Annotated in this window: 43 protein-coding genes (1 of these 43 running past the window's edge); 24 read left to right on the plus strand and 19 right to left on the minus strand. The window is 52.4% G+C overall.

What is annotated here, in order from left to right; translation table 11 throughout:
• Window positions 1-240: 240 nt before the first annotated feature.
• Together ACO0LM_RS09260 and ACO0LM_RS09265 are read right to left on the minus strand one after the other, a co-directional pair.
• Entirely contained in the window at window positions 241-2,538 is a 2,298-nt protein-coding gene (locus tag ACO0LM_RS09260) for a TonB-dependent receptor (protein WP_423036375.1), read from the minus strand.
• Between the two features lie 90 nt (window positions 2,539-2,628).
• Window positions 2,629-3,009 carry a DUF2946 family protein gene (locus ACO0LM_RS09265; RefSeq protein WP_423036377.1) on the minus strand — a complete coding sequence of 127 codons (381 nt, stop codon included), beginning with the start codon at window positions 3,007-3,009 and terminating at the stop codon, window positions 2,629-2,631.
• A 354-nt stretch (window positions 3,010-3,363) separates the two neighbouring features.
• Between ACO0LM_RS09265 and ACO0LM_RS09270 the strand changes: the two genes are divergently transcribed.
• From ACO0LM_RS09270 to ACO0LM_RS09280, 3 genes are all read left to right on the plus strand, one after another.
• A complete protein-coding gene (locus ACO0LM_RS09270) occupies window positions 3,364-4,830 on the plus strand; it encodes an APC family permease (RefSeq protein ID WP_423036379.1) in 1,467 nt (488 codons plus the stop codon).
• Between the two features lie 58 nt (window positions 4,831-4,888).
• Window positions 4,889-5,371, plus strand: coding sequence for a CreA family protein (locus tag ACO0LM_RS09275; RefSeq protein WP_423036381.1), 483 nt, complete (start codon window positions 4,889-4,891; stop codon window positions 5,369-5,371).
• 278 nt (window positions 5,372-5,649) lie between these two features.
• Complete coding sequence (locus ACO0LM_RS09280) at window positions 5,650-6,522, plus strand: HDOD domain-containing protein (protein ID WP_423036383.1); 873 nt, start codon at window positions 5,650-5,652, stop codon at window positions 6,520-6,522.
• A 42-nt stretch (window positions 6,523-6,564) separates the two neighbouring features.
• On the opposite strand, the gene ACO0LM_RS09285 is transcribed toward ACO0LM_RS09280, so the two are convergent.
• Window positions 6,565-6,759 carry a hypothetical protein gene (locus ACO0LM_RS09285; protein WP_423036385.1) on the minus strand — a complete coding sequence of 65 codons (195 nt, stop codon included), beginning with the start codon at window positions 6,757-6,759 and terminating at the stop codon, window positions 6,565-6,567.
• A 403-nt stretch (window positions 6,760-7,162) separates the two neighbouring features.
• On the opposite strand from ACO0LM_RS09285, the gene ACO0LM_RS09290 reads away from it, so the two are divergent.
• The 4 genes from ACO0LM_RS09290 to ACO0LM_RS09305 are packed head-to-tail and all read left to right on the plus strand — an operon-like array spanning window position 7,163 to window position 10,914.
• A complete protein-coding gene (locus ACO0LM_RS09290) occupies window positions 7,163-7,807 on the plus strand; it encodes a TetR/AcrR family transcriptional regulator (protein WP_423036387.1) in 645 nt (214 codons plus the stop codon).
• Window positions 7,800-8,816 (plus strand): HlyD family secretion protein, encoded by a 1,017-nt coding sequence (locus tag ACO0LM_RS09295; protein WP_423036389.1) that lies wholly within the window; start codon window positions 7,800-7,802, stop codon window positions 8,814-8,816. Before ACO0LM_RS09290 ends, ACO0LM_RS09295 begins: the two co-directional genes overlap by 8 nt.
• A complete protein-coding gene (locus ACO0LM_RS09300) occupies window positions 8,813-9,784 on the plus strand; it encodes an ABC transporter ATP-binding protein (protein ID WP_423036391.1) in 972 nt (323 codons plus the stop codon). Before ACO0LM_RS09295 ends, ACO0LM_RS09300 begins: the two co-directional genes overlap by 4 nt.
• Complete coding sequence (locus tag ACO0LM_RS09305; RefSeq protein WP_423036393.1) at window positions 9,781-10,914, plus strand: ABC transporter permease; 1,134 nt, start codon at window positions 9,781-9,783, stop codon at window positions 10,912-10,914. The genes ACO0LM_RS09300 and ACO0LM_RS09305 overlap by 4 nt, the downstream gene beginning before the upstream one ends.
• Before the next feature lie 85 nt (window positions 10,915-10,999).
• Here the strand turns inward: ACO0LM_RS09305 and ACO0LM_RS09310 are convergent, their stop codons facing one another.
• The 6 genes from ACO0LM_RS09310 to ACO0LM_RS09335 all read right to left on the minus strand — a co-directional run bounded on the left by ACO0LM_RS09310 (window position 11,000) and on the right by ACO0LM_RS09335 (window position 16,754).
• Window positions 11,000-12,085 carry a hypothetical protein gene (locus ACO0LM_RS09310; protein WP_423036395.1) on the minus strand — a complete coding sequence of 362 codons (1,086 nt, stop codon included), beginning with the start codon at window positions 12,083-12,085 and terminating at the stop codon, window positions 11,000-11,002.
• A gap of 38 nt (window positions 12,086-12,123) precedes the next feature.
• Window positions 12,124-13,452 carry a DUF4034 domain-containing protein gene (locus ACO0LM_RS09315; RefSeq protein ID WP_423036397.1) on the minus strand — a complete coding sequence of 443 codons (1,329 nt, stop codon included), beginning with the start codon at window positions 13,450-13,452 and terminating at the stop codon, window positions 12,124-12,126.
• 121 nt (window positions 13,453-13,573) lie between these two features.
• Window positions 13,574-14,389 (minus strand): ATP-grasp domain-containing protein, encoded by an 816-nt coding sequence (locus ACO0LM_RS09320; RefSeq protein ID WP_423036399.1) that lies wholly within the window; start codon window positions 14,387-14,389, stop codon window positions 13,574-13,576.
• Window positions 14,390-14,425: 36 nt separating this feature from the next.
• A complete protein-coding gene (locus ACO0LM_RS09325) occupies window positions 14,426-14,923 on the minus strand; it encodes a M15 family metallopeptidase (protein ID WP_423036401.1) in 498 nt (165 codons plus the stop codon).
• Window positions 14,920-15,801, minus strand: coding sequence for an N-acetylmuramoyl-L-alanine amidase (locus ACO0LM_RS09330; protein WP_423036403.1), 882 nt, complete (start codon window positions 15,799-15,801; stop codon window positions 14,920-14,922). The genes ACO0LM_RS09325 and ACO0LM_RS09330 overlap by 4 nt, the downstream gene beginning before the upstream one ends.
• Window positions 15,798-16,754, minus strand: a complete 957-nt coding sequence (locus tag ACO0LM_RS09335; protein WP_423036405.1) for an N-acetylglucosamine kinase — start codon at window positions 16,752-16,754, stop codon at window positions 15,798-15,800. The genes ACO0LM_RS09330 and ACO0LM_RS09335 overlap by 4 nt, the downstream gene beginning before the upstream one ends.
• 391 nt (window positions 16,755-17,145) lie before the next feature.
• Between ACO0LM_RS09335 and ACO0LM_RS09340 the strand changes: the two genes are divergently transcribed.
• The 6 genes from ACO0LM_RS09340 (at window position 17,146) to ACO0LM_RS09365 (ending at window position 23,453) form a co-directional block, all read left to right on the plus strand.
• Complete coding sequence (locus tag ACO0LM_RS09340) at window positions 17,146-18,441, plus strand: MFS transporter (protein WP_423036407.1); 1,296 nt, start codon at window positions 17,146-17,148, stop codon at window positions 18,439-18,441.
• A 3-nt stretch (window positions 18,442-18,444) separates the two neighbouring features.
• Window positions 18,445-19,446 carry a succinylglutamate desuccinylase/aspartoacylase family protein gene (locus tag ACO0LM_RS09345; RefSeq protein ID WP_423036409.1) on the plus strand — a complete coding sequence of 334 codons (1,002 nt, stop codon included), beginning with the start codon at window positions 18,445-18,447 and terminating at the stop codon, window positions 19,444-19,446.
• The gene (locus tag ACO0LM_RS09350) at window positions 19,386-21,257 is read left to right on the plus strand and encodes an ABC transporter substrate-binding protein (RefSeq protein WP_423036411.1); all 1,872 of its coding nucleotides are present in this window, start codon (window positions 19,386-19,388) and stop codon (window positions 21,255-21,257) included. The genes ACO0LM_RS09345 and ACO0LM_RS09350 overlap by 61 nt, the downstream gene beginning before the upstream one ends.
• A 161-nt stretch (window positions 21,258-21,418) precedes the next feature.
• Window positions 21,419-22,018, plus strand: coding sequence for a M15 family metallopeptidase (locus ACO0LM_RS09355; protein ID WP_423036413.1), 600 nt, complete (start codon window positions 21,419-21,421; stop codon window positions 22,016-22,018).
• Window positions 22,019-22,103: 85 nt separating this feature from the next.
• The gene (locus ACO0LM_RS09360; RefSeq protein WP_423036781.1) at window positions 22,104-22,886 is read left to right on the plus strand and encodes a serine hydrolase domain-containing protein; all 783 of its coding nucleotides are present in this window, start codon (window positions 22,104-22,106) and stop codon (window positions 22,884-22,886) included.
• Entirely contained in the window at window positions 22,887-23,453 is a 567-nt protein-coding gene (locus tag ACO0LM_RS09365) for a hypothetical protein (protein WP_423036415.1), read from the plus strand.
• A gap of 17 nt (window positions 23,454-23,470) precedes the next feature.
• Here the strand turns inward: ACO0LM_RS09365 and ACO0LM_RS09370 are convergent, their stop codons facing one another.
• Both ACO0LM_RS09370 and ACO0LM_RS09375 read right to left on the minus strand, forming a co-directional pair.
• Complete coding sequence (locus tag ACO0LM_RS09370; RefSeq protein WP_422985399.1) at window positions 23,471-24,373, minus strand: LysR family transcriptional regulator; 903 nt, start codon at window positions 24,371-24,373, stop codon at window positions 23,471-23,473.
• A gap of 59 nt (window positions 24,374-24,432) precedes the next feature.
• Window positions 24,433-25,323 carry an N-acetylmuramic acid 6-phosphate etherase gene (locus ACO0LM_RS09375; RefSeq protein ID WP_423036417.1) on the minus strand — a complete coding sequence of 297 codons (891 nt, stop codon included), beginning with the start codon at window positions 25,321-25,323 and terminating at the stop codon, window positions 24,433-24,435.
• Between the two features lie 202 nt (window positions 25,324-25,525).
• On the opposite strand from ACO0LM_RS09375, the gene ACO0LM_RS09380 reads away from it, so the two are divergent.
• Complete coding sequence (locus ACO0LM_RS09380; protein ID WP_423036419.1) at window positions 25,526-26,101, plus strand: L,D-transpeptidase family protein; 576 nt, start codon at window positions 25,526-25,528, stop codon at window positions 26,099-26,101.
• A gap of 112 nt (window positions 26,102-26,213) precedes the next feature.
• Window positions 26,214-27,572 carry a serpin family protein gene (locus ACO0LM_RS09385; protein ID WP_423036421.1) on the plus strand — a complete coding sequence of 453 codons (1,359 nt, stop codon included), beginning with the start codon at window positions 26,214-26,216 and terminating at the stop codon, window positions 27,570-27,572.
• 71 nt (window positions 27,573-27,643) lie between these two features.
• Here the strand turns inward: ACO0LM_RS09385 and ACO0LM_RS09390 are convergent, their stop codons facing one another.
• The 3 genes from ACO0LM_RS09390 to ACO0LM_RS09400 all read right to left on the minus strand — a co-directional run bounded on the left by ACO0LM_RS09390 (window position 27,644) and on the right by ACO0LM_RS09400 (window position 33,739).
• Window positions 27,644-30,484, minus strand: coding sequence for a TonB-dependent receptor domain-containing protein (locus ACO0LM_RS09390; protein WP_423036423.1), 2,841 nt, complete (start codon window positions 30,482-30,484; stop codon window positions 27,644-27,646).
• A gap of 403 nt (window positions 30,485-30,887) precedes the next feature.
• Entirely contained in the window at window positions 30,888-32,432 is a 1,545-nt protein-coding gene (locus tag ACO0LM_RS09395; protein ID WP_423036425.1) for a glycoside hydrolase family 10 protein, read from the minus strand.
• A 152-nt stretch (window positions 32,433-32,584) separates the two neighbouring features.
• On the minus strand, window positions 32,585-33,739 hold the full coding sequence (locus ACO0LM_RS09400) for an acyltransferase family protein (protein WP_423036427.1): 1,155 nt from the start codon (window positions 33,737-33,739) through the stop codon (window positions 32,585-32,587).
• A 654-nt stretch (window positions 33,740-34,393) separates the two neighbouring features.
• Here ACO0LM_RS09400 and ACO0LM_RS09405 point away from each other — a divergent pair.
• The 3 genes from ACO0LM_RS09405 to ACO0LM_RS09415 all read left to right on the plus strand — a co-directional run bounded on the left by ACO0LM_RS09405 (window position 34,394) and on the right by ACO0LM_RS09415 (window position 42,794).
• On the plus strand, window positions 34,394-36,007 hold the full coding sequence (locus ACO0LM_RS09405) for a ShlB/FhaC/HecB family hemolysin secretion/activation protein (protein ID WP_423036429.1): 1,614 nt from the start codon (window positions 34,394-34,396) through the stop codon (window positions 36,005-36,007).
• Window positions 36,008-36,172: 165 nt separating this feature from the next.
• Window positions 36,173-42,082, plus strand: coding sequence for a filamentous hemagglutinin N-terminal domain-containing protein (locus ACO0LM_RS09410; RefSeq protein WP_423036431.1), 5,910 nt, complete (start codon window positions 36,173-36,175; stop codon window positions 42,080-42,082).
• Window positions 42,051-42,794, plus strand: coding sequence for a FecR family protein (locus tag ACO0LM_RS09415; RefSeq protein WP_423036433.1), 744 nt, complete (start codon window positions 42,051-42,053; stop codon window positions 42,792-42,794). Before ACO0LM_RS09410 ends, ACO0LM_RS09415 begins: the two co-directional genes overlap by 32 nt.
• 59 nt (window positions 42,795-42,853) lie before the next feature.
• On the opposite strand, the gene ACO0LM_RS09420 is transcribed toward ACO0LM_RS09415, so the two are convergent.
• Window positions 42,854-43,768 carry a M48 family metallopeptidase gene (locus ACO0LM_RS09420; protein WP_422985377.1) on the minus strand — a complete coding sequence of 305 codons (915 nt, stop codon included), beginning with the start codon at window positions 43,766-43,768 and terminating at the stop codon, window positions 42,854-42,856.
• Between the two features lie 230 nt (window positions 43,769-43,998).
• Between ACO0LM_RS09420 and ACO0LM_RS09425 the strand changes: the two genes are divergently transcribed.
• Complete coding sequence (locus ACO0LM_RS09425) at window positions 43,999-45,609, plus strand: MutS-related protein (RefSeq protein ID WP_423036435.1); 1,611 nt, start codon at window positions 43,999-44,001, stop codon at window positions 45,607-45,609.
• Window positions 45,610-45,625: 16 nt separating this feature from the next.
• Here the strand turns inward: ACO0LM_RS09425 and ACO0LM_RS09430 are convergent, their stop codons facing one another.
• The 4 genes from ACO0LM_RS09430 to glyQ all read right to left on the minus strand — a co-directional run bounded on the left by ACO0LM_RS09430 (window position 45,626) and on the right by glyQ (window position 50,231).
• Window positions 45,626-46,372: a lysophospholipid acyltransferase family protein gene (locus ACO0LM_RS09430; RefSeq protein WP_423036437.1), complete on the minus strand. Its 747-nt coding sequence runs from the start codon at window positions 46,370-46,372 to the stop codon at window positions 45,626-45,628.
• A 32-nt stretch (window positions 46,373-46,404) separates the two neighbouring features.
• Window positions 46,405-46,968 (minus strand): D-glycero-beta-D-manno-heptose 1,7-bisphosphate 7-phosphatase, encoded by a 564-nt coding sequence (gene gmhB, locus ACO0LM_RS09435; RefSeq protein WP_423036439.1) that lies wholly within the window; start codon window positions 46,966-46,968, stop codon window positions 46,405-46,407.
• 130 nt (window positions 46,969-47,098) lie between these two features.
• The gene (gene glyS, locus ACO0LM_RS09440) at window positions 47,099-49,183 is read right to left on the minus strand and encodes a glycine--tRNA ligase subunit beta (RefSeq protein WP_423036441.1); all 2,085 of its coding nucleotides are present in this window, start codon (window positions 49,181-49,183) and stop codon (window positions 47,099-47,101) included.
• An 82-nt stretch (window positions 49,184-49,265) separates the two neighbouring features.
• Complete coding sequence (gene glyQ / locus ACO0LM_RS09445) at window positions 49,266-50,231, minus strand: glycine--tRNA ligase subunit alpha (RefSeq protein ID WP_423036443.1); 966 nt, start codon at window positions 50,229-50,231, stop codon at window positions 49,266-49,268.
• Between the two features lie 579 nt (window positions 50,232-50,810).
• Here glyQ and ACO0LM_RS09450 point away from each other — a divergent pair.
• The 5 genes from ACO0LM_RS09450 to ACO0LM_RS09470 all read left to right on the plus strand — a co-directional run.
• Entirely contained in the window at window positions 50,811-53,294 is a 2,484-nt protein-coding gene (locus ACO0LM_RS09450) for an EAL domain-containing protein (protein ID WP_423036445.1), read from the plus strand.
• The gene (locus ACO0LM_RS09455) at window positions 53,287-53,559 is read left to right on the plus strand and encodes a hypothetical protein (RefSeq protein ID WP_423036447.1); all 273 of its coding nucleotides are present in this window, start codon (window positions 53,287-53,289) and stop codon (window positions 53,557-53,559) included. The genes ACO0LM_RS09450 and ACO0LM_RS09455 overlap by 8 nt, the downstream gene beginning before the upstream one ends.
• Before the next feature lie 263 nt (window positions 53,560-53,822).
• A complete protein-coding gene (locus ACO0LM_RS09460; protein ID WP_422985361.1) occupies window positions 53,823-54,401 on the plus strand; it encodes a 3'-5' exonuclease in 579 nt (192 codons plus the stop codon).
• Window positions 54,402-54,503: 102 nt separating this feature from the next.
• The gene (locus ACO0LM_RS09465; RefSeq protein WP_423036449.1) at window positions 54,504-55,274 is read left to right on the plus strand and encodes a hypothetical protein; all 771 of its coding nucleotides are present in this window, start codon (window positions 54,504-54,506) and stop codon (window positions 55,272-55,274) included.
• Window positions 55,275-55,560: 286 nt separating this feature from the next.
• A protein-coding gene (locus tag ACO0LM_RS09470) for a prolyl oligopeptidase family serine peptidase (protein ID WP_423036451.1) crosses the window boundary here: on the plus strand, window positions 55,561-57,671 show its 5' portion. The gene runs 994 nt beyond the window's last position; 2,111 of the gene's 3,105 nt are visible here — the first part of the coding sequence; its start codon is at window positions 55,561-55,563; its stop codon lies off the right edge, out of view.

The following is a 57,671-nucleotide window of genomic DNA, read 5'->3' on the forward strand; positions in this document are numbered from 1 at the left end:
AAAACCCGATAAGAACCAAGAGCTCTAAAGCTCGCGTAACAGATAGGGCTGTCGTCAGCGAATTCCATAGGGGCCAGCGGCATTTGTCGCAATAACAGGCCGGATGTAAGCGTGCAATCTATTCCTGCAAATCATGATGCGTTTTTTACTTGGCAAATGGCGGCGTCCATGTAAGGTTCTAACAAACAAGCTGTCCATGCCTGATCGTGCATGGACAGACTTGGATTTCAAGGTATCGATTTAAAAATCGAATTTCAATTCACCCACGACACTGCGTTGTGTGTACGGGTGGAAGGCCCAGTATTTTTTGTTGTTCAGGTTGTCTATGCCTATCGATGCCGCCCACTGCCTGGCGAGCTGATAGCGTACCCGTACATCCGCCACCACAAAGCTGGAAAAACCCTGATAGGTAAAGGCATTGGTATCGCTATTATCGAGTGAACCATACTGTTTGCCGCTATAGCGCAAGCCCAGGCTGGTGCTGAGTTTTTCATCTGGTCGGTAGTTGATTACCAGATTCGCCCGCCAGGCAGGTACGCGCGGCTGCCATTTACCCACACTGGCCGGGAATTTGTCGTTCCTGGTGATGACAGAGTCGGCATACGTCAGGCTGGCAGCCAGGTCCAGGCCGTGGGTAAATACATCGCTGGCCTGATACGCCAGCTCCAGCCCCGTGGTATGAATTTCATCGACGTTCTGGATGTTCGTGACGTTCGGCGTTACCAGCGTGTTGACTTGCGAATACAGCGCATCGCGGGTTCTTTCGTGGAATACCGTTGCCCGCAAAAAGCCCTTGCCTTCATTCAGTACGCGTTCTGCCGTCCATTCCGTGGTCCAGGATTTTTCCGGCTTCAGCGTCGGGTCATTGTTCACGATGGCGGTGGTGGAAATCGTGCCCTGATACAGTTCTGACACGGTAGGCATGCGCACTGCGCGCCCCAGCGATGCTTTCAAGGTCCAATCGTCACTGGCCTTGAAGGCGAGTGCTGCCTTGGGTGAAAAATAGGTTTCGCTACGGTCGATAAAGTTCAGGGTGGAACTGGCATTGGCAATAGCCCCCTTGTCTGCCTGCCATTGTTCGATGCGGCCACCGACTATGGTTTTCCATTGCGGACCGACGCGCCAGGCATCTTGTGCATACAGGCTTTGCAACTGGGTATTCCCCTGGAAGGCAGAAAAGCGTTTCATTGCATTTCCGCTGATCCAGTTGTCAGTATCCGATACCAGGGTACGCAATTGATAGGCTTCGCGCTGATAGCCGAATTCCGTCGTGTGTTCTGCATTCGGGCGCCAGATACCCTTTAGTGCCAGGGTATTCCAGCCAGTGCCATTGCCATCTGTAATGCGGCCAGCACCGCCGCTATCTGCCTGGGGAATGGCTACCGTCGGTGCACGGACTATGTCCTTGCTGTAGTCATACAGGCTGGCGGCGATTTCCCAGTCAAATTCGCCTTTGGTATTGCTTCTCAGGTTCAGGCCATGGGTGATATGTTCGAGCTGGTTTTTACTGTTCGACATATCGGTCGGTGCAAGGGTATATTTTTTGCCGCCTATATTGATGTCGCCGCTATACACGGCATTACCAGCGGCATCGTGCAGATAACTCTCGACGCCACTGTTCATATTATTGCGCCAGTAACCCAGCGTGTAGCTAGCCCGCAGCGTGGGGCTGAAGTCATACGCCAGCTTGATCTTGGCATGATCTTGCGTGGTATGGTACTGGCCGGTCGCGCCCAGTATCCACCAGTCCATACCTTGTGGATTTTTATCAGCGATGGCACCGCTGACGACTGTGCCTGCGTTGCTGTTGACACCGGCAGATAACAGTTTGTTGGCAAAGGCGATAGGGTGACCATCACTATCAAGTTGATTTAAATTCAGCCACCAGGAAAACGCGCCCTGTGTATCGCCCAGGCTGGCACTCAATTGCTTGCCGCTATAGCTTTTGTCCGTGCCATATAGCTGGAAATTTTCACTGAAGCCAACCAGCTTGACATGCGCTTCAAATTGCTTGGGCATGCGGGTCACGTAATCCACCACCGCACCGGCAGAGTTGCCGGCATAGGCGGCTGAAAATGGGCCGTACAATACATCAACGCGTTCGATTTCTTCCGGCGTCACCAGGCCCCAGCGCGGGGTAAAGCTGGCACCATTACCCAGCAGGTTGGACAGCAAGATGCCATCGGCATAGACCAGCGAACGTGCACTGTTGCCAGTGCCTGATGCCCGCGTCGCCAGTACCGCATGATTGTAATCACCGACATAGCGCTTGCGCACCAGCAGGCTGGGCAGGTATTTCAGTGCATCTTCAGCATCAATGGCATTGATGGTACGTTCCATGGTCTTGGCGTTGATGCCTTCGATGGTGGTAGGTATTTCTTTTGGCAGGGAAGAGGGACGGTCGCCATTGATGGTGACACGTTCCATTTGCTGTTGATCGTCATTGGTATCTGCGGCAAAGGCTGGCAACAAGGGGAAAGCAGTCATCAGCGCGGCACTCAGAGTGCGCAGACGTAGCTTGGTCAAGGAATTGGACATGGGTAGTCAGAAAAAAGGACTGCGAAGGAAAGCGCAAAGCAGTCTGTAGCAATGTCAAAAGCACTGTTACAGCTGAACCAGATCTTTTTTTTAGACTACAGGTGGGCCGCGTGCGGGCAGCGGGGCCGCAACAATGGCTGCCAGGCGGGCTGCCGGTATGGAGCGGGTGGCGTAAGACAGTGCATGCTGCGGTACAAAGGCATCCATTTGCGGCTGTACCGGGGGCAGGGCAGTTGCCAGGCATAAAGAGCAATCCAGCAAATGCGTCATACTCTTGCCGGCATTCTTGCCGTCATCAGTTGACCCCGCCTGACTGATGAATTTATACCCGGTACTGGTACAAATCAGGTTCATGCTGTCAGATTTCACCAGCGACGATGCCATGGCGACACCCAGCGTCAATACATATAACAACAGTACTGTACGCACGATGTGGTGAAAGCAGGAGCGGGAAATTCTGTAGGCAGACATGAGGCCGCATTGTATCACCGTTCTGCCGGGGTATAAATTCAGTTTATACAACACACTAAAAATAAGCGATCCGACATCAAGTCCGATGGATTTACCGCTATGATTGCGATTTTCGGGGCCGGACTGGCATGTTAAATGCTGCTCCATTTCCAGAACAGCCGACCCAAGGGCGGCTGACATGATAAAGACAGGATTGCGGGTCAATTTACCCGGGCAGGCGTGGTGGCGGTAAGCTTCGATTGAGCAGCTTGACCGCGCTTGACTAAGCTTAATTTACTCAGGCACACATGCAAGACGCCGTTGCCATCGCATGACATTGCCGCAGTCCTATTGCAACAAGAAGAAGGGATTATCTTGAGACAACAAACATTGGGACAGCAACTGACCCGCACCAAGCCTATCGATCATAGTGAACAGGTGACTGACGACCAGGGGCATAGCCTGCATCGTTCACTGGGTTTGTTTGCACTCACCATGATAGGTGTCGGTTCCACCATCGGTACCGGGATCTTTTTCACCATGGTGGAAGCCGTGCCCAAAGCCGGGCCCTCCGTGATTCTGTCATTTTTGATTGCCGCGATCACTGCCGGCTTGACGGCATTATGTTATTCCGAGTTGTCATCCAGGATTCCTGCTTCTGGTTCGTCGTATTCGTATGCCTATGCCACCGTGGGTGAATTTGGTGCATTTGTGGTGGCTGCCTGTCTTTTGCTGGAATATGGATTGGCTGCCAGTGCAACGGCAATAGGCTGGTCGGCGTATCTGAATAATTTCCTGGCGAATGCTCTGGGCTGGCACATACCTGAAATGTTGCGCTCACCCATGATCGTGGCTGGTGCCAACGGGGTAGAAATCCATGCCAGTCAGTTCAATCTGCCGCCCATGATACTGGTCGCTATCTGTTGCTTCCTGCTGCTGCGCGGTGCCAAGGAATCGGCCACGGTGAATGCCGTCATGGTATTGATCAAGCTGGTTATTTTGACCTTCTTTGTCATCATCGCTTTCTCTGGTTTCAATGCCGAACACTTCACGCCCTTTTTTAATACCGATAACAGCAAGGGCCTGGCTGGCATGGCCGGGGTGACTGCTGCTGCCGGTACCGTGTTTTTCTCTTTCATTGGCCTTGATACGGTGGCAACTGCCGGTGCTGAAGTTAAAGACCCCAAACGCAATGTGCCGCTGGGCATCATGGTGGCGCTGATCGTGGTTACGGTGTTTTATTTGCTGGTGGCGGTGGCTGCAGTGGGTGCGCAGCCGGCCAGGATGTTTGAAGGGCAAGAAGCTGGTTTGGCCGTTATTTTGCAAAATGTGACCGGCAAAGCCTGGCCGGCGCTGGTGTTGTCGGCAGGTGCCGTGATTTCCGTATTCAGCGTGACACTGGTGACCATCTACGGCCAAAGCCGCATCCTGTTTGCGATTAGCAAGGATGGCCTGATACCGGCATCTTTCCAGCGCGTGCATGCGCGTACCCGCACCCCTGTCAGTAATACCATTATTGTTTGCCTGCTGGTGGGTATTGTTGCCGGTCTGGTCGATTCCACCTTCCTGTGGGACATGGTCAGCATGGGTACGCTGGTGGCCTTCATGGTGGTATCGGTGGCTGTGCCTGTCATTCGCCGTCAGGGTCTGGGTGAAGGTGCCACCGGTTTCCGCGTACCTTTTGGGCCTTACCTGATACCAGGTTTGAGCATAGTCGCCTGCCTGTATATCCTCAAGGACTTGCCGCCGACGACCTATCACGTGTTTTTCATCTGGATGGCAGTGGCAATTGCGATCTATTTCTTTTATGGAAGAAGCCATTCCCACTTGAATAAACACTAATAAACCAGATATCGATGAGGCGTATGTCATTTTCACCACTTTACGGAAAGAAAAGAATATGAAACTTTCACACCTCAATCGTGCCCTGCTTACAAGTGCATTGACCTGGTTGACATGGACGGCTCATGCCGAAACGGTAGGCAGTGTCGATACCGCCTTCAAGTTGATCGGCCCCGACCATAAGGTCGTGGTCGAAGCCTATGATGATCCCAGAGTCAACGGCGTGACCTGTTATGTGTCGCGCGCCAAGACCGGCGGTATCAGCGGTGGCCTGGGGTTGGCAGAAGATAAGGCAGAAGCCTCGATTGCCTGCCGTCAGGTCGGGCCCATCAGTTTCCCCGGGCCCATGAAGCAACAGGAAGAAGTGTTTAACCAGAGCCTGTCGATTTTGTTCAAGAAATTACGCATCGTGCGCATGGTGGATCAGAAACGCAACGCGCTGGTATATCTGACTTATTCTGACAAACTGATAGATGGGTCACCCAAGAATAGTGTGACTGCGGTGGCGGTAGACCACAGCACGCCTATTCCGCTCAAATAAAATAGCTTGCATAAAATATCCGGGAAGGCGAAAAATCAGCATGGATTTTCTATCCGGCAATGATTTGCGTTTACAATGTAAGTTGTAAGAACCATTTGTTTACGATCTGTAGCGAGCGTCAGCGGGAGTAGGGGTAACAAAAACGCAGCGCAAAAAGCGGAATGTACATTAGTACATGAGCATTTTGAGCAGCGCATGAGCCCCGGGTGGTCTCTGATTGCGCACGCGCAGTAAGATCGTAATCAGGTTCTAAGCGTAATCCATTCTGACGTATCCCTATGACAAGCTCCGCCGCCCAGGCGGCCCCCAGGCTGACTACTGAACAATCTGTCGATGCGCTGATCAAGACCATACGCATCCCGCCTCGCCCCAGTCTTCTGGCAGACGTGCAGGCGGAACTGGCGGTGGAAGATCCTGATCCGCGCAGGCTGACGACCATCATCGCCAATGATGTTGCCATGTCGGCATCTTTGCTGAAGCTGGCCAATTCCTCATTTTTCGGCTTGCGCCTGAAAGCCAAGTCGGTTGAGCATGCGGTGAGTTTGTTGGGAATCACGCAGTGCGGTAATTTGATGACCGGCATTATTGCCCGGCAAAGCCTGCAGGTGGAAAAAGTATCGCTGATCAAGTTCTGGGATTTTTCTACCAAGCGTGCGCAAGCCATGACACAACTGGCACGCCGCATGCGTGTCTGCACCGGTGATCTGGCACATACTTTTGGTCTTTTTTGCGATATCGGCATCCCCTTATTGCTGGAACGTTTTCCGGATTACGCTGAAACACTGGAGCTTGCCAATAAGGAAGCGAATCAGAGCTTCACTGCCGTCGAAGAACAACGTCATACCACATCCCATGCTGCCATCGGCTCTCTCATGGCGCGTACCTGGGGGTTGCCAGAAAGTGTATCGATGGCCATTTTGTTGCATCATGATTATGATGTGCTGGATGACCCGGGCACCGAAGAATCAGTGAAAAGCCTGATCGCGCTGGCTGTGCTGGCCGAATACGGTATACAGAAATACCATGGACAGGAATTTTCCTGCGAATGGGAAAAAGGTGGAGAAGCAGCCTGTGCGTTTCTGGGTTTATCGGCAGACGATGTCGAAGACCGCTTCGAAGAATTGCACGAACTATTCAATCATAGCCATTAGCTGATTCTCAGTAACAGCATCCCAGATCGTTGGTGATGCGCATCAGGGGCGATTCCCCAGCATGCGGGCTGGCAACAGGAAGATGGCGCGCAGCAATTCAAACACACCGTCAACCGCAATCCCCAGTACCCGGAATGGTAATAGCACTAACCATACTACCGGGTAAATCACCAGCGCCAGCAATGCCAGTGGCCAGCACAATACAAATAAAGCCAGCCAGATCAAAAGTGTCAGCATGATCTGCTTTCCTTAAGCGATCAAGACGCGCAAGAGATTACTCAGCATGACCAGGGCGATGGTAGCGATGACTACGGCGTCCATGTTTGCAGTGATGTTCATGATATTTCCTTTCAATTCGGGTGGGAGTGATTGCACTGTAGTTGTTTGCAGAATCACTCGCCATGGCAACGCGACGAAATGCAGTTTTACTGGTTCAGATTGCCTATGCAGCGGACGAATTGAGAATGGCTTTGTGCTCCCTGCTCGTGCATTTTTTAAACCCCCAATCCACCCCTTTCGATGTTTGCAAATTGGCTTTGCAAATCCACAAGTGCTTAAAAATTGTGCTTGACATGCTGGTCTGGTGATTGCAAACTCCAATTATTAGTCAACTGCATAATAATAGTGGAATTGAAACTGCATGGCACGCCCCTCTCAACAACTTGATGAAGTCCTGCTGCAAAGCGGGCGGGTACTATTTGCCCGGTACGGCTGTAGCGGTCTGTCCCTGCGTCTGTTGGCAGAGCACGCAGGTGTCAATGTCGGCATGTTCCATTATCACTTTCGCAGCAAGGACAATTACCTGGCGCAGTTGCTGCAGACCATGTATGAAGAAATGTTTGTGCAGTTGCAGGCCGAGGTCGATCATGCCGGTTCACCAACGCAACGCCTGCGCCAGGCCCTGTGCCTGCTGGGACGTTTATTGCGTGAGCATGGCAGCTGGATAGGCCGGGTCTGGACCGATGCCAGCATGGGAGAAACTGTCGCCACACAGTTTCTGCAAAAAAATGGTTCACGCCATGTACAACTGATCGTCGGCCTGCTCATGGAAGCCATGCAGGCAGGCGAACTTGCCATGCAAGCGCCCATGCTGGCCCTGACTTTTCTCATGGGCAGTGTCGCTGCCCCCATGCTGGTGGCACCACGTGCGCTGGAACTGGGTTTTGTACCCCCCATGTTGCAACTGCCCTTGCAACAAGTGCTGAGTGATGAAGGCATTGCTGACCGTGTCAACCGCGCCCTGTATGCCCTGGCCGCAAGCAAAGAGGATGTGAACCATGACTGATCAATTCTGTCGCATAAAAAATATTCTGCATATCCTGTTATTAAGCAGCCTGCCGCTGTTACTGATCGCCTGTAAGGGCAAAATTGAGACGGGCTGGTCTGGTTATGCAGAAGGAGATTACGTCTATATCTCGGCCCCGCTGGGTGGCCGCCTGGATCAGATCAGGGTCCAGGCGGGTCAGCAAGTGAGCAAGGATGCACCCTTGTTTTCATTGGATGCAGAAGCTGAAAATGCCGCACGTGATGAAGCGCAGGCGCGTTTGCTGAGTGCCAGGGCACAGGCCAGCAATACTGAAAAAGGCAAGCGCAGCGAAGAGATTGCCGTCAGCCAGGCCCAGCTTGTCAGCGCCCAGGCCCAGGCTGCGCTGGCACGACAGGAACTGGCACGCCAGCAACAATTGCTGAACCAGGGTTTTGTATCGAAATCGCGTATTGATGACGCTCGGACCAATCTCAAACTGAGCGAGGCGAAGGTGGCTGAACTAAGTGCCGCCGTGAACGTGGCACGCTTGCCAGCAAGGGTTGATGAACGTGCAGCAGTGCAGGCCAGTGCCGATGCCGCCAAGGAAGTGGTACGCCAGACCGCCTGGCGTTCTGATCAAAAAAATCAGGTCTCGCCAGCGAATGCCCTGGTAGCCGAAGTGTTTTACCGTCAGGGGGAATACATACAGGCTGGCCAGCCGGTACTGTCCTTGTTGCCACCAGAAAATCGCAAGGCCAGGTTTTTTGTGCCCGAGGCCGAGCTTGGTAATATCACTGTCGGCCAGGCAGTCAGGTTGAATTGCGATGGTTGTGGTGCGGCTATTCCAGCCCATATCTCGCGCATAGCCAGCAAGGCTGAATATACACCGCCAGTGATTTATTCGAATGTGCAAAGAGCCAAACTGGTCTTCATGGTGGAAGCCGTACCAGATCAGCCCGCGCGCTTATTGCTGCATCCGGGCCAGCCGCTGGATGTCAGCCTCAGCCCCTTGAGTTTGAGTAATGGCACGGCGGGAAAAACGCAATGAGCGCCGCCAGTGACCACGGCCAGTTGGCCATCGACGTCCATGGCCTGAGCAAATCCTATGGCGGGCGTGCCGTTGTCGACAAGGTCGAATTGCAGGTTGCCAAAGGCCGCATTTGCGGTTTCCTGGGGCCGAATGGCAGCGGTAAGACCACCACCATACGCATGCTGTGCGGCTTGCTGACTCCTGATGCGGGTACCGGTACTTGCCTGGGCATGGACATCATCAGACAGGCAGAACAGATCAAGCGGCAGGTGGGCTACATGACGCAAAAGTTCGGTTTATATGATGATTTGTCGATACGTCAGAACCTGGATTTTGTCGCCCGTTTATTTGAATTACCATCCCGCAAAAATGCAGTCGATCAATCGCTGGAAAGGCTGGGCCTGACGGCACGCCAGCATCAACTGGCCGGTTCATTATCTGGTGGCTGGAAGCAAAGACTGGCGCTGGCGGCCTGCCTTATCCATGAACCGCGCTTGCTATTGCTGGACGAACCTACCGCCGGCGTAGACCCCAAGGCGCGCCGTGATTTCTGGGACCAGATTCATCTGCTGGCCGATCAGGGCATTACTGTTCTGGTCTCCACGCATTACATGGATGAAGCAGAACGCTGTCATGAACTGGTATATATCGCTTACGGAAAAATCCTGGCACGTGGTACCGAACAGGAAATCATTCGCGATGCCAAACTCAAAGTCTGGACCGTACAGGGTGAACAATTGGGCAGCCTGCTGGCACCGTTGAAATCAGCGCCGGGGGTATTGAGTGTCGCTGCCTTTGGTAATGCCGTGCATGTGGCGGGGCTTGATGAGGCGCTGGTGCTGCAGGCGCTGGACAGTATCAGCAACCAGGCTGCCATCCAGATATCTGCATCCGAAGCCAACCTCGAAGATGTCTTCATCAGCCTGATCGCCAGCGCACCTGATAATTTCTCGAAAGATGACCTGCGGCAGAAGGTGCGCGCATGAAGCGTTTTTCCTGGGCCCGCATGTTTGCCATCTTCATCAAGGAATTTCAGCAAATGATGCGCGACCGCCTGACCTTTGGCATGGCTGTTGGTATCCCCATCTTGCAGCTCATCCTGTTTGGTTATGCCATCAACACCGACCCCAAGGGTTTGCCAACGGCGGTCGTCAGCACAGACAACAGCCCCATGGCGCGCAGTTTTGTGGTCGCCATGCAAAATACTGGCTACTTCCGCATCGATTTAGTCGGGCAAAATGAGAAAGAAGCTGAAGCCCTGCTGGAAACTGGCAAAGTGCAATTCCTGCTGGTGATACCACCACAATTTACCCAACAACTGGTGCGCGGTGAAAAACCTGCTTTGCTGGTATCGGTGGACGCGACTGATCCTTCGGCATCCGGCAACGCCATCGCTGCGCTGAACGTCATTGCCACCCAGGCCCTGCAACATGACCTGACCGGCCCCCTGCATTATTTGCAGACCGGCTCACCGGCGTATGAGGTAAGAGTGCACCGTCGCTATAATCCCGAAGGCTTGTCACGCTACAACATCGTGCCCGGCCTGATCGGTACCATACTCACTATGACCATGGTGATGCTGACTTCACTCGCCATGACACGTGAGCGCGAACGCGGCACCATGGAAAACCTGCTGGCAACACCGGTACGCCCGGCCGAAGTCATGGTGGGAAAAATCCTACCCTATGTATTGATGGGGTATATCCAACTGGCCGTTATCATCAGCGCGGCATTCCTGTTATTTGAAGTCCCCATGGTGGGCAGCTTCAGCCTGTTGATGGCGATGATAGGCGTGTTCATCCTGGCCAATCTGGCGGTCGGTTTCACTTTTTCCACCATCGCCAGGAATCAGTTGCAGGCCATGCAGATGACCTTCTTTTTCTTCCTGCCATCCATGCTACTGTCGGGTTTCATGTTCCCTTTTCGCGCCATGCCAGAGTGGGCCCAGGTCCTGGGTGAAGTACTGCCACTGACCCATTTCCTGCGGATAGTGCGCGGGATTTTACTCAAGGGCAACGATGCCAGCCAGCTCTTGCCTGAACTATGGCCCATGCTGGTATTTTTATTACTGGCCGGAGTGTTAGCCTTAAAGAGATACAGGCAGACTTTGGATTGAAACTGACTAAAATTGACTTGATGTGTCAGAGCGCATGTGCTTCCATGAGATGCGCTCTGACATGCCGGGTACCTTGGCTTGCAACTTATTTTTTATAGCCGAACTTGCTTTCGCACAGTTCCAGCGAAACGGTCGATGGCCATGCTTTATCCACAATGTCATCGGCCATTTTTTTGCGTAAGCTCAGGAAGGTTTTTTTGTCTCCCGCATGGCAGGCGAACATCGCAAAATTATTTAAATTCCATTTGCTCTTGGGGTGACGGGTCATCAAATCTTCAAATCCAGCACGCATTTTGGGCCATTTTGCCAGAGAGACGGTAAACAGATTATCTCTGTAAACCACACTTTGCCCTACTGACCAATAGATTCTGGCATACAAGGTTTGTCCTTCTGTATCTTTGGTATTGTTGACAGACCAGGTTACCAAGTCATCAACGGCTTTCCAGCTACCACCCCACAGAGGGTGGATATAATTGGCCATTTGAAAATACAACGGCAGATAAGTTGGATATTTTTTTGCACCTTCGTAGAAAATCTTGCTTTTGTCTTCTTCCGAGCGTCCCAAGGCACCTTTTACTTCCAGCATCAATTCATACCAGTTAGGTAAAACATCGCCGGCAGCCTTATTTTCTGCCAAAACCTGTTCGGCTTTTTCCATGCGTTCATGAAACAGACGCCAACCCTCAGGGGTAACGGACGAACTGTAGCCATGTCCTCTTGCATGCCACGCGTAGGACGACCAATAATTTGCTTCGGCAAGCACACCCAATGGAGAGTTGGGATACATAGCCTTTAACTCCATAATTCTTTGCAGCCTTTTTTCCTTATCTGGTTCAATCTCAAATGCGCTTGATAAGACACTTAACAAGGCAGACAATCTGGGGCGTCCATCGTTGAAAGTACAATCAGGTGCATCCCAATCACGGATATTCACCATGAGTGTTCCCGCAATTTTGGCGGAGGAGTTGAATATTGGTGCCAATGACTTTGCCCAGCGGTTGAAAGCTTCTGGCCCATCCATGTCATTTCCGAACATGCATTTTCCTTTTTGTATCTGAGGAAATGGATCAACGAACACGGGGGCCGATTCCTGCTCTGCATGGACGAAAGCAGGTAATGTCAGTGCAACAGTCAGAAGAATTTTGGTGAATTGAGCTTGAAATGATTTCATTGTTATAGCTAAGGTGTATTTTGAAAAATTGATGTGATTTACATTTTTTCTTTGAAGCGATACGTACAAATATCTGGCGTATAGTTAGCAGGCCAAATGGTTTTTTCCGGTTTCCCCTGTATTTTCGTCCACAGGTCGTTGAAGGTATCTTTGTCATTTGCACGACAAGCATATACTGCCATTTCGTTCAGCAATTTTGCGTTCGGGGTTTTCGCCAACATATGCTCATAGCCCTGTTTGATTCTTGGCCAACTTGCGAGGCTGTCCCGGAAAATATCAAATTCGAATTGCTGACGCGAGGCGATGTACTGATAAATAGTGGCATATATGATAGCGCCGTCGCTATTGGTGACATTCTTGACCCCGGTTTCTATCACTTTTTCCACTTTTGCCCAATCAGCCAGGCCATATGGAGGGGCATAAATCAAAGCCATTTCCTTGTACAGATTAGTAAAGCGTGGATGACGTTTAATCGCTTCTTGATATAAATTTTCCGAGAATGTCAGGCTCTTACCATTTTCATTGCTTACCAATAAGTACATTTCGTACCACGCAGGATTGCGAGAGGCATATTTCTTTGATTTGGATAATGCAAGCTCTGCTGTATCCATTCGTTGCTTGAATAGTTTCAACGCAAATGGATCGACATTGACATTCGCCTGATTGCCGCGTATGCGCCAGGCCGCTCCTCTCCAGTATGTTGCTTCCGCAATGGAAATTCCTGCGGATCTGGGATTCGCGGCCTTCCAGTCCTGAATACGTTTCAGATTGTCTGTATCATTTCTGTCTCTGAATTCCATATCCATGGCAGAGTCAAACCATGAAAGTTCCCAATGGCCTGACGTATCAGTAAGTTCAGAACTAATCAATTTGTCCAGTAACTGGTCGATGGCAGCAAATTTACCCTCATTGAAATTTAATCCGAAAGCTAGAAAATATCGATATTTCAAATCGGTTTCATTAATTGGCAGGTTCGTCGCTTCCCATACATAAGGCATATCAAAATTGCGGCTTAAAAATACCCCACCTTTATTTGCGACCAGATAAAGTCGCAAGATATCTGTTTTTTGAACACCGCTGTCTGGAGGTCTTCTGAATGACGCAGGGACTTTTACGTTTTTTCCAACAGGAACAATGCCACGCCCATCTTCGAATGTGCGAACCGTACCGTCATGTGAATTGGCTTCCGCACCAAGAAATACAACGCCTTTTGATCCATCGTTATTGCAATCCACTTCAACAGTGACGGACTGGGCATCACTTTTTTTTATGGTAAAGGAATTGATACTGAAATTGTCTTGTTGGGCGACAGCAGAAGAAAAATAGGAAATAAAAACGACGAGCAGGCTAAGGCGTATCAAATTCATAGGCATAAGTGATTAATGTGGGGCGGCGATGTCGATGTTAATCCTACGAAGAGGAAGGATTAACAGATGCAATACTAATAACAGACACCAGTTTAAATCACATTCTTGGCCAATGAACAGTTTAACGATGTATATGTGACAGTATTTTTTGCCACAACTGCAACGCCTGAACATCTGCATAACCTGATTCTTGTCCATCGTTACATTCAATAACGATCCATTTGCCATCTTCGGTTTTGGCAAAATCAATGACCAGAAAGGGAACGATCAGTTTTGACGCTGCGATTTCAGCAACCGCCAGGCCAACTTTGACATCAGGGCAGGTGTAATGGGGAACCTGATACCAGTAGCGCCCCCAACCGACACAAACACCGTGCCACCAGAATGAACGATATTCAATCGAAGCAGGAACTTTACCTGGGATGGTGCCGCTTGTTTTTGCAAGTGGAATAAATTCGCGTATAACAGGTTTTTGCCAATGTAATATGGCATCGTTTTGATAGAGTGGAACGACTCTCTCATAGTGAGCACGGTTTTGTACGATGGCGAGATCTGGATTATGTTTGCTGGTCTGGCGTGATCCTTTGAGAAAAATTGGCCAGTCGAAGTTGGCTTCAATTTCTTTTGATGTGGGTAAAGCGTCGAATATCAGTGTGCGCGGAGTCAAGTCTTGTATTAAGGGATACCATGCTTCCAGGTCGCTGGCGATTTTGTGCTCGTCTGGTGAGTTGACCAGACGTAATCCCATATTGAGCTTGTCGTTATATTCCGAAGCATAATCTGCGATGGCACCGGCACGCATGATGCAAGGATAATTTCCTTCGATTAAATACGGATGCTTGCAGGCAAAATGTAAATCAAAGTCGAAGTCATATACAGAAACACCGATGTGTTCACTCACTATGAAAAGCTTGTCTTCGATGAGACTAATGTTCATGGTTATTGATGATGACAGATTATGAATAGGTACATGCTACCCATAGCACCAATGCCAAGGCTCATACTGAAACCCGCTGCTATTGCCTGGCGGGTAAGACAGATGAAAGCCAAAGCGACCGGCGTTGGCTTGTAGCCAGGCGAAAGCTGGAGTAGTGTCGAAAGAAATTTCCAGTTCCGGGTCTTCCGGCGTGGCGATGTCGATGGCGCGGCCGGTATGGTGTTCGCTGTAACCAGGTGGTGCGCACACCAGCAGGATATCGGGCAATGCCATGCCGGCAGCGAGTTTGTCGCTGATGATGTCGGCTTGCCTGGCGATGCTGCGAAAGGCCGATATCATCAACAGGGCAATGCCATCCTGCATGGCAGCGGTTTTCATGGCTTGCCATGCCTGATTGGTGGCAGGGGTCAGTAAATATTCCCTGCCATCTTCGCCGGTTTCTGCCAGTACCAGTTCCTGTGCTTCATCTTGTTCAATCAGACCACGTTGCTGTATCAGATGTGGCGGGATGACGAACGCAACTGTCATCTTCATTTGGCTTTCAGGTTGGCGAGCAGGGTATCAAGCATGGCGGCGGTTTCTGCGTCAGGTGTGCCATCAAATTTTGCTGGACGATACTTGGTCTGGAAGGCCACCAGCACACTGCGGGTCGCTGCATCAAGTACACCACTCTGCGGGATGCCATAACCATATTGCGCGAGCTTTTGCTGGAACCATTTTACGTCCGGCAATTGCAATTCGAAGGCTGTCATGCGCTGGGCGACTTCTTCTGGCTGGGGCCAGGGTATCAAACCGGCGTCGGCCAACTGCTTCCACGGGAACATCGGGCCCGGATCGGATTTGCGTTGTGGCGCAATGTCGGAATGGCCGAGTATGTATTCAGGGCGTATCTGATAACGGGCCGAGATATCTTTCACCAGCGTGATGACACGGTCTATCTGCACCTGAGGGAAGGGGAAGTAGATGCGGCCTTCAGGCGTATCCTTGAAGCCCTGGTTGACGATTTCTATGCCTATGGAACTGGCATTCAGGCGGCTATAGCCTTTCCATTCGCTCAGACCGGCGTGGTAGGACATGCGATTTTCCGGCACCAGTTGCCAGACTTTGATCGGGTCTTCATCACCGACCAGATAATGAGCACTGACACCCTGTTCGCTCAGTGCGCGCAGTGAGGTAGGCTGATCAATGGCGGTGTAATGCAGGATGATGAACTGCACGCGTTCTTCCTGGCTCTTGGCAAAAATACTCTTGTCGATGCCATTTTCAATATACGGCTCTGCTGCTTTGATGGCCGGCTTGGGGGGCGTGTTGACGGTTGTTGCGGTATTCACGGTTGTGCTGGCACAGCCGCTGAGGAAGATGCTGAGTGCTGCCATCAATGCGTATATATTGCTTGTATTGGGTTTTTTCATGGTCTGTTTTTGAGTTGTCGGGCAGCCAGTCTGGCTGCGGAAAAATGGGCCTGGCAGGTACTCTGGCGCAGACTGACTTCTGGCGGCAGATGAGTGCGCAGGGATTCAACAATGGCAGGGTGCAGTTCCTGTACCCTGCCGCTAAGTGCAATGGGTTTATTACCAAAGCGGGTACACATGGCTGAGCCCAGCCTGGCCAGCTCTTTGCCTGCATTTTGCAATATGTCCATGGCTACCGGGTCGTTATTGGCGGCGGCGGCAACCGCCAGTGCCAGTTTGCCGATATCGCCACGGCTGCGGTGGTAAATGAAATCGCGCGAGACATTCCAGTCATTACCGCCTATCAGTTTAAACAGGCGTTTCGCCATGTCAGATTCTTTCCAGTGATCGGGATGTTCGTCTTCGGCACGCCATAATTTGCGCATGGCTTCGCGGGCTATCCAGAAACCGCCACCCGCATCATCCAGCAAATACCCACGCCCACCGGCACGATGGAATTTTCCCTCGGTATCAATAAAGGCGGCGATGGAGCCAGTGCCGGCATAGATCAGGTAACCAGTACCGGGTTTGAAAATATCCATGTAAGCGATCTCTATGTCATTGCTGACAGAAATCCAGTTGTCTTCCAGGCCAAAGCTGTCAGCCAGTATGTTTGGCAAGGTATGGGCATCGCCACCAAAACCGGTAATGCCGGCGCGTATGCTGCCAACCTGGCCATGGCTGCCCGCCGTGGCTGCCAAGCCGGCAAAAATCTGGCGCAATGCCTCTATGCCTGCGGCGTTATCGGTTTGTAATGCAGTCAGGCCAGCGGCTGTGCCACTGGCAAGTATCTGTTCGTCCTGGGTCGCCAATGCCCAACGCGTTTGCGTGCCGCCCGCATCGATGCCCAGGGCGATCGGCTTGGCCTGGCCTGGCGCCTGTTCCTGCTGGTCAGATGCCATGTCAGCGAGCATAAACGGAAAATTCCTGGGAAATTGATGGACCATCGTTGAACTGAATCGTAATAACGTGCAGTTGTTCGTTTATCATAGGGCGCTTCTGGCGCTGGCAACGAATGAAAAGATGCACCCGGGTTATAACTTTTTGCTATGAACCCGCCGCAAAATTTCAATCGTATTTTTCCTGCTTTACTGGGAACATGTATCGTAAGAACCTGTTTGCGATCTTACTGCGCGCGCGTGATCGGGGCTCATGTGCTGCTCAAAATGCTCATGTACTATAGTACATTCCGCTTTTTGCGCTGCTCTTCACTCCCGCTGACGCACGCTCGCTACAGATCGCAAACAGGTTCTAAGACCAGCCTTGTAACTTAGCTCACGATCAGATTTCAAGAAAAAGACCACAATGACAAGCGAGATAGTAAACAGCAAGCAAGCTACCCCGGTGCCCGAATTATGGCGCTGGATACCGTCATTGTATTTCAGCCAGGGGATTCCATACGTAGTCGTAATGACACTTTCCGTCATTATGTACAAAAAGCTGGATATTTCCAATTCGGATATTGCTTTTTATACAAGTTTACTCTATCTACCTTTTGTGATCAAGCCCTTGTGGGCACCTTTCGTGGATATGTACAAGACCAAGCGTTTCTGGATCATCACGCTGGAATTGCTGATCGGTGCGCTGTTTGGGGTGGTAGCACTGATCATACCCATGCCTGGCTTCTTCCAGGCGACCTTGCTGGTGTTCTGGTTGCTGGCGTTCAGCGCCGCCACCCATGACATCAGTTCTGACGGGTTTTACATGCTGGCGCTGGAACAGCATCAGCAGGCTGCATTTGTCGGTGTGCGCAGCATGTTTTTCCGGATGGCCATGCTGACCGGACAGGGTGCCCTGGTGTATCTGGCCGGTACCTTGCGTGATCTGACCGGCAATCCCAGGCTGGGCTGGGTCGTGGTTTTTGCCGTGCTGTCGGTGATGTTCATCAGCCTGTCTGCTTATCATAAATATGCCTTGCCACAGCCCGCTAGTGACCGCGCGCAGGGCGATCCGAATCAGGTGCTCGCTACTTTTCTGACGATTTTTGGCAAGTTCATCAAAAAGAAAAATGTGTTGATCAGCATTGCCTTCCTCTTGCTGTATCGTTTTGGTGAAGCGCAACTGGTGAAAATCGCACCGTTGTTTTTGGTGGATGCGGTCGACAAGGGCGGGCTGGGTCTGACGACACAAGGCGTGGGCCTGATCTATGGGTCCATAGGCATGGGCGCGCTAACCGTGGGCGGGCTGGCTGGTGGTGCGCTGATTGCACGCTTTGGACTGAAGCGTTGTCTGTGGCCGATGGCAATGGCGATCAATGTGCCCCATCTGGTGTATGTGTACCTGGCATTTGTGCAGCCCCACAGTGACATCCTGATTGGTATCGCCGTCGCTTTTGAACAAATGGGTTATGGTTTTGGTTTTACCGCCTACGTCCTGTATATGATCATGATTGCCGATGGTGAACACAAGACCGCCCACTATGCAATCTGTACCGGCTTCATGGCCATGAGCATGATGCTGCCAGGCCTGTTCAGCGGCTGGTTGCAGGAACTATTGGGCTATTCCCACTTTTTTGTCTGGATCTGTATCGCCGCCATCCCCACCTTTGTCGTGACGGCCCTCATTAAAGTAGACCCGGCTTTTGGCAAGAAAGCCGAATGAACCATGCATAAAACTAACTATCCTTATACTTTTCAAAGCACTAGTTTCCAGTCGCCGCAGACCGGAACTGCCGTCATCATTACTGGTGCCGTGCATGGCAATGAAACCTGTGGTACCCAGGCCATCCGGCGCGTCATCAGCGAACTGGAAAGCGGTATCCTGCAACTGCTTTCTGGCCGCGTGACCCTGGTGCCGGTATGTAATCCACTGGCTTACCAACTCGGGCAACGTGAAGGGGAGCGTAATCTGAATCGTCGCCTGATACCTACGGATGAGGTCAAAGAATTTGAAGATCATGTCGCCAACTGGTTATGCCCACTGTTTGGCCAGCACGAAGTCTTGCTGGACCTGCATTCCTTTCGCAGCCAGGGTGAGGCCTTTGTGTTGATCGGGCCGGAAAACAACCGTGCGCCCCTCGAATCCTTCAGTTACGCCAAACACGAACTGGCCATGGCCATGCGTCTGGGCGTGCACCGGCTGGTAGATGGCTGGCTGAGTACCTATGCACGTGGTGTGCAGCGCCGCCAGCAGCGGCTCGCCCATGATGCTGACGCCAAAACCCTGGCAAATGCGAATACCCAGTTTGGTGTGGGCACCACAGAATACATGCGCTCTGTCGGCGGCTATGCGATGACACTGGAATGTGGCCAGCATCTTGATCCGCAGGCACCCGCAGTCGGCTACCAGGCTATTGTCAATAGCCTGCGCCATCTTGGCGTGATCGCTGGCCCGGCACCCGAGCCAGTGGCACAGATGGAAGCACTGAGAATCTATGACGTCATCGATAAATTCCATGTGGGTGATCGTTTTGTGCGTGAATGGCGCAGTTTTGACGCATTGAAGCAGGGCGATCTGATCGCCATCAGGGCAGATGGCAGCGAACTCAGGGCTGACCAGGATGGTCGCATTATCTTCCCCGATGCTGGTGCCAGCCCTGGCGAAGAATGGTTTTACCTGACCATGCCGAACCCGCGCCTGGCCAGTTTGTCAGAGGTCAGTGCATGAATTGTCGCCTGTTTTCAAGCCTGGTTTTTTCGCTGGCTGCTGCCGGTGTCGCGGCTTTGGTGCATGCTGCACCAGTTACATCAGCTGCACCCGCAGCAGAAAAAATATTACGGGTACTGGTGACCACACCCGAAAGCGCACTAGACCCGGCTGTGGCGTCGGACGTGCCTACGGTCAGCATCAATGAAAATATTTTCGAACCCATGCTGCGCTATGACTATCTGGCGCGGCCGCTCAAGCTCAAGCCGAATACCTTGAAAGCCATGCCCGAAGTGACGGATGACGGCAAGACTTACACCCTGCATTTACAGCAAGGTATTTTCTTTACGCCTGATCCGGCATTCAAAGGCAAACCGCGTGAACTGACGGCGGATGATTACATCTATAGCATCAAGCGTCTGTATGACCCTACCGTCAAATCGCCCTGGCTCTTCATGTTTGAAGGCAAGTTGCTGGGGGATGAAAAATGGCGTCCGGCCAAAGACGGCAAGCAGCAGGATTTCAATCGGCAGACCAGCATCCCAGGCTTGCAGGCGCTGGACCGGTATACCTTACGCATACGTCTGAATGCACCGGACAGCAATTTCCTGTTTATCCTGGCCACCACTGCCACGGGTGCCGTAGCGCGAGAAGTGGTTGAGACTTACCCTAACCAGGTCGGCAACCATCCGGTGGGTACCGGCCCATTCATGCTGGGGCAATGGCAGCGCAGTTTCAGGATTGAATTGCTGGCAAATCCGCAATACCGCAAGGTGGTCTTCAATGACCAGGGTAACGATGAGGTTTCCCGCAAGATTGCGACCGACCTGGCCGGGCAGACCTTGCCCCGGGTCAGCAAGGTTGAAATCAAGGTTATTGAAGAGCAGCAGTCGCGCGTGCTGGGATTTCTGAATCATGAATTTGATTACCTGGAACAGGTTCCGGCCCCCTTGTCGAACATGGTGCTGGACGACGGTAAGCTGAAACCAGCGCTGCAGCAGCAAGGTGTGCACCTGTCCCTGTTTACCCCCTTGCAAACCTATTACATGTGGATGAATATGGAAGACCCGGTCATAGGCGGCTATACCCCGGAAAAAATTGCCCTGCGTCGCGCGATTGCACTGGGCTATGACAGCCGGGAAGATATCGCCCTCATGGAAAAAGGCCTGGCAATACAGGCGCAATCGCCTCTGCCGCCAAATGTACTGGGCTATGATGCTGCCTATAAAAGCCCGGTGCAATATGACCTGAAACTGGCGAATGCCCTGCTGGATAAGTTTGGCTATAAACGTGGTGCTGATCATTACCGCAGCCTGCCGGATGGCCAGCCCCTGCAATTGCAGATGCATACCCTGGCCAGCACCACGGGACGTCTGCGCGATGAAGTCTGGCGCAAGAATCTGGATGCACTCGGCATCCATGTCAGCTTCAAGACGGACAAACATTCGGAAATCATACGGGCTGCCCGCCTGGGCAAGGTGCAGATGACCGAAGCCAACTGGATTGCCGATTTTCCCGATGCAGAGAATTTTTACCAGCTTTTATACGGCCCCAATGCCGGCCGCGCCAACTATGCGCGTTTTAACCTGCCGGCTTTCAACAAATTATATGAGCAGGCAATACGTCTCAGTGATTCGCCTGAACGTACTGCCCTGTACCGCCAGATGGCGCAACTCATGCATGGCTACACGCCGTGGGTGACGCGTATCCATCCTGTCACTGCTGATTTGTCGCAAGCCTGGCTGCAAAACTACTATCGACATCCGGTAGACTTTACCAACTGGCGTTATCTGGATATTGATGTGGCGGCACGTAGCAAGGCGCTTAAATAGTGGCTGTAAATCGCGAATGTAAAAAGATGTTGGACGGCAGGAGGAGCAGCATGAAAATGATTATTCCTTCTGGTTATATGTTATCGGTAAGTTTTCATTGGCAGGGGCGGGGGACTATCCCTATGCTGCCAGTATGAAAAACTCTGTTGTATGGAGCCTTTGTGCGTTGTGAATTCATTGCTGATCACCCGGATTTTTGCCGGCTCGATACCGTAGACGGTATCGTCATCGATTTGCGCTATGTTGGTGCTGACAATTTTGTTGGGCGCGACTTGTATGGCGACCTTGATTGCAGTTGGTTGCACTGGGAAGCGGCACAAGCCTTGCAGTCAGCCGTCCACTGGCTGCGTGACCATTACCCCATCTACCGTATTCTGGTGCTGGATGCCTTGCGCCCCCACCGTGTCCAGGAAATGCTGTGGCAACATCTGGATGGCACCCCTCTGCGCATGTATGTGGCGGACCCGGCGCGCGGTTCCATCCATTCCTTCGGCATGGCGGTCGATGTCACGCTGATCGATGCCGATGGCAAGGAACTGGAGATGGGCAGTGGCTTTGATGCCATGGAAGAAAAATCTCATCCGGTACTGGAACAGAAAATGCTGGCAGACGGGCAAATAAGTCAGGATCACCTTGATCATCGTAATATCCTGCGGCAAGCCATGTTCCATGGCGGTTATCGCGGTATCAACAGTGAATGGTGGCATTTCAATTGTGGTGACCCGGTCGTCGTACGCCAAACTTATTTGCGCATAGATTGATATGCGCGCCACCATGCAGATGGGATACCCAAGCCGGTGCAAGAATTTTTATCAGCGAGGGGCAGCTTACTTCTCAGTTGCCGTGATGGTCTCGTTGCTCTGGATGCAGGCAGCCATTGCACAAAACGTTACTGGTGTTCAGGCAAAGCTTGATCGCCAGGTGACAAAAGAGCTGGCGAGTATCGTTGCCAATCCCCAACGACCTCTTGCCGGGCTGTCGATAGTGAGCATTAAAGACGGCAAGATCGCGTACCAGCAACAGTTTGGTTATCGCTATATTGATCGCGACAATCCCGACAATACGCTGGTGGTGGATGCACATACCCTGTTCCGGGTGGCGTCGGTGTCCAAGATGGTGGCGGCTATTGGTGCAATGTGTCTGGTCGAGCAAGGCAAGCTGGACCTGGACGCCGATATCAGCCGCTACCTGGGATATGTGGTCAGAAATCCGCATTTCCCCGATGCCGTGATTACCACCCGCATGTTGCTCAGCCATACCTCATCCCTGCGGGACGATGGTGGCTATAATTTTCCATCCAATGTGAGCATGCAGAGTTTTCTCTTGCCTGCCGGTGCGCATTTTGATCATGGCCTGCAGTGGGCTAATGCGGCTAGTGCGTCGGCGGGTGCGGATTTCGCTCCGGGCAAATACTTTCACTATGTGAACTTGAACTGGGGTGTCCTCGGCACCGTCATGGAAGCCGTCAGTGGCCAGCGCTTTGACGTGTTCATGCGTGATACCGTCTTGCATCCGCTGGGTATCGCCGGAGCCTACCATCCCGACCTGCTGTCAACGGATGAATTATCCCGACTGGCTGTGCTCTACCGCAAGCAGGAAAATGAGGTCTGGAATGTGCAAGGTCCGTAGGTGGCGCAGGTCGATGATTTTCGTACCAAGCCTCTGGTCAAACGATCATTGGACAATTATGTGCCAGGCACCAATGCCACCCTGTCCAGCCCACAAGGTGGCTTGCGGATTGATGTGCTGGGTCTGGCCCGCATCATGCTGATGTTGATGAATCAAGGTGAGATGGATGGCAGGCATTTCTTGCAGCCAGCCAGTGTGCGTGCACTGCTCAGTGAACAGTGGCATTACGATAAAAATACCCACAATGGGGATGATTATCATGGCCTGTTCCAGGCCTGGGGCCTGGGTTTCCAGCGTTTCAGCGATGTCAGTGCTCCTCACTATGGCGACAGGCTGGTAGATATGCTGGTAGCTGAGGTAAAAGGAAAACCGGCATTCAAGGCTGTCGGGCATCTGGGTTTTGCCTATGGCCTGCAATCCGGCTTCATGTTTGACCCGGCTACACGCAATGGCATGATATATGTCATCAGCGGCGTTGCTGCGGATCCCGAAAAAAATCCAGGCAGGTATTCCAGTCTCAGCCTGTGGGAAGAGCAAATTCTCACCGCCTTGTATCGTCTTTTTTAACTGATACAAGTTGAAAACTACGAGGTGCGGGCAATAAACTCTGCACCCGCTTCTTTGATGGATTCTACAAAAGCGCGTGCCGAACGTGACAGCGGGGTGGATTTTACGGTCAGTAAATACAAATCCACCGGCACATTCGGGGACAGTGGGCGGCACTGCACCTTGCTGTGATCAGATGTCGCCGCGGTGAAAGGGTCAATCACCGCCGCGCCGGCACCCAGTTCCACCAGGGTTCTTGCCAGCAGATAAGTCTGCACCACCGTGTAAGAAGTGAAACTCAGGCCCTGTTCTTCACAGGCATCCATGACGCGGCTGACCAGATGGTCATCCAGGTCCAGCGCGATCAGGTTCTTTGGCAAGTCGCTGACCGGCAAGGCAGTATTGTCCAACTGCCTGGACCAGGTGCCTATGGGCGCAATGGCTGTCATGCTGCCGCGTATCAGTGGTTCAGACGCAATGTTTGGGTGGCAGGGGTCATACAGGGACAGGGCAAAGTCCACGTCGCCCAGCAATAAAGCATTGACGATTTCGCTGGTATGGTGGGTCGCCAACGTGCAATGGACATGGGCAAATTTCTTGCGCCATGCTGCCAGTGCGGCAGGTACGACGGTAATCGAAAGCGTAGGTGTCGATGCCAGGCGCACCGCTTCGTCAGGATGGTTTTTCAGGTTGCTGGCCAGCCGGCGGACTGATTGCAGATCACGGTTCAGGCGATCCACTTCGGCAAACAGCTTGTGTGCTTCCGGTGTCGGATGCAATTTACCCTTGATACGTTCAAACAGCTTCAAGCCCAGTTGAATTTCGCAGTGCTGCAAGACCTTGGTCGCTGCCGGTTGTGAAATATTCAGCAATTGCGCAGCGCCACTGATTGTGCCTGCCTGCATGATGGCGTGGAAAACTTCTATGTGACGCAGTCGCATGATTCAACCTGGGAGACAAAAACGAACTAAATTGTAACGCGTTGCCAGTGTTGCTGTGCTTACTTTTGCTGCACCTGCAAGGCGCGCCGCAAATCGTCACCACATTCTGCCAGTCTGGTGGTGGCATTCGCCACGCTGAGATGGCGCAGAATGGCAAGAATGGCGGTCTTCACATGAAAATCGCATTCTTCCAGTACGCGACGGCAATGGGTTTCATCACGACCGGTGGCATGCATGGTCAGACTGACTGTGCGTCGCAATAGTTTGACATTGGTGGGCTTGACATCCACCATCAGATTGCCATAGACCTTGTGCAGCCGCACCATCAGTGCGGTAGAAAAACTATTCAGTGCCACTTTTTGCGAGGTGCCGGCCTTTAACCTGGTGCTGCCGGAAATTACTTCATTGCCGGTATCAAGGGTAATACCGATGTCGGCCGCGCTGGTGACGGGTGCATCCGGATTGTTTGCAAAGCCTATGGTCAATGCGCCGGTGGCGCGTGCCGCCTGCAATGCACCCAGTACATAGGGGGTGGCGCCGGATGCCGCTATCAGCAACACCACATCATTCGCAGTCAGTGCCAGTTCACGAATTTCGCTGGCACCTTGCCCGGCATCATCTTCCGCCCCTTCCACCGCGACAAACATGGCCTGTTTGCCACCAGCCAGCAGGGACAGCGCACGCTCGTTTGGCCACGAGAAGGTAGGCAGCAATTCCACCCCATCCAGCACCCCCAGGCGGCCCGAGGTGCCAGCACCCACATACACCAGCCGGCCACCGGCCAGTATGCGCGGGGCGGCTGCATCCACTGCAGTAGCAATGCGGGCGGCTACCTGGCTGACGGCGCGTATGGCATTGAACTGGTCATCAATCAGGACATGCAGCAATTCTTCAGTAGGATACAGGTCCAGATCGGTATGGCTGCTACTGGGGGTTTCGGTGTTCAACATGGTGTTCTTTCTGGCGCTTCAACACCTGCATGCAAGATGCAAGCAGGCGCTCATTCTCACAACTTATAGGCTGGGAATGAAGTACACAAATGAAAGCTCATCGCTGGTCCATAACTTCAGGTAATGTATCAAGCCACAAGAAGTATTTGCGGACAGCTTTTGTTCAGCTTAAGCTCAGTTTCTATTTTCCGAAAGATGAGAAATGTCTACACGTCATCGTAACCATTTTATTGCGCTCATGTTGATGTCCGTGCTGCTTTTGGCCGGCTGCCAGTCAACCTGGTTTCAAGTTGCCGATACACGACATCAGTTGATCATTTCTGTGCCTGAACAAAGAATGCATGTGCTGGAAGATGGCAAGGAAATCGCCAGCTATCCGGTCTCCACTGCCAAGCGCGGCGTCGGCGACTTGCCGGATAGTTATATGACCCCCGGTGGCCGTATGCAGGTGGCAGAGAAAATTGGTGACGGTGCACCCATGGGCACGGTTTTCAAGGACCGCAAGCCAACTGGCGAAATCGTCGCAGCCGATGCGCCTGGCCGTGACCCTGTCGTTACCCGTATCTTCTGGCTGCGTGGGATGGAAGAACGTAATCGCAATGCCTATCCGCGTTTTATCTATATCCATGGCACACCACAGGAAAGCCTGCTGGGGTCGCCAGCCAGCTTTGGCTGCATACGTATGCGTTCGGTCGATATCACCGAATTATATGAGCGTGTCGGTACCGGTGCCCAGGTTGATGTCATAGAGACAGACTTTGTTGCCAGTCTGCCATAAAGCAGGCCTGCTTTATGGTTTTACAATTCGATGACAAATTGCATACATTTATAGGCTGATTTGCTTTTTTGCTCTGCGTATTATTGCCGTGTATTTATCACGGAGACAAATAATGTATGCACAAAAAATGTTGGCACAAAAATACAGCCCTGGCCTGACCTGCTGTTTCAGTCTGGCCATCGTGCTTTGCCTGGCCGCTTGCGGCGGTAGTGGCACTGCAGTACCTACCATATCCGCTGACCAGGCCACCAGTAACCCACTGGCTATCAGCAGTGCTAAATCCAGTCTGACAAGAAATCCGCTTCCTGTTGCCAGTGATGCGGATGTGGCTGCTGCTGTTGCAGGGAATACTGAATTTGCGCTGAAAGCCTTGCCTTTGCTGGACGCCATTGGTGACAGTAATCTGGTGTATTCACCGTATAGCATTACCCAGGCACTGGCGATGACTTCTGCCGGTGCAAAAGGGGAAACCTTGACCGGGATAGAGCAAGCCCTGGCATTCCAGTTGCAACAAAACCGCTTGTTCCCGGCATTGAACCGGCTGGATTTACAACTGGCAGAAAAGACCAGTGCTGCCGGTAATACTAAATTACCCAGCCTGAATATTGCCAATGCCTTGTGGGTGCAACAGGCTTACAGCCTGCAGCCGGCCTACCTGGATGCACTTGGCGTCAATTTTGGGGCAGTGGTGAATTTGCTGGATTTCACGAAAGCGCCGGAGGCTTCACGTCTCAGTATCAATAGTTGGGTGGAACAGCAGACCCAGCAAAAAATCAAGAATTTGCTGGGCCCGAATGATGTGTCATCGAATACCCGGGTAGTACTGACGAATGCCATCTGGTTCAAAGCTGACTGGGCCACACCTTTCACCGCAGAAAAAACCAGCAGCCAGAACTTTACCGACCGCAAGGGCAATACGCGTAGTTTGCCTTTCATGTCGCAAGACATTCGTCTACCCTATGTGCAGGGCAAGAGCTATCAGGCGGTGGAGTTGCCGTATGTGGATAACAAATTGAGCATGCTGCTGATCATGCCTGATGCTGGCAAGTTTGATGATTTCGTTCAGAACCTGAATAGCACCACGATGAGCCAGATCAGTGCCGCGTTGAAGGAACAATATGTGGCACTGAGTTTGCCTAAATTCAATTTCAGTTCGGCGGCAACGCTGGCGGATGTGTTGGGCAAGCTCGGTATGAGCGCTGCTTTTGATGCCAGCAAAGCGGATTTTTCTGGGATGACGGGTAATCGCGATTTGTCTGTGTCGGCCATCGTACACAAGGCATTTATCAATGTCGACGAAAAGGGAACTGAAGCGGCAGCCGCTACCGGTGTCGTGGTGGGGGTGACCAGCGTGATTGTCGATACACCCATCAAGGTGACACTCGATCACCCTTTCCTGTTCATGATACGCGACCGTCAGACGGGGTTGATCATCTTTATCGGCAAACTGATGAATCCGGCTGGCAATTAGCCGCAAAAAAAAAGCCGATGAAAAAATCCCCTGATGTTGTTCACATAAGGGGATTTTTATTTGCCAGACAATTACTTGAACTTGTAATTTGCCAGCAAGGTGAAAGTACGGCCGCGTGGGTCTGCTACGCGTGGTTCCCATGAACTGCCGGCACCGGTATTGCTGTCATAGGTGATGGCAAACGGTGGGTCGGTATTGAAGATGTTCTTCATGCCTGCCGTCAGCGTCAGGCTCTTGATGCCGCTATAGGTCACGCTCATGTTGTAGATGGTATAGGCTTTGACATCCGGATTGTAGTCCGAAGGCATGACTAGCCCGCTTTGCACACCGGGCAATACCTGATCTTTATAACCGGCACGATAAATCTGTGTCAGCATCCCTGTCCAGTTACCTTCGGTATAGGTGACAAAGGCAGTGTGCTTCCACTTCAGGCCAAGATCGCCGGTGAAGGTGAATCTGCCGACTTCGCTGGCACCATAGGGGGCGTTAGCCATAGGGCGGGATTTTTTCTCCAGCAGGTATGAACCGTCCAGACCGGCTGTCCATTTGCCATGCAGGATTTCGCCATTTGCTTTAGCACCAACTTCTACGCCACGGGTAATGCTGGAACCGGCATTGACCCAGCGTTGGTCAACAAAGGCCAGGGCACCAGTGCTGTCACGCAAGAACTGATCCCTGAACAGGTCATAATTTTGCAGCATGGTGGTCAGGTCTATGGACATGATGGAATTTTCCTTACGGATTTCCCAGATGTCAGCATTGGCACTGAAGTTACTGCTTGGTGCCCAGACTACGCCTACTGTGCCCTGTTTGGCTTTTTCCGGACCCAGTGTGGTTTTACCACCGGTCAGGATATTCGGTGTAATAGCAGAGCAGCCGGGTTTGCTGCTATCGACTTTCAAGGTCGGGCAAGTGGCGGGATCGGCCAGGTCTTTACCTGCATACGGTGAATCGGTAATGCCGTTAAACAACTGGTTGAAAGACGGTGCACGGAAACCCGTATTATACGAACCACGGAACAGCAAGGTATCTGTCGGTGTATAACGGAAAGCTATTTTAGGGTTGAAGGTATTGCCAAAACCAGAATAGTGATCCTGGCGACCGGCAACGGTGACTTCCAGTGATTTGAACACTGGCACCAATACTTCTGCATAGACGGCACGTATATCGCGGCTGACTTTAGGCAAGGCATTGCTGTCATCGAATGGTGCATTCAGAATGGCAGGGCGGACACTGGATACTCGCAGATCGCCATTGAAAGTATATTCTTCCTTGCGCACGTCCGTGCCGACGGCGGCCATGACCGCACCTGCAGGCAATTGCCAGACTTCACCAGACAGGGCCGCGTCTGCCTGCGTCAATGTGGTTTTACCGCCATACAGGGTGACACCAGCAGCAGACGTACTGTTGATCAGATCAAGCGCAGCTTGCGACTGTTTTTCGCCGGGCTTCAGGAAAGGATTGATGATTCCGGTACCCAGCGCATTCGCCAGGGCCACCGTGTAGTTATAACCAGTACCCAGTTTCGATTCGGATTCGCTGTAGGCACGCGACAAACCAACGCGGTAGTCCCATTTGCCGATCTGGCCATCAGCGCCTAATTGCAGGCGAGCAGCTTCTGTCTTGGTAGTGATCTCACGGTTACCGCATTCCATACAACGCCAGCGGTAGGCGATAGGCGCACCACGATTCGCTTCTATGCTGGGGAATACCGCAACAATTGCATTGAAGACAGAATTATAGGCAGCTCCTGTGCTTGGATAAAATGAAGAAGCAGGGAAGTTGGTGCCGGGGGAAACCTGATTCGGCGAAAAACGCTTGGATACTTCAACCTGAGAGCCGACTGCTTCAGCAAACAATTGATGGGTACCTATCTTGAACGTGGCACGTCCGACAAAGTTATCATTTTTGACGGGCTGTTGCAGTACCGCAGCGCGGCCAGTGTCCCAGGCGCAAGCATATTTGGAGGAAGCCACATCCCATAACTTGGCATCATAAGGCGCCATGCCATCGACGGCACCACAGCCTGCGCCACCTGGCAAGTTGAGTACATTGATGGCATTCATCACCTGGGTCGTACCAGGCAAGACCGGGCCGTTATTACTCTTGTTGCTGAGTATGGTATTGGCCAATGAGGTTGCAAATACCGTGGCATTAGGTGTACCACGCGTATCAACCGACAAACCGCGATTGGGCTGGAAGGTATTGACGAAATCGCGCTGGTCGCCGCGCAGGGCATCATTTTCGCTATGGGCTGCCGTCAGCAGGACATTGTAATTATCTTTGTCCAGATCACCAAAACCACCGACGACGGAAACGCGTTTGATATTGCCGCCACCTTGTTGTGTCACGTCGGTGAACGCTTGTGCTTCCAGCCCGCTATAGTTCTTGCGCAGGATGAAGTTGATGACACCGCCAATGGCGTCAGTACCATAAATTGCCGATGCACCATCTTTCAGGACTTCAATTCTTTCGACTGCCGCCATGGGGATGGAGTTCAGATCGACTGCCGAACCCTTCATGCCGTGGGTGGCGACGCGTCTGCCGTTCAGCAGCACCAGCGTACTCTCGGCACCCTGGCCACGCAGATTGGCGGAAGAGGCGCCATTATTGCCGCGTTGCGCACCAGAGGTGACGTCAGCATTGCTGGCCAGGTTGTCAGAGCCATTGCCATTGATGTTCAGATTGGCAATAAACTGCTCGGCCGTCACAATGCCTGCGGCTTCCAGCTGTTTGCGGGTAATGATTTCAATCGGTACCGCACCTTCCACCGCAATACGTTTGATGCTACTACCAGTAATTTCAATTCTTTGCGGTACGTCTGCAGGTTTTTCCTGCGCCAGCACCCAGCCGCTGCTACCGGCTGAGATACCTATCAGGGCGATGCACCGCGCTATGGTCTTTAACTTCACTGGTCTCTCCTTGAGGTCAAACTACATTGATTTTTAAGCTGAATTGAAGGCAATTCCGACGAAATGCGATCAGAATTGATATAAATATTTATTGATGTATTCCAGACTAGGGTTTCGCGCTTGCTGGTGACAAATGAAAATTTCATGAGGGGCGATAACCAAAAGATATGGGATTTGGGTACTAGGTCAGCCTTCCCAAGCACGGCGACGGCGCAGATTTTGTTCTGGCCGCAGTGGGAAGTGAACGAAAAAATGTGCGTGATACAGCTTGCAAAGCGTATCTAAAAACCACACTTTGATATCTGTTTTTTGCGGGACGCCGGAAAATCAGGAAACTGGGCAGGTATGGCAACCCGTCTGGCCAGATATGGCCAGGCGGGGGAGATGGCTGACTTTGCTGACACTACGGCAGGCTATAACTGGAACGCATGCTTTCCTGGCCGGTACGGCTGATGGCCGATACGGTAATCTGTTTGATGGCACCGGATTGTGAATCATCGGATAAATCCAGTCGCATGCTCTGGGCCGGGACAACGCTGAACAGCCATTGCTGACCAGTACGCTTCCAGATTGCCAGCAGGCGGGTATTGGCCAGATCAGGGATGGACACTTGCAGCGACTTCTTGTCCTCACTCACTTCCAGCACTGGACTGCCGGGCGGTTTCTTGTCCAGCCAGGAGCTGGCAGGTATCACGGCCTGCGATGTGTATTTCTCGGCGGCCAGGCGTTTGCGTATGTCCTTGCGATTCTGGTTCAGTGCTGCCATGCTGAAATGCACATGACCGTTTCCGCCTTTTTCGCGCATGGCATCCACCTGGTTCAGGATTTCATCTGCCATCCAGGATTTGTCGCTGTTGTCGATGCGGCTGGTGTACAGGCCAGGCCAGACATGGCGGGCCATGACATTCTGTTCCAGCCAGTAATCATGCAAGACCTTGAAAGCCTGTGGCCCCTGGCCTATGGGCCAGTACAGTTGCGGGGCCAGGTAATCCAGCCAGCCATTGGCCAGCCACAGTTCCACATCTGCATACAGTTTGTCGTACTGGCTAAAACCGCTGATGCCTGCCGGCAACCTGTCCGGGCGACCTATGCCAAAGGGACTGACGCCAAATTTGACCCAGGGTTTTTCCTGATGTACGCGCAGATTAACGGTTTCCACCAGGTGATTCACATTGCTGCGTCGCCAGTCGGCCCGCGCCATCCGTCCGCCGGACTGCAGATAGGCTATCCATGATGGATCATCCGGAAAATCCACTTCATTGCCGTTCGCAGCCTTGATCGGGTAGGGATAAAAATAATCGTCGATATGGATGCCATCGACATCGTAGCGGCGCACTACATCCAGTATCACGTTCAGGGTTTGCTGCATGGCGATAGGTTCACCCGGGTCCATCCATTGCAAGTCACCGTAAGTCTTGACGGCTTGCGGTGCCATGCGGCTGATATGGTTGCTGGCCATGACACTTTTGGATTGGGCAGTCCGCGCGCGATAGGGGTTGAACCAGGCATGCAGTTCCAGCCCACGGGCATGGGCCTGTTCCAGCCAGAATTGCAAGGGGTCGTAATACGGTTGCGGCGGTCTACCCTGTTCGCCGGTCAGGAATTCTGACCAGGGTTCAATGCTGGATGGATAAATGGCATCCGCTGCTGGACGCACCTGCAAGACGATGGCATTGAGTTTCAGTTGCACTGCATTGTCGAGAATGACAATGGCTTCGGCCTTTTGTTTGTCACTGTTCAGGTCGCGTCGTGAAGGCCAGTCTATATTTGCCACGGTAGATACCCACACCGCCCTGAACTCACGCGGCAACGGCGGGGCCTCACGCGGCATCACCGGAAAACTGACCGGCGCATTTTGCGGGACCATGGTCGGGTCAGTTTTAGTAGCCTTGGCTATGGACTGTGGTTTTTCTGGTGGTGTGCTACAGGCCAGGAGCATGGCGCCCATACTGGCTGCTAACAGTGGAAGCCTGATCTTTTTCAGGAACGAGGTCGTCAAGGTAAAATTCTGAAGCGAAAACATGCGTGTGCTGATGCCGTAAGGAGGCGACAATGCGCCAAAAAATGCAAAAACTGCGAAAGACCTGAGATGCTACTGCATTACACTTTCACAAACCAGCGTTTCTTCCACATTCCCCAGGCAAACAGCAACATAATCAGATTGAACAGCAGGGCATACAGTAACGAGGCATTCACTGCCATCAGCGGCAAAGCCTTGATCGGCGCATACAGCGCCGCATGCAGGCTGGGGTTGCTGCCATCGGCTGAGTTGATATGGATAAATCCCATCATCTTGGCGATCAGGCCTGACAGGGTGAACAAAAACAGGGCGTTCATACCATACATGATCAGCGGACGGCAAAACTTGGCCATACCGGCTTTGAGGCTGACCGAAGGATTCGCATCCAGCAGCCAGTAAAAACAGGCCAGGCTGATCAGCGCCCAGCCCGTCATGAAGATGCTGTAAGAGGGTGTCCACAAACTTTTATTGATGGGCATCAGCACGCTGTCCAGTATCTGCCCCAGCGCCAGACAGGCTAGTCCAGTAGTGAATAACCAGGCCGTCTTGACGGCAGGATCCAGCTTGGCCGACAGGTAGCGCCCGGTCAGTACCCCCAGCATGACGCTGGCGACGGCTGGCAAACTGCTTAGCAAGCCTTCCGGGTCCCAGGTTTTGGAGCGCTTCCACAGATGGCCATCCAGCAGCCATCGATCCAGGTAAGCACCGGCATCCTTGCCGGGTTCCAGTACGGCTCTGGCCCAGTTGCCGTCTGCATCCGGCACACTGACACCCAGCATGATGAGCGAATACACGGCCATCAGGGCGAATATCCACACGCATTGCTGCTGCCAGTTACAGTAAATGACCAGCGGCGCTGCCAGCATGGTACATAGGGCGATGCGCTGCAATACGCCAGGAATGCGCACGGACTGGAAATCAAAACTGGGGATCAGGTTCAGCATCAGGCCAATCAGGAAAATCCAGCACGCACGTTTCAGCAATTGCCGCAGCAAGGGGCCTTGTGCATAGCCGGCCAGGATTTTCTGATTGGTCGACAGATGCAGGGAAACCCCGACAATGAACAGAAAGAAGGGGAAAATACAGTCGGTAAATGTCCAGCCTGACCATTCTGCATGCGCCAGTGGCGGATACAGATGACCCCAGTCACCCGGATTATTCACCAGGAACATGCTGGCGATGGTGAACCCGCGAAACGCGTCTAATGACAGCAATCTTGATGTATTCGTTGACATGCTGGTCCGGATGGCTGAATGGAAAAAAAGGGCGCTTGCGCGCCCTTGAAAAATCTCAATCGTCTTGGGGGAGTCCTGAGAGCAACCCAACAAATTCTGAAGGATTACCATCATGATATTCACTAATACCAGTTTACTGCGATTGACTTTTTGTTAGGCACGTATAGACAAAGGTTATCCTTGTCTTCAGCTCTTAGGAATTGTACTGCGAGGCTTTCTCTGTCCTCCAGTCTCCCTCTCTTGGGTAATTTTTTACGCAAAAACGACGCATCACTATGGCGGGAAATCATATTGTTTGAATTTCGCCAAATTGTTGAAATGCGGCAACAAGACAAGATGCCTAGCGTAGTCAGTGCGTAATAACACGGCAGGTGCATAAACATCAAGTCCAATTTGCTGTCAAGTCAGGAGATGTAAGAAATAGCAACATTCTGCTTGTGGTCCGAATTGGATTGCAGGATACTTCGCTTGAGCAGGCATTCGCCTATTTCTTTTGCACATGTTCTGATTCCAGAGCCCACAGAGCAGCTCGTTTCTGTTTGTATGTAATACCGCAGTATTTTTCGATCGCTACCATCGGTATGGAGGAATGCAATCCCTCTTACTGTAAGAACTTGTTGACATGGCACGACTCAGCAACCGGGAAATCTTAGTATGAGACCGTTGAATAACAAGCATTTCACGCATCACCTTTCTGTTTGCCTGGCATTTGCCATTGGCCTGGGAGCCTGCTATCCGCTGGCAGCGCAAGACACTGAAAGTGTCATTGGCCGCTTTGAGATCAGTGCTTTTGATGTCAAGGGTAATAATTTGCTGGCACCCGCAGCGATCAATGCATTGTTGGCTCCCTTTACTGGCAAGAACCGCAGTTTTGCCGATGTGCAGAGAGCATTGGAAGCACTGGAAAAAGCCTACCGCGACAAAGGCTATAGCCTGGTGCAGGTGGTGTTGCCGGAACAAGAATTGAATCAAGGTGTGGTCAAGTTCATTGTGGTGCAGGCACGCATAGGCAGTGTCAGCGTCAAGGGCAACAAGTTTTTTGATGAAGCCAATGTGCGCCGAAGCCTGCCGCAATTGCGCAAGGGCGATACACCGAATGTCAAAAAACTGTCTGAGAGTTTGAAAGCGGCGAATGAAAACCCTGCCAAGAAAACCAACCTGCAGTTCCAGACCGCCAATGATGAAGGTGAAGTGAATGCGGTATTGAATGTCACCGACAGCAAGCCATGGACCGTCGGTGCCACTCTGGACAATTCCGGTGACAGCAATACCGGCAAGAACCACGTGGGATTATTGTTCCAGCACGCCAATATCAGTGGCCGTGACGATGTACTCAGCCTGCAATACACGACCACCATGCAAAAGCCCAGCCAATACAGTGTGTTTGGCGTTGGTTACCATCTGCCGATTTATGCGCTGGGGGATACGGTAGACCTGTATGCCAGTTATTCAAATGTCGATTCCGGCTCGATCGTTGCTGGCATTTTCGACCTGGCAGTCAGTGGCCGCGGTTCGGTGGTTGGTGGCCGTTACAACTACAACCTGGGCCGCAAGGAAGATTTTGAATCGCGCCTGAGCCTGGGTTTTGACCACAAGGCCTACAAGAACAATGTTTCCCTGCTGGGCGTGCAACTGGGTAGTGACGTTACTGTGAATCCAGTCAGCCTGACGTATTCTGGCACCCACAGTTCCGCCAGTGGTGAAACCAGCGCCTACCTGACTGCCCTGCACAATTTGCCTGGCGGTGAAAAAGGCAAGACCGAAGATTTTCAGCGCGTGCGTAGCGGTGCTACTGCTGGCTACACCATAGTCCGCTACGGTGTCGGCTTCAGCCGGGTATTGCCGGCCGCGTGGCAATTGAAGCTGATGCTGAGCGGCCAATATACGCGGGACAGCCTGGTGCCGGGCGAACAGTTCGGTGCCGGTGGTGCCAGTAGCGTGCGCGGGTTCACTGAACGTGCACTGGCCAATGATTATGGTTCCTTGATCAGTGCAGAGATTTATACGCCGAATCTGTGTACCAGTTTTACCGCCAGTTTCACACAATGCCAGTTACTGGGGTTTTATGATGCAGCCCATCTGTCGCGCAACAAGGCCTTGCCTGGAGAATCAAGTTCGGCTTCCCTTGCCAGTGTCGGCATCGGCGTCAGGCTGGCGATGTCACGGGCCATGTCCCTGCAAATGGATTATGGCAAATCCCTGAAAACACCTGACGAACTGAGCAAAGATGACCGGCGCTTGCATGTCAGGTTCGGCGTGAACTATTAATGATTGGTGAGGAAGAGCATGAGGAAAGAAATCAGTATGTTCGCTCAATCTGAATCCACATTGGCGGCGAACCGGCGCATTGGGTCTTTACCCCGGCTATTACCAAAGCTACTACCAAAATTGCTGCCGGCTTTGTTGCTTACCTGTTTTTGCCATGCACCTGGCATGGCCAATCCGGTTGGGCCGCAAGTGGTCAATGGCAAGGTTATTTTCAACAAGGACGGTAATCTGTTTACGATTACCAATACGCCGGGTGCCATCATCAACTGGCAGGATTTTTCCATCAATGCCGGTGATATTACCCGCTTCATTCAGGAAAACGCCAATAGCGCAGTATTGAACCGCGTCACCGGCCAAAATCCTTCGCAGATACTGGGCGCACTACAATCAAATGGACGGGTGTTTTTGATCAACCCGAACGGCGTCCTGTTTGGCAAGGGCGCGCAGGTGGATGTGAACGGCCTGGTGGTGTCCAGTCTGGGCATGAGCGACAGCGATTTCAAAGCCGGCAAGCTGAATTTTTCTGCGGGTGAACAGGCAGGCAAGATCAGCAATCAGGGTGCCATTACGACACCGGCAGGCGGGCACGTGTATCTGATTGCACCTGATATTGAAAACAGCGGCATCATCACTTCACCCAATGGCGATATCCTGCTGGCCGCTGGTCAATCTGTGAAACTGGTTGATTCAGCCAATCCCGATGTGCATGTGGTGGTCAGCGCCAGCAAGGATCAGGCTGTCAACTTGGGACAGGTGATCGCTGCCGGTGGCAAGATCGGTATCTATGGCGCGCTCATCAATCAGCGCGGGCTGGTCAGTGCCAACAGTGTCGTGGTCGGCGAGAATGGCAAAATATATTTCAAGGCCAGCCAGGATACGGTATTGGATAGCGGCAGCCTTACTACCGCGACTGGTGCCGGCAAGGGGGGTGACATCCAGATTCTGGGGCAGCGCGTGGCACTGGCAGGCAATGCCCAGGTTGATGCCAGTGGCGATACGGGCGGTGGCCAGATTCTGGTCGGCGGCGATTATCACGGCGACAATGCCGGTGTGATGAATGCCAAGCGTACCTTTGTCGGCAGCGATGCGACTATTTCCGCCAACGCTGGCAAGAGCGGGGATGGCGGCAAGGTCATCGTTTGGTCAGATGAGGTGACACGGGTCAATGGCAGCATTTCTGCACGTGCCGGCAGCGCGAGCGGGAATGGCGGCTTTGTTGAAACTTCGGGCAAGCAAAACCTGGATTTTCATGCAAAAGTAGATGTCAGTGCCTCGCGTGGCAAGAACGGTACTTTATTGCTTGACCCTTCCTCCATCACGATTGGTGGCGGTACTGGTGACGGTGCATCCGATGGTACTGGCACCTTTCAGGGTTCTGGCATAGGTACGATCAATTTTGCTGATGCCAGCCCGACCACTGTGAATCAGTCAGAAATCCAGGGGCTTGCCCCAGGTACGAATATCGTGCTGGAAGCAACCAATTATATCGATACCAGTGGTATTTTTTTTAGTAGCCTGATATCCCTGCCCAGCAATTCCAGCCTGACGCTCAGGACGCGTAATGCAGCGACTGATGTCAGCGCCACCCGTGGCATCAATCTGATAGCTGCTGACCCCAATCTGGAAATCAAGGCCTCCGGTACCGGCACCATCACCTTGCAAACCGGCACCGGTGCTTCACCACAGACGGCCGATATCGTGGTCGCCAAGCTGACTACCAATAGCGGGCAGATCAGTACCAGTGCCAGTGGCAAGACCACCTTCAAGTCATTGGTGACATTTCCGAGCACGGTAGGCGTGGGTGGCGACGTTCTGGTCAATAGCACGGGGTTTATCAATGTCGGCTCGGGCGGTATTGATGCACGCGGCAATTCCTCGACGAATGGCAATGTCACGATTAGCACTGGCGCGGATGTCATCCAGCAAAACGGCAGCATCATCTATGCCAAAGACCTGAAGCTGAGCGCTGTGAGTGGCCTGCACGGGACGATTGCAACGGATAATATGGGGGTGCAAGCGGCCAAAGTGAATGCGCTCAATACCGGCAGTGGGGATATTCGCATCGCCAGTATCGCTGCCAATCTGGTGGTCAATGATGTAGGTGCGACTGGTTACGGCGTCAAGCAGCAGACTTCTGGCGCAGGAATTTACCTCAGTTCGCCTGCTAGTTTCACAACAGATATCAGTGCACCGGTGATTACCAATAACGGCCTGGTGACCATCAATGGTCAGGGCGGTATCAACCAGTTTGCTGGGGGAAATATCAATAGTACTGGTGGTGCCATTACTTTGCAGGTTGCCGGTGCCGATGCCTTGACCAGCACTGCTGCTGGTGCCCAGATCAATAGTTCTGGCGCTGCTATTTCCATCAAATCGGACAAGATGGATTTGCTTGGAACAGTGAATGCAGGTAGCGGTGCCGTTACGCTGGATGCGAATGGCGGTGGCAGTATTCATCTTGCCACGGGTGCGACGAATGCGCTGGCCAGCACACTGGAATTGTCTGCTGGCGAATTGAACAGGATCACAGCCACACGCCTGAAAATCGGCAACATGGGTGGCGGTGCAATCGACATCAAGGGCCCCATGAGTTCTGGCGCCGGTGGTGCTTTGCAAAACGTGAACACCTCGCTCACCTTAAATTCCGGTAACACTATTTCACAACAGAGCGGTGCCATTATTGATGGTGCCAGCTCGGTGCAGGCGCGCGGTTATAGCGTCAACCTTTCCGACGCCAATACCATAGGCGTCATTTCAGGTTCGGCCAGCACCGGCAGTTTTCTGTACCGTTCGGTCAATCCCATCAATGTGACTACGGTAGATGGTTACAGCGGGATCAATACGATATCGACCATCAAGCTGACTTCTGATTCTACTTCTGGTATCAGCCAGACAGCAGGTAATCCCATTGTTGGCAATGGCCTCGCCTTGCAAACCAAAGGACCGGTCAACCTGACCAATACCAGCAACAGTTTCAGCTCATTGGCGGCAGATCTGAATCCTGCCGGGCTGGGAACTGGCGGGCTGAATGTCTTTAACGCAGGTAATTTGAATGTCACCAACATCGCCTCCATTACTGGCATTGTCACCAATAACCAGCCTGTCGTATTAAGCTCGGGTACTGGTACACTGACGATTTCTGATAACGTCAACGCTGGTACGGCCAAGATAGGCTTCATTGCCGATCAACTGGTGCTTGGTGGTCCGGGTGGCGTGACGGCTAGCGATTTTGGTATTCGTCCCTATACCGTGGGACGTGCCATTACCGTCGGTTCTGCCACTTGCAGCGCTTCCCCTTGTCTGGCAGTGACCAATCTATACAGGGTCAGTGCTGCCAATATTGCCATCGGCACCGACAGCCTGACTGACGCATCCGGCCCGATTTCTGTGGTTGCCATCACCGATACCAATGCCAGTGCTGCCACCGATATCAAACACCTGACCACCACACGCATAGGCTTGTTGAGTGGGTCGAATATCACCCAACTCAATCCCATTACCGTGCAGGATTTGGGCGTGGTCGCAAATGGGGCCATCACACTGAATGGCCTGAACGTGATCAGCAACCTGGCAGCAAAAAGTGCTGGCAGTTTCAGTTTTGTGAATACCCAGGGTATCAATGTCAGTAACCTGACTGGTGGTAATGGTTCCAGCAACTATAGCCTGAATGGCATCGCCACCAACGGCAATGCCATTCTGACGGCAAATGCCGGCAATATCACTATTGGCGCACCTATCAGTGCTGGCACCGGTGTGGTGACACTGTCGGCGACGGGTGGCAGTATTGTGCAATCCAGTGGTTTGATCAGTGGTGCTTCACTGGATGCCTCAGCCAGCGGCGGCATCGGCAATGGAACCGCCTTGCAGACCCAGGTGCCTTTGCTGCTCGCCAATAATAGCGGTGCCAATACCGATATCAAGGTCAATAATACGGGTGCTCTTACCTTGCGCAACGTGGTTCAGAGCACTGCCGGCAGCACCGGCAATATCATCATCGACAATGTGGGTGCCATTACACTGGACAATGGTGATGCAGTGCGTACCAAGGCGGGCAATATCAGCCTGGTAGCGCACAGCCCTCTGACTGTCAATGGTACCGTCGCCAGTGCCAACGGCGGCAATATCACTCTGGAAGCTGGTGCCAGCGGCAGTACTGCCGACAAACTGACCGTGGGAAGCACCGGTGTGGTGTCGACTACCGGCAATATTTTGCTGAAAGCGGGTGATGCCATCCTGATTTCCGGTACCGTCAGCGGTGGTAACGTCACCCAGCAAGCTTTCCTGAATGCGCCGCTGCCCAGCCTGGCTGCGTGTATCGCTACGCCGACCTTGCAAGGATGCAGTTCAGTGTTGCCCAGCCTGGCGGCCTGTATGGCTAAACCTGACCTGAATGGTTGCAGTGTGGTCTTGCCCAGCATCGAGACTTGCCGTGCATCGCCGACTGTGGCCGGATGCAGTACGGTACTGCCGACTATCAGTGCCTGTATCGCTAATCCGTCGCTGTTTGGTTGCGCCAGTGTCTTGCCCAGCCTGAGTACCTGTCTCGCCAACCCCACCGTTGCTGGTTGCAACCTGATCTTGCCAACGCTGGCTGCATGCATAGCCAATCCATCGACCGCAGGTTGCAGCGCCATATTGCCTAGCCTGACAGTCTGTATTGCCAATCCCGGCGTCAACGGTTGCAGCGCAGTGCTGCCTAGTTTGTCGCAATGTACGGCTGCGCCAACGCTGCAGGGATGTAGCGTGATCTTGCCGGCATTGGCGGCCTGTATTTCTGCGCCGAATATTGCTGGCTGCTCTGCCGTATTGCCGTCGGTCGCTGCATGTACTGCCAGTCCTTCGCTGGCAGGTTGCAGCGCAGTCTTGCCGACGCTGGCGGCCTGTATACAGACCCCGATCCTGGCAGGTTGCAGTGCTGTCTTGCCGACACTGGCAGCCTGTAGCGCCAGCCCCAGCCTGCCAGGTTGCAGCGCTGTCCTGCCTAGCCTGGCGGCTTGCATCGCCACACCGACACTGGCCGGTTGCAGCAATGTCTTGCCTGGTCTGGCAGTCTGTACTGCCACCCCGACCTTGCCAGGTTGTAGCGTGGTGTTGCCGACGCTGAATGCCTGTATCGCCAATCCAGGTCTGGCCGGTTGCTCAGTGATATTGCCTAGCCTGGCGGCTTGTATTGCCAGCCCAAGTTTGCCAGGTTGTAGTGCAGTCTTGCCTAGCATCAGTGCCTGTATTGCGACACCTACGCTGGCTGGTTGCAGCAATGTGTTGCCAAGCCTGGCCAGTTGTATCGACACACCAACCTTACCAGGTTGCAGCGTGGTATTGCCAAGCGTCGCCAGTTGCGTAGCCAACCAAAGCCTGCCTGGTTGTACGCAGGTCTTGCCAAGGTTTCCAATCTGTATTGCGGCACCTTCAACAGTGGGTTGCAGTGTGATTCTGCCAAGTCTGGCCGCCTGTACTGCAAATCCTGCGCTGGCGGGCTGTTCAGCGGTGTTACCTAGCCTGGCTGCCTGTACCATCAATCCGGGCACTGCCGGATGTGCAGCTGTTTTGCCGGGCTTGAATGCCTGTGTGGCCAACCCTGCTTTGCCAGGATGCAGCGTGGTCTTACCCAGCCTGACTGCCTGTATTGCGACACCATCAGCGGCTGGTTGCAGCGCTGTGTTGCCGACACTGAATGCCTGTATCGCCAGGCCGGCTGCCAGCGGTTGCAGCGTGGTGTTACCAAGCCTGGCAAGTTGTGCGGCTAACCCGGCAATTGCCGGCTGCTCGGCAGTCTTGCCTACGCTGGCGCAATGCGCGGCCAATCCTGGTTTGCTGGGTTGCACGATAGTCTTGCCTATTGGTGATATCCGGACTGGCAATGTGCTGACCAATTCTATCAATGCGGCCCTGAACAGCTATATCAGTTCGACCCTGGCCATCACCAATTCGATTACCAATTCATCGAGTTTCTTTGAGAGTGGTAACGGTGATTCAGGTCGTGAAACCAGGTTTGAACAAAGAAGCAGTATTGCCGGCACAAGTGATAACGGAGTATTAAAAAATGCTACTGATAAAAAACTGTACTGCAATTAAGTTTCTTTTCCTGCTATCGCTATGCCTGAGCTGCGCATTCAGTTTCGCAGCCCAGGTCGCGGGGGCAGTCACGCACCTGAGTGGCCCCTTGCTGGTCAAGAAAGCCGACGGTACGGTCAAGGTATTGACGCAGAAATCGACGGTCGAACAGGGCGATGTTCTGATTGCAGAAAAAGATACCTATGCCCGTATCAAGTTTGCCGATAATAGCGAAGTCACCCTGCGCCCGAATACACAATTGCGCATAGACCAGTTTTCTTTCGAAGAAGACAAACCAAACAATGATGGGTTTGCCATGACCCTGATCAAGGGCGGCATGCGTGCCGTGACCGGCATACTGGGCAAGCGCAACAAGGAGCGGTTTGGCCTGAATACACCGACCGCATCGATAGGCATACGCGGCACCATCTTCATTGCCGAATATGTACCGCCTGAATTGTCTGGTGTGAATGACCCTCAGGGCGCTGGCAGACCGCCTGGCCTGTATATCCAGGTGCTGGATGGAACAATCTTCCTGAAAAACGATGCCGGCTTGCTGGAGGTATCAGCCGGACAGTTTGCCTATGCCATCAGCTTCTCGAAACCACCGGTACTGTTGCCGAATAATCCAGGCATGCAATTTAGCCCGCCAGTCAGCTTCCCTGCCGGTAACAGCCAGGAAAATGCCAGCAATGAAAAAAAATCAGGTAGTCTGATTTGTGAGGTGCGTTAGGTCACCTGGATTTTGGCCAATCTTGCGCTGTCCATCAGTGCAGGATTGGCAATCAAGACTTAAAATGCCGGCAGATCGGCGCTGGCATGCTGTCGCAACTTGTCGCGGGCCAGTTCAAAGTCAGGGAATACGGATTGCACCGTCGCCCAGAAACGCGGACTGTGATTCATTTCCCGCAAGTGTGCCAGTTCATGTGCGATGACGTAATCAATAATCATCGGTGAAAAATGAATCAGCCGCCAGTTCAGGCGTATTTTCCCTTGAGAAGTACAAGAACCCCAGCGTGTGGTCGCCGCTGACAGTGCCATGCTCTGATAGCGCACATTCAGTTTTTCTGCAAACACAGGCAAGCGATCATTGAATACCCGCTTGGCTTCCTGCTGCAACCAGCTTTGCACACGATCTTTCAATTGCTGTTCACCGGCATCGGCTGGCAGATTGATGATCAGTGTGCCCTGGTCTGCCAGGAAATGGGTGCCGCTGATAGAGGCCGGCGCAATCTGCAGCGCGATCTCGCCACCAAGGTAAGGTAGCTTGGCCCCATCCTTCCAGTGCATTTTGGGTTCGAGCTGGCGCTGGGTACGTTCCCTGCGCTCGGTCAGCTTGCGCAATATCCAGCTCTGTTTTTCCTGTATTGCCGTTTCAATATCGGCAATCGTCACCCAGCGCGGTGCCGTGATGCGCAATCCGTCTTCATTGATCAGGAAACCGATACTGCGGCGTTTTGAACGCTGCAAATCATATTCCAGCAAATAATCCTGTATCAGTATGCGTCGCTTGTTGCTGGTATTGACAAAGGTGGACGGCGGAGGCGTGAGCGGCCGCACTTCATCCCTTTGAATTTTGTCTTTGGCTGGAGTGGGTGGCACAGCAGGCGCGGGACGCAGTTTGTCCGGCACCAGAAAATCACTGAATAAGTCCAGTTGCAAAGCCATTTGTATGGCCTTGCCAATAGATGGAATGCGGGGTTTCATTTCAGCTTGGGTAATCCTGATTCAATATGACGTGGAACTTATGGCCAGTTTTTTTGCTGGCATGTCCAATAGTGTGACCTATTTTCAGGTTTTCGTGTTTTTGCGTCAAAAAACGGGTTTTTGTTGATTGCTTTTCTTTTATTTATTTCAGGCCGCTTGAATTCTGCGCAAGTAGCTCAACCTGCCTGAACACGAGAAAGCTCAATTCGCCACATACCCAACAGGGTCACATGAATATACTGACATTGCTGCAGAATTACTGGGACCGTCTGGTTAAAAAGATTTCCTTTTTGTGGCGCCTTCCTCACAAGAAGCCAGTTGATTTTCCTTTTGCCCGTAGCGATATTGCCATGTTGTATCGCAGTGCGAAAAGTGATGATGTGAAGCGCATTGATGAGCATACTGCCAAGGATATGTTACTGGATGCTTACGCCGATAGACTGGCCGTGGGAAGCAGTATTTTTGCTCAGCAAATGTTACACCAGCGCTTGCGCGTGGATACGCAGGACAATGATGGCAGGCAGCGCTTGCAGAAACTGATCGCTGATCCTGTATTGCATGGCATATTGCAGCAGCACTGTCTGCCCTTACGTGAAGTCGAAATAGAGATCAGCGAACAGATTTTTACGCATGCTATTCCCGATCCGGCAGCATGGTACAAATTCATGTGGCTGCTACCTGTCGGCACCATTCTGCTACTCTTGCTTGCACTGACATCGACGGCTTATGCCTGGTTAGCAGTTGTGCTGGCATGGGGTGTTTTGCTGGCGTTACAGGCACGCTACTCTGACCGGATCGAGGAATGGTCAAAGAAACTGCAAACCTTGCGCGCCTTATTGAAAAGCTTCAATTCGCTGGAGAACCAGGCACCGTCGGATACGCCGACGCAGACCGAAGATGGTAATCAAGCGCATAGAATTATGCGCAGCCTGAGCCGACCAGCATTCATGTTCCTGCCGGTTGTGAAGGAGTATACCGAATGGTTCTTGCTGGACAATATCCGGCATTATTTTAAAACCTGCATGATAGTACGGAATAATCAGGATTTTTTACGCAGGGTGTACCTGCGCGTGGCAAATCTGGAAGCTGATCTGGCACTGGTCAGACACTTGCAATCGGTTCCACAATATTGTTGGTCGTCGCCTGCAAGTGGGAAGCGATTGCACTTGCAGCATGTGGTGCATCCATTGTTACAGCAGGCTTCAGCCTTAAGCATTGCACTGGAAGGGAAAGGTGCTTTTGTTTCAGGGCAGAATGGTATAGGCAAGAGTACATTGCTGCGCACCATAGGTTTGAATCTTATCGTTGCCCGTGCTTTTGGTTTTTGTTATGCGGCTTCTGCCAGTGTTCCCGTGGGAGCGGTGTACTCAAGCATGCAGAGTGAAGATTCACTGATGGTAAGTGAAAGCCTGTACCAGGCAGAACTCAGGCGTGCCAAAGAATTACTGGATGTTGCCGGAAGCCATCAGCAGACCGTGTTTGTGATTGATGAAATCTTTCGGGGTACCAATCACCAGGAATCCATCTCGGCTGCTGCCGCAGTTTTGCAAAGCCTGTCCAGTTCCAGCATGGTGATCGTTTCATCTCATAATCTGGTGCTGGCCCCATTACTGGAAAGCTATTTGACACCACTATGTGTCGTTGCAGACCACAGTGACAAATCCAGATTGCAGTTGACTGAGGGCGTACTAGCTGATCCCAACGGCATACGCTTGTTGTCTTCGTATGGTTTTGGGGAAGACATAAAAAACAAAGCCAGTCGGGTTTTCGACTGGCTTAGTGATTATCTTATTCATCCAGACAAGTGTGAACAACTATTGGAAAGTTCCGGTTCAGCTTGAGGCATGCTGCGGAAAATTACTTTGATTCCGATTGATACACCTGTGGCGAAATCACACGCATTTCGGCCTCTATCCATTTTTCTACTTCTGCCATCAATTCCACCGCATTCATATCATTCGGTGGAATCGGTTTGCCAACCGATACGGTGACGGTGCCTGGCAATTTGGTGAAAGAGTTTTTGGGCCAGCATTCGCCAGAATTCACGGCGACAGGTACGACAGGAGTATTGGTTTCCACTGCCAGGCGGGCACCGCCGCCTTTGTACTGACCTTTTTTACCCACAGCGATACGTGTACCTTCGGGGAACATGATGATCCACTGACCATCGGCCAGACGCTTTCGACCCTGGGTGACGACATGGGCGAAGGCGTCCTTGCCCTTGCTACGGTCGATAGGGATCATGCGCAGCATGGAGATTGCCCAGCCAAAGAAGGGGATATAGGTAATTTCTTTTTTGAAGACGAACACCAGTGGGCGCGGTGTGGCCATCAACAGGAAAATGGTTTCCCAGGCTGACTGATGTTTGCATAGCAGGATGGCTGGCCCATCCGGGAAGTTCTCAAATCCTTTGGTCTGGTAGCGTATGCCACAAATCATTTTTGCTGCCCAGATGATAGTGACATTCCAGCGTGCTGTAATGTAATAGCGCTGGTTATACGGCAAGAACGCAAACAGCATACTGATGGGAGCCCAGACGATGGTAACAATGCCCATCACCAGTAAAAAAATCAGCGAGCGTACAAAAAGGGTAAAACGAAGCATGTAGTCTCCAATTGCGGCGATGCTGAATACATTCAGATCGCGATATTAAATTCGGATGGTGAGTTTTCCACCAGTTTGTCTACCATCGCGGCCAGGTCGGGATAGACTTGAGTGCCAGGTGGCAGGCCGCCTTTTTCCTGGGCCTGGGCACCTTTGCCAGTCAATACCAGGTGCGGGATGCAACCCATCACAAACCCCGCTTGCAGATCGCGCAGCGAATCGCCAACGCAATGTACACCTTTGAGGTTAACGTCGTAGCGGCGGGCAATTTCCTGCAGCATGCCGGGCTTGGGTTTGCGACAGTCACAGTTTTCATCGGCCATATGCGGGCAGAAAAAAATGGCGTCGATGGTGGCACCCAGCTGTTGTGCTGTCGTATGCATTTTCTGGTGGATGGCATTCAGGGTCGCCATATCAAACAATTTACGGCCCACGCCAGACTGATTGGTGGCAACGACCACGCGATAACCAGCCTGGTTCAGACGGGCAATCGCCTGTAGCGAACCGGGAATGGGTTTCCATTCATCGGGTGACTTGATAAAGGCGTCCGAATCCTGGTTGATGACGCCATCACGGTCAAGAATGATGAGTTTCATAGCCTATCCTTCTCATTTGTCATCAGTTGCATCAGTTTGCAACAACAGCCCGGTGTTCATGGCCCTGTTGTTGCCTGCACTGTTGTTTCCACAGTTGTTGTTGGCACTGCTGTAGTTCACACTATATCAATTATGCTGCCAGCTTGGAAATGTCGGCTACCTGATTCATCATCCCATGCAGGGTGGCCAGCAATGCCAGGCGGTTGTTACGCAAGGCCAGGTCTTCGGCATTCACCATCACGTCATTGAAAAAACTGTCCACGGCTGCACGCAGGGCGGCCAGGGTTTTCAGGGCGCTGGTGAAGTCACCTTTGGCAAATGCTGCATCGACTTCCGGTTTGACATCGGCCATTGCCTTGGCCAGTGCCTGCTCGGCGGCTTCCTGCAACAGGGATGAATTAACCGCACCTGGTGCAGCTTCGGCTTTTTTGAGTATATTGGTAATGCGCTTGTTGGCAGCGGCCAGTGCTTCTGATTCCGGCAGGGCAGCAAAGGCTTGTACGGCTTGCAGGCGTTCAACGATGTTGGCTAGTGTGTCTGGTTGCTGGGCAACCACGGCTTCCACTTCGCTTTGTGAAAAGCCCTTGTCGCGTAATTGACCACGCAGGCGGTCAAACAGGAAGTTCAGCACGTCGCTGGTCGGGTCGGTGAAGTTGGCATTGCCAGCAAACAGGGCCACGGCTTGCGCCAGTAAGGTATGCAGCGACAGGCTCAGGCGTTTTTCCACCAGCATGCGCAAGATGCCAAGAGCATGGCGACGCAGTGCAAACGGGTCACGGTCACCGGTAGGCTGCAAGCCTATGCCCCAGATACCAACCAGGGTTTCCAGTTTATCTGCCAGGGCGACTGCTGTGCCTGTCAATGTTGCAGGCAGCGCATCGCCGGCAAAACGTGGCTGATAATGTTCTGACGCTGCGGCAGCGACATCAGCATGTTCACCATCATGCTGGGCATAGTAAGTACCCATGATGCCTTGCAGTTCAGGGAATTCACCGACCATATCGGTCAGCAAGTCAGTCTTGGCCAGCAGGGCCGCGCGTTCGGTCAGGGCAACATCGCCTTTCAGGCTGGCAGCAATCTGGCCTGCCAGGGTTTTGACGCGTTGTGTACGGTCCGCCTGGCTGCCCAGTTTGTTGTGGTAGACAACGTTCGCCAGCAAAGGTAGACGTGATTCCAGCGTCTTTTTCTTGTCTTGTTCAAAGAAGAATTTTGCATCCGACAGGCGCGGACGCACGACGCGCTCATTCCCCTGGATGATGTGCTGCGGGTCGCTGGTTTCCAGATTCGAGACGATCAAAAAGCGGGAATGCAATTTGCCATTGGCATCCGTCAGGGCAAAATACTTTTGATTGGTCTGCATGGTCAGTATCAGGCATTCTTGCGGTACCGCCAAAAATTCCTGCTCGAAATTGCATTCATATACGACTGGCCATTCCACCAGTGCAGTGACTTCATCCAGCAGCGCTTCAGGCATCAAGACCTGATCTGTACCAGCTTTACCCAGCAGGGCGTTACGTATCAGTTCTTTACGCTCATTAAAGCTGGCGATGACCTTACCTTCGGTTTTCAGGCTGGCGGCATAGTCATCTGCCCTGGCAATGCTGACTTCACCGGCGGACAGGAAACGATGCCCCTTGGTGATACGGTCGCTGTTCAAGCCCAACAAGGACAGCGGCACAATATCCGCACCATGCAGGGCGATGATCTTGTGCACGGGGCGCACAAAATGCACTGTCTCGCCATCCGGACGCTGGTAGCTCATGACTTTCGGGATGGGCAACTTGCCTATGGTGTCTTCCAGTGCAGTTTGCACGGCGGGTGCCAGCGCGGTACCTGCGGCGGTATAGCTGTAAAAGAAGCTTTCTGCCTTGCCATCCACCGCACGTTCCAGATCGCTTACTTGCAAGTTGGGAAAGCCCAGCGCCGCCAGTTTCTTGGCCAGTGGTGGGGTGGCGTTACCAGCCGCATCCAGTGCGACAGATACCGGCAAGACTTTTTCGCGCATCAGTTTGTCTGGCGACGTGGCGCGCACGCCAGTGATGCTGACAGCCAGGCGGCGTGGTGACGCATAGCTGGTCGCGACGGTTTCAGCTTCCAGAAAGTCGCGGGATTTCAAACCAGCCACGATGCCGGCGCTGAATGCTTCACCCAGTTTGGCCAGTGCCTTGGGTGGCAGTTCTTCGGTAAATAATTCAACTAACAGTGTTTGGCTCATGTTTCTTATCCTACGTTCCGGCGTTGTGCCAGAATCTGTTTAATGATGGTCTTGTGGGCTAAGCGTAAAGCTGATGCAATGCTTATGCAGAGGCGGCAGTCGCAACAGTAACAACAGCGGCGGGAGCAGGCTTATGCTTGTCATCCGCAGCGCACATGGGGAAGCCCAGCGCTTCACGCGACGCATAGTAAGCCGCAGCCACGGCACGCGACAGGTTACGGATGCGGCCAATATACGCCGCACGCTCGGTCACCGATATCGCACCACGCGCATCCAGCAAGTTGAAGGTATGTGCTGCCTTCAAAATCATTTCATAGGCTGGCAGAGCCAGGGATTTTTCGGTCACTTCCAGCAGACGCTTGGCTTCCGCTTCATAGTTGGTGAACAAAGAGAACAGGAAATCGGTATTTGAATATTCAAAATTGAAGGTCGATTGTTCCACTTCATTTTGATGGAAGACATCGCCATACGACAGGCGCACGGTCTGGCCGTTTTCTTCACGTTCTGTCCATACCAGGTCATACACGTTTTCCACGCCTTGCAAATACATGGCCAGACGTTCGATACCATAGGTGATTTCGCCCAATATAGGCTTGCAATCAATGCCGCCGACTTGCTGGAAGTAAGTGAATTGCGTGACTTCCATACCGTTGAGCCAGACTTCCCAACCCAGACCCCAGGCACCCAGGGTGGGGTTTTCCCAGTCATCTTCCACAAAGCGGATGTCGTTTTGCTGCAAATCCAGGCCCAGGGCCTTCAATGAACCCAGATACAGGTCGAGAATATTTTCCGGTGCCGGTTTCAATACCACCTGATACTGGTAATAGTGTTGCAGACGGTTGGGGTTTTCGCCATAACGGCCATCTTTAGGGCGGCGGGAAGGCTGTACATAAGCTGCACGCCATGGTTCCGGCCCGATGGCGCGCAAGAAAGTACCCGTATGCGAGGTACCCGCACCCACTTCCATATCGTAAGGCTGCAACAGGGCGCAGCCTTGTTTGTCCCAGTAATCTTGTAATGTCAGGATAATTTGTTGAAATGTGAGCATCGTGCTATCTGCCTTTGTCACTTCTTTAAGAAGCGATGAATAAAGTTTGCCAAACCTTAGATTTTAACGGCTTTTGCGCTATATAGGCTAATTTGCTGGATGTTGTTTTGTTAATTTTAACCTGTAGATTGTGGAAATACTGAAGACCTTTCACCACAGAGATACCGAGGCACAGAGAAAGTCAGGAGAAAACCTGAAGAAATGAAAGAGTAATAATTGTCTTTTTGGTAAAAGTAATTAAAAAATCTATGCAGCCCTTCTCTTTGTTTAAACGCAATTGCAGCATGAATAGGAAGCTTTGTGCCGGTGGTTTTTGTTGCAATTCGTTTGGCTACAGGTTATAAAAATCTACTTGCCAAAAATAGGACTTACGCAAAATTGTCCCAGCAAGGCTGTCGCTTAAAGAAACCTCCCTCGCAGGGGAGGTTCGTTACGTCGGCAGGCAACATGTTGCCTGAAACCCCGACTACACCGTAGCGACGAAGGCAGTACGAACAGTACGGCTAGGAGCTGCAACGCAGCTGGGGCGGTTTTGCGTAAGTCCGGAAAACAGTGTGTTGAACAGGAGACCGCACAGCAATGGCTATTGTCGACCAAACGAATGCTTTGGATGCAGAGTCACATCGACTCGAAGAGTGGTATCTATTGCTGGGGGAAATTTCCCACTGCCTGTGGTACTCATCAGAATTGCCTGCGATGTTGCGGGGCTTTTGTCGCATCCTGGTGCAGCGTGCCGGGTATCTATGCGCTGAAATCGAACTGGACCTGGGTGACAAGTCAGAGATTTATCGGTTTCGTGCTGACAGGCCACCTGCAGAGGGTACGCAATATCTGGTTTTGCCGCTACAGCATTATGGTCATGCCCTGGCACATTTACGGGTGGGAGCAGAATTTGATCTCAGCGAAAACAGTGATGCCTGCAACATACTCAGCCGCTTCGCAAAAGAACTGGCGCATGCCGTTCACGCCCTCAGCAGCACCCATGAACACCATGATTTACAAGACAATATGGAAATGCTGGCGTTGTCTGTGCAGCAAAGTCCGTTTGCCGTGGTGATCACCAATGCCGCAGGTGAAATGGAATATGGCAACGACAGCTTCTGCCGCATCTCTGGTTATCAGTTGAATGAAGTGCTGGGCCAGCATGTGTTCTGGAATTCCGGTGATTCGGGTGATGAAAAAATCATGCGGATTATTCTGGCCCTGAAAGTCGGGGAACATTGGCAGGGCGAGGTATTCAGCCATCGCAAGGATGGCACTACTTACTGGGAAAGACAGGTCGTCAGCCCGCTGTGCAATGCGGATGGGGTGATCACTCACCTGGTCGCAGTCAAGCAAGACATCACTGACAGTAAATTCCAATTGAAGGAAGTCGAACAGGCTTTGCTCTTGCGCGAACAGGCACTGGTATCAAGCAGCAATGGCATCATGATCACCCGTAGCGACGATAGCGATCATTCCATCGTCTATGTGAACCCGGCTTTCGAGAAAATCACTGGTTACTCGGCACAGGAAGTCATAGGGCGGGAAGGGCGTTTCCTGGTCAGGGAAGATCTGGCGCAGCCTGATTTGCAAGAGATCCGTTCTGCCCTGCGTGAAAAAAGAGCGGGCTGCGCGCTATTGCGCAATTACCGCAAGGACGGCACACAGTTCTGGAATGAGTTGCACATCTCACCCGTCAAGGATGCCAGTGGTGCTGCTACCACGCATTTTGTCAGTGTCATCAATGATGTCAGCGAACGTGTCAATTACCAGAAAGAGCTGGAATACCAGGCCACGCATGACAGCCTGACCGGTCTCGCCAATCGCAATTTATTGAATGACCGTATCACCCAGGCCATCGCCTGGGCTAAGCGCCAGGATTTGTCGGTGGGCCTGATGCTGCTTGATCTGGATCACTTCAAACTCATCAACGATGCCTCCGGCCATGGTGCCGGTGATGAAATGCTGAGGCAGGTTGCGCAAAGGCTCAGTCACTGCGTACGCGAAACCGATACCGTCGCCCGTCTGGGTGGAGATGAATTTGTCGTCATCCTGACCGATTTACCTGAGACCGGGGATGTCGATGTCGTTGCCGAAAAAATCCTGGGGGCCTTGTCGCGTCCGTTTGAAATCAATGGCCAAGATGTGTTTGTGACGGCCAGTATCGGTATTTCCCTGTATCCCAGGGACGGTGATCACGGCGAGATATTATTGCGCTATGCCGATATTGCCATGTACCGTGTCAAGGAACACGGGCGCAATAGCGTGCGCCAGTTCATTCCGGAAATGGGGGTGACGGCCATCAGCCGTCTGAATATGGAAGGAGCATTGCGCCGTGGACTGGAACGGCATGAATTTACCTTACATTACCAACCCAAGATAGAACTGGCCAGTGGCCGTATCGTTGGTGCTGAGGCACTGGTGCGCTGGCATCACCCGCAGATAGGTTTGATACACCCTATAGAATTTATTCCACTGGCAGAAGAAACCGGCCTGATCATCCCCTTGGGTGAATGGGTTTTGGCCGAAGCCTGCCGGCAGCAGGTGAGCTGGAAGAAAGCCGGTTTGGCAGACCTGAAAATTGCCGTCAATATGTCGCCCCGGCAGTTCCGGCAAGAAGACTTGTCTGAAAGGGTTGCCAGCATCTTTACTGAAACCGGTGCTGACCCCGCGCAGGTCACATTGGAACTGACCGAGAGTATGGTCATGCAGGATGTCAACAGCACTCTGGTAGCGCTGCGTGCGCTGAAAAACCTGGGCTTGTCCATTTCACTGGATGATTTTGGTACAGGGTATTCCAGTCTGTCGTACTTGCGGCGTTTCCCCATTGATGAACTGAAGATAGATAAATCCTTCATCAATGATATCCATGAAAACCCGGACGATGCGGCGATTGCCAGTGCCATCATTGCGATGGCACTGAGCCTGGGCCTGAGCGTGGTTGCCGAAGGCGTGGAAAAGAAAGAGCAGGCCGAACGCTTGCGCAAAATGGGGTGCAGCCAGGTGCAGGGCTATTACTTTGCCCGCCCCATGGATGCTGCCGGTTTTACCACCCGATTCCGCGAGCACGTCAATGAATAAACTACTCTGGCGTACCGGCAAGGTAACGGAATTGCCAGACTTGCTGATGCTGGCAACCCTGGAAAAATCGGCTGCCGTTGGCACGGCCACTGTCTACCATTTCAACCATGAGGGGCAAGAAAAATTGGCGATTTCCCTGCCCGATGGCCAGGCCCTGATTATCGAAGTGTTGTCCAGCGCCAGGCCACGCAGACGCCGCATCGATCCCTTGAAAACAGATCAGCCAGATGCGCCGCCTGAGGCCGGTGTCTTGCCATCTGACTAGGTCAACACGCGCTGGCAAGCGGAACAGCGCAAGAGGCACGGGCTGGCATGTTTGCAATGCTCATACCAACGATTAATTTTTTGTCATGAATGCCTGCCGCTATCACTGCGCATGCGGGTATTTTTCAGGAAAATTATAAAAAATATATTAATTTATAGGGGGGCGGTGGTTTTATAAAAAGAATTTCCAGATTTTTTCCCTTTGCTTTGTCCAGCGTGGCAGCCAGATACCCGCATTTCCCTCATTTCCCTTATCATGCTGGCATGACAGAAGATCAGGAAATTCCTCTCCCCCCTTACCCGGGCATACAGGCCAGCGACGTGTTTCTGGTACAGACAGCAACCGATGCTGAGCAGGCGTATGCACATATGTGTGATGCCGACATGCTGGGTTTTGATACCGAATCCAAGCCGGTTTTTTTTAAGGGCCAGCAATCCGATGGCCCCCATCTGATACAACTGGCAACAGACACCCGGGCTTATTTGTTCCCTGTGATGAAAGCCATCAACACCGATGCCGTGCGCGCCTTGCTGGAATCCAAAGTAATACTGAAAGTGGGTTTTGGTCTGGGTGATGATATGAAAAGATTAAAAATCAAGCTGGGTATCACCCCGCAAAATGTCCTTGACCTGGCACGTGTCATGCGCGAAAGCAAGCAGCGCGACATGGGTGCCAAGGCGGCAGTTGCCAAATTCTTTGGCATGAATCTGCAAAAATCAAAGAAAACCTCAACCTCAAACTGGGCTGCTCAATTGAATGACAGGCAAATCATGTATGCCGCCAATGATGCACAAGTGGCATTGCTGGTCTACCGCAAATGGCTATCTGATCGTCAAGGCTGAACTATTACGCGCAGCGATGGTCAGATTGGGCTGATTCATGATTCATGATTCATGATTCATGATTCATGATTCATGATTCATGATTCATTCCCTGAGGATTTCATGCTGCTAAAAAAGAAGTTGCTGGTGTTGAGTGCGGCCTGGCTGTTGAGCGCCGTCGCTACTGCAGCGAGGGCCGATGGATTGACTGACCTGAAAGCTGCTTTGGCACGCTTGCCAGGGCAATCGCCGGTCAAAGCGCTTGTCGAAGCAAAAACCTGGAGCCGTCAGGGCGAAGGCAAGGAGCTGGAAGAACAGAATGGCCAGGTCAGCATCGTGCTGGAAGATAGCCCGCGTGGCTTGCAGCTCTTGTTTGGCAAGGATTTACTGGCACGGCTGGAAGTGGAAGAACGCGCACGTGAAAAAGACCCCAAGGCGAAAACCCCCAGCCTGGCGGCCATACGCGAAGTGAATGCCTCGGAATTGCGCCCCATGATTTCAGCGGCAGGCAATCTGACGCGGTCAATGGAAAAAGCCGTGTTCAAAACCGAAAAGGCAGAAACCTATAATGGCAAGCCGGCACGTCTGCTGAGCTTCGATATCCCGGTCGACAAGCTGACAGAAAAAGAACGCAAGTACGTGAAGAAATTTGAAGGCAGTCTGGACATCTGGATTGCTGCCGACGGCACGCCCGTCGCCAGCCGCATGCATCAGGCTATTTCCGGACGTGCTTTTGTCGTCATCAGTTTCGAAACTAAAAATGAAGAAGACCTGGTCTATGGCCTGAGCGGTGACCGCCTCATCGTTGTAAAAAAAGAAACCCACACCAGTGGCTCAGGTGCTGGCGAAAAAGGCGAGATGCGCGTGACAAAAATTTTGCAACTGCAATCCTGAAGCGCAAAATAAACAGGATAATATATTTTTTTTGCGCAGGCAGCCTTGGTCCTGCCTGCACATGTCATTAATTTAAGAACGTGTTTACGATCTGTAGCGAGCGAGCGTCAGCGGGGTAAGGGTAACAAAAGCGCAGCGCAAAAAGCGGAATGTACTTAAGACCATGAGCATTTTGAGCAGCGCATGAGCCCCGATCACGCCCGCGCAGTAAGATCGTAAACACGTTCTAAGTAGTACCTAATTAACACCAAGTACCATCAACAAAACAAGAAGAAAGGTTTTCTCAGTGAACATCGTGCATCCGCGTCTTTTGTCATTTTCTGATATGCCATCCATCCCATCTTCAGCACGCCAGCTTTGTGCCATCGCATTGCTGATAGGCCTGAGCTTTGGTATGCATACCCCGACGGTCCATGCGGCTGCCTTGCAGACAGAAGCTGCTGCGACTGGCAGCGCGACACCAGTATCTGCAAAAAAAGTGATCACCCATGATGTGTATGCCAACTGGCGCAGCATACAGGGCCATGTACTCAGCCGTGACGGCAACTGGGCAGCCTATGCATTGGTTGGACAGGAGTCGGATGGCGAAGTCGTGGTCAGGAATCTCAAGGATGGCCGTGAGTGGCGTGCGCCGCGTGGTACTACGCCAGCATTCAGCGCAGATGGTCGTTACCTGGCGTTTGCGATTGCACCAACCAGGGTAGAGCTGGACAAGGCAAAGAAAGAAAAAAAGAAGGGCGACGACTTGCCTAAATCCGGTTTGGGCATGATGGACCTGTCCACCGGCAAAGTGGAAAGCATAGACAAGGTCAAGCGTTTTGCCTGGCCGGAAGAAGGCGGCAATTTTCTCGCGGTTTTGCTGGAAGCACCGAAAGACTTAAAGAAAGATACAAAAAAAGAAGCAGAAGCAGCGGCTGCCAAGGATGACGACGATGATCAGCAGGCCGCCGCCGCAATTGCGGCTGCTGCTGCCAAGAAAAAAGAATCTGGCACAGAATTTCTATTGATTGACGTTGCCAATGGCAAGCGCACTGCCTACAAGGATGTGGCAGATTTCACCTGGTCCAAGAATGGTGAGTTGCTGGTCTTTAATGTGCTGACCAAGGATGCTGCCAAAGAAGGTGCGCGCGAAGGTGTTTACCTCGTCAGCCCGCAAGAAACCACTGCGCGCTATATCATGGCTGGTGCAGGCAGCTACAAGCACCTGCGCTTTGATGAGGTGGGACGCCAGCTGGCCTTTGTCAGTAATCGTGATGACGTCGCCAGGAAGCGTGCTGAAACCGACAAGGCGGGCAAGAAAAATGCTGATGCTGATAAGGCAGATACGGCAGATAGGGTAGATAAAGCAGATAAGACAGATAAAGAAATCACCGCTTTCAAGCTGTATTACTGGCGTGCCGGTGATACCGAAGCCAAAGCCATCGTCACTGCAGACACATCAGGGATGCCGGCGGGCTGGCTGCCCAGTGAACATGCCAGCCTGAGTTTCAGCAAGGATGGCCAACGCCTGTTCTTTGGCACGGCAGAATTGGCAAAAGCAGAACCCAAGGATGCGCCGGAGCCATTCAAGGTTGACCTCTGGCACTGGAAAGACCCCGAGCTGCAATCCATGCAAAAGGTCAAGGCAGAAAAAGAAAAACAGCGCAGCTACAAAGCCGTGTTTCATACAGGTGAGCAACGTTTCGTCCAGCTCGCCAATAAAACCATCCCGGATGTGCTGGTGAATGACAATCCGCGTTTTGCCATGGGCGCCAGTGATGTGCCTTACAAGATGCAGCAATCCTGGGATGCGCTGTATCACGACGCCTACGCAGTGGATTTGCAAACCGGGCAGGCACGCCTGCTGGTGCAAAAATTGCGCTATGTGCCCAGCCTGTCACCCGCTGGAAAATATGTGCTGGCTTTTGATGCCAATATCAGTACCTGGTTCAGTTGGTCCACCGCCGATGGCAGCAAGACCAATTTGACAGGAAAAATCAAGGCGCGCTTTGAAGATGTTAAACGCGACACACCAGAAGTCAAGGATGCCTATGGCTTTGCGGGCTGGACCGAAGATGATGCCAGCGTCGTTCTGTATGACCAGTTCGACCTATGGGAAGTACATCCACAAACCCAGTCCAGCCGTAACCTGAGCGCCGGTTATGGTCGCAAGCACCAGCTTGAACTGCGTTATGTACCTGTGGATGCAGAGAAAAAACCACCAGCAGAAGAACCATCACCGGTGGCAGAAGCCAAGGCATTGCCAACAGAATCATGGATACTGGCTGCCACCAATGACGGCGACCGCTCTACTGGCTATTATCAGCAAAATCCCAAATCAGGTGAACCCGTCAAACTGATTCATGCGGACAAGATGATCTCAGGCCTGATCAAAGCTAAAAACGCCGATACAGTCTT

The organism is Undibacterium sp. Di26W (assembly GCF_049340265.1).
Taxonomy (GTDB): Bacteria; Pseudomonadota; Gammaproteobacteria; order Burkholderiales; family Burkholderiaceae_D; genus Undibacterium.

What these genes read in the sequence shown, in the direction of transcription:
- ACO0LM_RS09385 (WP_423036421.1), top strand. Translation starts at nt 26,214, where the DNA reads ATGTATGCACAAAAAATGTTGGCACAAAAATACAGCCCTGGCCTGACC.
- glyQ (WP_423036443.1), bottom strand. Translation starts at nt 50,231, where the DNA reads ATGCTCACATTTCAACAAATTATCCTGACATTACAAGATTACTGGGAC.
- ACO0LM_RS09370 (WP_422985399.1), bottom strand. Translation starts at nt 24,373, where the DNA reads ATGCGACTGCGTCACATAGAAGTTTTCCACGCCATCATGCAGGCAGGC.
- ACO0LM_RS09460 (WP_422985361.1), top strand. Translation starts at nt 53,823, where the DNA reads ATGACAGAAGATCAGGAAATTCCTCTCCCCCCTTACCCGGGCATACAG.
- ACO0LM_RS09395 (WP_423036425.1), bottom strand. Translation starts at nt 32,432, where the DNA reads ATGGGCGCCATGCTCCTGGCCTGTAGCACACCACCAGAAAAACCACAG.
- ACO0LM_RS09300 (WP_423036391.1), top strand. Translation starts at nt 8,813, where the DNA reads ATGAGCGCCGCCAGTGACCACGGCCAGTTGGCCATCGACGTCCATGGC.
- ACO0LM_RS09410 (WP_423036431.1), top strand. Translation starts at nt 36,173, where the DNA reads ATGGCCAATCCGGTTGGGCCGCAAGTGGTCAATGGCAAGGTTATTTTC.
- ACO0LM_RS09405 (WP_423036429.1), top strand. Translation starts at nt 34,394, where the DNA reads ATGAGACCGTTGAATAACAAGCATTTCACGCATCACCTTTCTGTTTGC.
- ACO0LM_RS09360 (WP_423036781.1), top strand. Translation starts at nt 22,104, where the DNA reads ATGGTCTCGTTGCTCTGGATGCAGGCAGCCATTGCACAAAACGTTACT.
- ACO0LM_RS09310 (WP_423036395.1), bottom strand. Translation starts at nt 12,085, where the DNA reads ATGAAATCATTTCAAGCTCAATTCACCAAAATTCTTCTGACTGTTGCA.
- ACO0LM_RS09375 (WP_423036417.1), bottom strand. Translation starts at nt 25,323, where the DNA reads ATGTTGAACACCGAAACCCCCAGTAGCAGCCATACCGATCTGGACCTG.
- ACO0LM_RS09450 (WP_423036445.1), top strand. Translation starts at nt 50,811, where the DNA reads ATGGCTATTGTCGACCAAACGAATGCTTTGGATGCAGAGTCACATCGA.
- ACO0LM_RS09325 (WP_423036401.1), bottom strand. Translation starts at nt 14,923, where the DNA reads ATGAAGATGACAGTTGCGTTCGTCATCCCGCCACATCTGATACAGCAA.
- ACO0LM_RS09430 (WP_423036437.1), bottom strand. Translation starts at nt 46,372, where the DNA reads ATGCTTCGTTTTACCCTTTTTGTACGCTCGCTGATTTTTTTACTGGTG.
- ACO0LM_RS09330 (WP_423036403.1), bottom strand. Translation starts at nt 15,801, where the DNA reads ATGAAAAAACCCAATACAAGCAATATATACGCATTGATGGCAGCACTC.
- ACO0LM_RS09340 (WP_423036407.1), top strand. Translation starts at nt 17,146, where the DNA reads ATGACAAGCGAGATAGTAAACAGCAAGCAAGCTACCCCGGTGCCCGAA.
- ACO0LM_RS09420 (WP_422985377.1), bottom strand. Translation starts at nt 43,768, where the DNA reads ATGAAACCCCGCATTCCATCTATTGGCAAGGCCATACAAATGGCTTTG.
- ACO0LM_RS09320 (WP_423036399.1), bottom strand. Translation starts at nt 14,389, where the DNA reads ATGAACATTAGTCTCATCGAAGACAAGCTTTTCATAGTGAGTGAACAC.
- ACO0LM_RS09425 (WP_423036435.1), top strand. Translation starts at nt 43,999, where the DNA reads ATGAATATACTGACATTGCTGCAGAATTACTGGGACCGTCTGGTTAAA.
- ACO0LM_RS09400 (WP_423036427.1), bottom strand. Translation starts at nt 33,739, where the DNA reads ATGTCAACGAATACATCAAGATTGCTGTCATTAGACGCGTTTCGCGGG.
- ACO0LM_RS09275 (WP_423036381.1), top strand. Translation starts at nt 4,889, where the DNA reads ATGAAACTTTCACACCTCAATCGTGCCCTGCTTACAAGTGCATTGACC.
- ACO0LM_RS09455 (WP_423036447.1), top strand. Translation starts at nt 53,287, where the DNA reads ATGAATAAACTACTCTGGCGTACCGGCAAGGTAACGGAATTGCCAGAC.
- ACO0LM_RS09350 (WP_423036411.1), top strand. Translation starts at nt 19,386, where the DNA reads ATGGTTTTACCTGACCATGCCGAACCCGCGCCTGGCCAGTTTGTCAGA.
- ACO0LM_RS09335 (WP_423036405.1), bottom strand. Translation starts at nt 16,754, where the DNA reads ATGCTCGCTGACATGGCATCTGACCAGCAGGAACAGGCGCCAGGCCAG.
- ACO0LM_RS09465 (WP_423036449.1), top strand. Translation starts at nt 54,504, where the DNA reads ATGCTGCTAAAAAAGAAGTTGCTGGTGTTGAGTGCGGCCTGGCTGTTG.
- glyS (WP_423036441.1), bottom strand. Translation starts at nt 49,183, where the DNA reads ATGAGCCAAACACTGTTAGTTGAATTATTTACCGAAGAACTGCCACCC.
- ACO0LM_RS09345 (WP_423036409.1), top strand. Translation starts at nt 18,445, where the DNA reads ATGCATAAAACTAACTATCCTTATACTTTTCAAAGCACTAGTTTCCAG.
- ACO0LM_RS09265 (WP_423036377.1), bottom strand. Translation starts at nt 3,009, where the DNA reads ATGTCTGCCTACAGAATTTCCCGCTCCTGCTTTCACCACATCGTGCGT.
- ACO0LM_RS09305 (WP_423036393.1), top strand. Translation starts at nt 9,781, where the DNA reads ATGAAGCGTTTTTCCTGGGCCCGCATGTTTGCCATCTTCATCAAGGAA.
- ACO0LM_RS09415 (WP_423036433.1), top strand. Translation starts at nt 42,051, where the DNA reads ATGCTACTGATAAAAAACTGTACTGCAATTAAGTTTCTTTTCCTGCTA.
- ACO0LM_RS09315 (WP_423036397.1), bottom strand. Translation starts at nt 13,452, where the DNA reads ATGAATTTGATACGCCTTAGCCTGCTCGTCGTTTTTATTTCCTATTTT.
- ACO0LM_RS09295 (WP_423036389.1), top strand. Translation starts at nt 7,800, where the DNA reads ATGACTGATCAATTCTGTCGCATAAAAAATATTCTGCATATCCTGTTA.
- ACO0LM_RS09260 (WP_423036375.1), bottom strand. Translation starts at nt 2,538, where the DNA reads ATGTCCAATTCCTTGACCAAGCTACGTCTGCGCACTCTGAGTGCCGCG.
- ACO0LM_RS09280 (WP_423036383.1), top strand. Translation starts at nt 5,650, where the DNA reads ATGACAAGCTCCGCCGCCCAGGCGGCCCCCAGGCTGACTACTGAACAA.
- gmhB (WP_423036439.1), bottom strand. Translation starts at nt 46,968, where the DNA reads ATGAAACTCATCATTCTTGACCGTGATGGCGTCATCAACCAGGATTCG.
- ACO0LM_RS09380 (WP_423036419.1), top strand. Translation starts at nt 25,526, where the DNA reads ATGTCTACACGTCATCGTAACCATTTTATTGCGCTCATGTTGATGTCC.
- ACO0LM_RS09285 (WP_423036385.1), bottom strand. Translation starts at nt 6,759, where the DNA reads ATGCTGACACTTTTGATCTGGCTGGCTTTATTTGTATTGTGCTGGCCA.
- ACO0LM_RS09290 (WP_423036387.1), top strand. Translation starts at nt 7,163, where the DNA reads ATGGCACGCCCCTCTCAACAACTTGATGAAGTCCTGCTGCAAAGCGGG.